The organism is Neisseria sp. P0021.S007, from assembly GCF_051956855.1.
Genome location: NZ_JBQCXA010000003.1, coordinates 168,741 through 225,756, shown reverse-complemented (window position 1 = coordinate 225,756; position 57,016 = coordinate 168,741). Strand labels below are relative to the sequence as shown.

The following is a 57,016-nucleotide window of genomic DNA, read 5'->3' as shown; positions in this document are numbered from 1 at the left end:
AGAAACCGGCTGGGACGGCAAAATCACCGCCTACGGCTACGATGTCGCCGGACAACTGGTCCACCAGACCGAATACGGCCAAAGCAATCATGAAGGCCGTCTGAAAGACCGTCCCGAAACTTGGCACATCCATCATTTCAAACGCAACATCCTCGGCCAACTGATCGAAAAACAAAGCCGCAAAGTCTCCGGTCGCAACGGACAAAGCAAAGATGAAGGCATCAGCCGCACCCGTTTCGAATACGACCCGATTACCGGCAACCTGACCAAAGCCCGCAACCAGCACAGCAGCGTCGAACTCGCCTACGACGAACTCGACCGCCTCATCGGCGAAACCACCGTCCACAACGGCCAAAGCGCCACCGTAGGCTACCAATACGACCCGTTGGGCAACCGCATCCGCACCATCCTGCCCGACGGCCGCCCTATCGATTACCTTTACTACGGCAGCGGACACCTGCACCAAATCAGCCTCGACGGCGAAGTCATAACCGACATCGAACGCGACAAACTGCACCGCGAAATCCAAAGGACGCAGGGCAGCATCAGCAGCCTGTACGACTACGACCCCATGGGTCGTTTGAAAAGCCAGCGTACCGTCTGGAGCGGCACACCAACACTCCGCGGCAAACAAAACCCATTGGCCGGCGGCGCCGTCAACCGCCGCTACGCCTACGACAAAGCCGGCAACCTCATTCAAAGCGCCGACCAAAGAAGCGGCGTCCTTAATTACGTTTACGACAAAATCGGACGTATTCAGGAAGCCCGCAACAGCCAAAGCGGCCGCAGCGAAACCTTCGCCTTCGACCCCGCCCACAACATCCTTTCCGACAAAGCGGCCGAAGGAAAGGGCAACAATCTTGTCAGCGGCAACCGCCTCAAAGAATACAACGGCATCGAATACACCTACGACGCATTGGGCAACCTAATCTACCGCCAGCTGCCCAACGGCGAAAACCAATATTACCAATACGATCTCGAAAACCAACTCGTCCGCGCCGAAATCAAAAAGCCCGCCGGCAATACCGAGATTTGGACATACGCCTACGACCCGTTCGGACGACGTCTTTCTAAAGAACGCCAAGACAAACTTGCCTGGACCAGTACCGACCCGAAACGCACCCACTTCGTCTGGGACGGAACGCGATTACTTCAGGAGTACACCTACAAAGGCAGCTACACCTATATCTACACCGACCAAGACAGCTACGAACCGCTGGCGCAAATCTTTGACAACGCCAAAGACAGCAAACAATACCTCGCCTATTTCCACAATGATCAAATCAGCATACCGAGGGAAATGACTGACATCCACGGCAATCTCTTATGGTACGGCGAATACACCGCCTGGGGCCGTCTGAAAAAGGACGAGCGGGTTTACAAGAATGCGCACCAGCCGTTCAGATTGCAAAACCAATACTTCGATGAAGAGACCGGACTGCATTACAACCTGATGCGGTATTACGAGCCTGAGGCCGGGCGGTTTGTGAATCAGGATCCGATTGGGCTGTTGGGTGGGGATAATCTGTATGCTTTTGCGCCAAGTACACAGGCTTGGGTTGATCCTTTAGGGCTAGCTAATTTATTTGATATAGGTACCTATGGGAGTCTTAATAGTAGTACTCATGTTGGAGATGGCTTACAAGCCCATGAGTTAATTAGGCATGAAGCATTAGTTCAAAATGGTTATACAACTAAAAATAATCGATTAAGCCAGAATCCAGCTATTGCTTTAGATTTGGATCATCATACAAGAGGGCCAGCAAAAGATACTAGAGGGATTGGTGGCACTCATTACCATGAAGCAGAGATTAGGCGTTCTCATTATGGTTTGGGTAGAAATCAAATGCATACTGATTTACATCGAGAGATTGATATTGCTCAAGGAGGATTGAGAAAAACGGGAACTCCTAAAGCTCAAAGAAAACGATTAAGAAAAGAAGCTAAAAAATTTCTTAGAAAATTGAAAAAAACAGGTAAGAAATGTCCTTAAATTTTTAGGAGAATTTAAATGAAAAAAAATGGATACGTTAATTTTAACTTTTTAGATAGTAAGTCCAATATAAATGATATATTAGTTGGGCTAGATTTAGACTATTCAAATAAAGTGATAGCGCCAGATGGTCATGAGTTAGCATTGATCGCTTTCATACCGATTGAGAATTTATTAACTATTGCACCTCAATTTAAAACAGATTTTCAGGGGAAGGAATATAAAGATAAAGCAATTTACGTTTTTTCTTATTATGATAAAGAAGATTATTTTCTTGACTACATTACTGAAATTGACGATGCTATTCAAGGATACACGAAAGTTATCGTCGGAGATAAAAGTCAGTTCAAGTTTAACCTAGATGAATTTTATCCAATTAATCCTATTGAGAATTTAGATGAAATGAGTTTTTTAGGAGGACAACCTGAATATTTACAACAAGAAGGTGATGATTTTCTAGAAAAATATATTTTCATAGGTCAAATCTTAGGAATGGATCTACCTAAAGAAGTAAATGAAATTTTTTATTTAACTGAGAACATAGGATATATTTTTATAAATCGAGATCTATCGGGTGGATTATTCTTCGTACAAACGACTTAAACAAATATTTAATCATATAGTAAGTCATCTTCCACATGAAACGTTAAATTCTAGCAAGCCGTAGCTCGGACAAAGCCTTCAGTCCTGACGTAGAGTGTATGTTGCATGCACGCAGTTTCTGTTTTTCAGACGACCTCACTATCTTCTTTGAGGTCGTCTGAACCATTTGTTCTTTAACAATCTCATTGGCAGTTAACATAGAGGTTGTCTGAAAACTAACTTTCAGACAACCTTCATCTTATTTTGTCAAAATTCTGCGCACGAAAGGGTTTTCATATCATACTGCTGCCTTTGAAATAGAATAAAAGGCGTATATAAAATCATGTGGGAGAATGATTTCAGATACTAAACGGCAGGGATTAATTTCTAGGAAACAGGCAGCAAGACTGCGTAGAATTATTGGTAAATGTTCCTATTTTATTAATGTAAATATATTAGAAAGGGTTAATATGACCTACTTGATTAAGCCATATGAATCAATTGGTGATTTTGTATTTGGTACTTCTCTTGAGGACGTACAAGAAAAATATGGAAAACCAGCAAGAATGGTTGAAGATAATATTATGAATAATAAGGTGGAATATAGGAATGCTTGTGAGTTAGTTTATGAAAACGATAAATTGGTTTATGGATATTGCTTAAAAGATTCTAATCCCATATTAGGAGATATTGATATATTTAAAAATTCAATCGAAGACCTTAAAGCCATCGATTCAGAATTTATCGAAGGAAAAAAATATATTCTTTTTAAGAATCTCGGGATTTGTATAGGAGGTATGACAGGGAAAAAAATTCCTGAAGGCAAGTTATTAATTGCATTTGATAAAAATCACTTTGATTTTTTTGAATGTTTTATCAAGGTGTAATCGAACTGTAGCAAATGAAACTTCCAATTCCGATGTAGGGTAAGCCGCAGCCTACACAAAACCTTCAGCCCTGACGTAGGGGGTGTGCAGTACGCACGCACGCGGTTTCTGTTTTTCAGACGGCCTCAATACTTTCTTTGAGGTCGTCTGAAGCATTTGCTCTTTAACAATCTCATTAGCAGTTAACCACGACACCCTCGACCAGCTCGTCTGCTTTACCGACTGTACCGGCGAAACCACCCGTTTTGGTTACACCGAATACGGCGATCTCGAAACCGTTACCGATGCGCTGGGCCATACCACCCGCCACCACTACGACGCAGCGGGCAACCCCGTCCGTACCGACTATCCCGACGGCAGTCACGAAACCTTCGAATACGACCGCCTCAACCGGCTGACCGCCCACATCGACGGACTTGGTGCCAAAACCGCTTACGAGCTCGCAGTGGACGGACTGCCGCTCAAACGCACCAACGCGTTGGGCCATACCTTCGCCTACGCCTACGACAAAGCCCGCCGTCTGACCGTCCTCACCAACGAAAACGGCGAAACCTACCGTCTCGATTACGACCAAACCGACAACCTGATCCAAGAAACCGGCTGGGACGGCAAAATCACCGCCTACGGCTATGATGCCGCCGGACAACTGGTCCAACAGACCGAATACGGTCAAAGCACCGATAAAGGTCGTCTGAAAGAGCGTCCCGAGACTTGGCACATCCACCGGTTCAAACGCAACATCCTCGGCCAACTGATCGAAAAACAAAGCCGCAAAGTCTCCGGCCGCAACGGACAAAGCAAAGACGAAGGCATCAGCCGCACCCGTTTCGAATACGACCCCATTACCGGCAACCTGACCAAAGCCCGCAACCACTACAGCATCGTCGAACTCGCCTACGACGAACTCGACCGCCTCATCGGCGAAACCACCGTCCACAACGGACAAAGCGCCACCGTAGGCTATCGATACGACCCGTTGGGCAACCGCATCCGTACCATCCTGCCCGACGGCCGCCATATCGATTACCTGTACTACGGTAGCGGACACCTGCACCAAATCAGCCTCGACGGCGAAGTCGTCAGCGACATCGAACGCGACAAACTGCACCGCGAAATCCAAAGGACGCAGGGCAGCATCAGCAGCCTGTACGACTACGACCCCATGGGTCGTCTAAAAAGCCAGCGTACCATCCAGAACGGCACACAAACGCTTCACGGCAAACAAAACCCGTTGGCCGGCGGCGCCGTCAACCGCCGCTACGCCTATGACAAAGCCGGCAACCTGATTCAAAGTGCCGACCAAAGAAGTGGCGTCCTTAATTACGTTTACGACAAAATCGGACGGATTCAAGAAGCCCGCAACAGCCAAACCGGCCGCAGCGAAACATTCGCCTTCGACCCCGCCCACAACATCCTTTCCGACAAAATAGCCGAAGGGAAGGGCAAAGGCAGTAACATTAGCAGCGGAAACCGCCTAGAATCATACAACGGCATCGAATACACCTACGACGCCTTGGGCAACCTGATCTACCGCCAGTTGCCCGACGGCGAAAACCAATATTACCAATACGATTTAGAAAATCAACTTGTCCGCGCCGAAATCAAAAAGCCCGTCGGCAACACCGAAATCTGGACATACGCCTACGACCCGTTCGGCAGAAGGCTCTCCAAAGAACGCCAAGACAAACTTGCCTGGACAAGTACCGACCCAAAACGCACCCACTTCGTCTGGGACGGCAGCCGCCTGTTGCAGGAATACACCTATAAAGGCAGCTACACCTATCTCTACACCGACCAAGACAGCTACGAACCGCTGGCGCAAGTCTTTGACAACGCCAAAGACGGCAAACAATACCTCGCCTATTTCCACAACGACCAAGTCGGCATCCCGCGCGAGATGACCGACATCCACGGCAATCTTTTGTGGTACGGCGAATACACCGCCTGGGGTCGTCTGAAAAAGGATGAGCGGGTTTACAAGAACGCGCATCAGCCGTTCAGATTGCAGAACCAGTATTATGATGAAGAGACCGGGTTGCATTACAACCTGATGAGGTATTACGAGCCTGAGGCGGGGAGGTTTGTGAATCAGGACCCGATTGGGTTGTTGGGTGGGGAGAATCTGTATCAGTTTGCTCCGAATGCGCAGGAATGGCTTGATGTTTGGGGACTGTGCCCGGCCAACAAAAATAAACCAAATAAACCTAAACCGCTGTTAAAGAATTTATTCAAACGTTGGAAAAGAGGCGAGCGTATTGATAAACCATTACCTAACGGTGATATGCCATCTTGGGATGTTGTTAGGTCAAGATACTGGAAAAATAGGTATTTAGCCTCGAAAGGTACAGGAGAATTTTCTCCTGCAAATATGAGTAGAATGAAAAGAGGACGTGCTCCTTTAGATGCAAATGGAAATCCCATGGAGTTGCATCATCATGTGCCACAACGCTTAGGTCATGCAGATAGGCATAGTCCTTTTAATTTGAGAGAAGTAACTAGAGAACAACATGCAGCGCTTGACCCTTATAGGAATCTAGGAAATTAGCTATGAAAGCAATAGAAATTTTAAAGAATTTTGTGGAAGAAAAATTATCAACTGAAGAATTGGAAATGGCGTTGTCTTCCAATCAAGAATTAATTTCCCTGTTGGAAAATACTAAAGCTAAACCTTATATGAATAGTAATTCCACTTATGAATATTTAATTAGTCAGGATTTGACATCTCTTGATGCAAAGTTAAACTTGATGGATATTTTCAGGGAAATTTTAGATTACAAACATATACCGTACTCTTCAAATTCAACGACAGAAAAAAAATTCGATTTGATTTTGGAGGCTATTCCTAACTGGATACCAGCTGATATGGGTTATTTAAATTTCTTGTATGATAAGTACAAACCTAAGACGGTGACCACTTTTAAAAAGATTATTAAGGAACATTTTATTTGCATGGATAAACATCCCAAATGGTTACAGGAGCCTGGTTGGCCTATCATTGATAATATTCCCGCAATGTTTCTAGGGCAGTTAGATATATCGAAGTTGAAGCATGATACTACTTATTTGTACATTTTTTGGGATAAAAAAACAGACAGATATATAGAATTAATACAGTCTCTATAAATGAGCAAGCTGTAGCCAATGAAACCTACAATTCCGATGTAGAGTGCGAACGGAACGCACGCACGCGGTTTCTGTTTTTCAGACGACTTCAATACTTTCTTTGAGGTCGTCTGAACCATTTGTTCTTTAACAATCTCATTAGAGGAAGTTATTATGGAAATTACTTTGGATAACTGGAATGGATCTCATTGTAAGGAAGAGGTTTATCATATTAATTCCTCGGAAAGACTTTTAGAAATTTTAGAAAAATTAGATGCTAAGCAACATACTCTTGTAAATTTAGTTTTATCAGAAGAAAACTATTTAATGATTGGTGGAGGGGGAGGGAAATATGTTGTAACAGGTGAAGAAAATGGCATCATTTTTAATTTAATAAACCCTAACGAAGGAAGTACCTTAAAAATAGAATTAAATACGGGAGGGCAAATTGGCTTATTTGAGTCTAAATATATTTTATCTAAAGAAATAGCATTCAAATGTGCTGTAAAATGTTTGACTATGGGATGTATTCCACAAAACGATTTAGATTTATCCTGGGAAAAATATTAAAGCAAACCCAGTAAGTTGGTTGAGTCAAGACAAAACCAAACCATAGGGTAGTTTGAAACATAACTTTCAGATGACCTTCGTTTGTTTCCTTACGGATAAGCAAGCCATAGCCCGGACAAAACCTTAAGTCCTGACGTGGAGTGTGTGCGGTACGCACGCACGCGGTTTCTGTTTTTCAGACGACCTCACTATCTTCTTTGAGGTCGTCTGAAACATTTGTTCTTTAACAATCTCATTAGTAGTTAACATAGAGGTCGTCTGAAAACCGACTTTCAGACGACCTCTGCCAAATTGCCTCGCCCGACGGCGGTGCAAGGCTGCTGTTTGCCGAAGTCGATTCCGGCTACGGCGATTTGACCGCCGTTTACGGACGTGACGGCAAAAAACTGCGCGGTTTCGCCTATCGCAACCACATCATGGTCGAACACAACCAGCCCGACGGACTGGTGTCCCGCTACGAATACGACCGTTACGACACCGACGGCAAAGTGCTCAAGAGCAGCAACAACCTCGGTGAAGAATGGACGTTCGCCTACCGCAAAGACCATACCGTCGTTACCGACGCATTGGGACGGACGGAAGTGTACGGTTTCGACGAAAACCGCGAACTCGTCTACCGCATCGACGCCGACGGACAACGCAGCGACAGCGAACGCGACGACTATGGCCGCATTACCGTAGAACGCGACCCCCTCGGACGCGAAACCCGCTATCTCTACGATACCGAAGGCAATGTCATCGCCATCACCGCCCCGGACGGCAGCAGCACTCAAATCGACTACCACGAAACCCTCAACCTGCCGATTACCGTCAACGATCCTGCAGGCAGGATTACCGCCTACGATTACGACAAGCGCGGCAACCTCATCAGCATCACCGACCCCGCCGGTTACACCACAAGCTACGGCTACAACGCCCAATGGCTGCCCGAAACCATTACCGACGCCTTAGGTAAAACCCGACGCCTACACTACGACACCCTCGACCAACTCGTCTGCTTTACCGACTGTACCGGCGAAACCACCCGTTTCGGTTACACCGAATACGGCGATCTCGAAACCGTTACCGATGCGCTGGGCCATACCACCCGCCACCACTACGACGCAGCAGGCAACCCCGTCCGTACCGACTATCCCGACGGCAGTCACGAAACCTTCGAATACGACCGCCTCAACCGGCTGACCGCCCACATCGACGGACTTGGTGCCAAAACCGCTTACGAGCTCGCAGTGGACGGACTGCCGCTCAAACGCACCAACGCGTTGGGTCATACCTACGCCTATGACAAAGCCGGCAACCTGATTCAAAGTGCCGACCAAAGAAGCGGCGTACTCAATTACATCTACGACAAAATCGGACGGATTCAGGTCATAAATACTGCAATCAAATATTTGTCATAATCTACTAAAAGCATTTATTATTACATATCTAATAATCATAATTTAAGGGAAAATGTTCATGGCGTGGCGGTTTGTGTTGCCTGCTTGGGTGGTGGGTGTAGTGCTTTCGTTTGCGTTGCCGTTTGTGCCGCCATGGTGGGCTTGGTTGTCTGTAATCATTGGCGCGCTTGCGTTGTGTCGAAAATTTGCTGTGGCTTGGTTGGTGCTGGCTGTTTGCGTGGGTATGGCGTTTGGAGTGTGGCCGACCGGGCTGGTGTTGGCCGGTCAATGGCCTGCAGGGGAGGTGGCGGCTAAAGTTTTGACGGTTGAAGTGGCGGATATGCCGCGTGATGATGGTCGGCGCGTGCAGTTTGCGGCAAGGGCTTGGGATGAACAGGGGCAGGCTTTTGATTTGATGTTGTCGGATTATCAGCGGCGCGATTGGGCGGTGGGCAGCAGGTGGTCTGTATCGGCGCGGGTAAGGCCGGTGATCGGTGAAGTGAATGTGCGCGGTTTGAACCGTGAAATATGGGCTTTGGCCAATGGTATCGATGGCATGGGTACTTTGGGGCGCGACAGGAAACTCGTGCGGCAAGGTGGCGGTTTCGGTTTGGCTAATATGCGTGATGCGGTAAGCCGGAGTTGGCAGAGAACAGGGGACAAATATCCTGAGTTTTCAGACGGCATAGGGCTGATGCGTGCTTTGAGTATTGGCGAGCAATCGGCGTTGAGGCCGCCTTTGTGGCAGGCATTCCGCCCTTTGGGGCTGACACACTTGGTCAGTATTTCGGGCCTGCATGTGACGATGGTGGCGGTATTGTTTGCCTGGCTGATTAAGCGAATTTTCCGTTATTTGCCGTGGATTCCGGCAAAACCGCGTGTGTGGATATTGGCAGGCGGTGTTGCCGGTGCTTTGTTTTATGCGCTTTTGGCCGGTTTTTCCGTACCGACGCAACGCAGTGTGTTGATGTTGGCTGCGTTTGCGTGGGCATGGTGGCGCGGCAGTGGCGGCTCGGGCTGGACGGCGTGGTGGCAGGCTTTGGCCGTTGTTTTGTTGTTGGATCCGTTGGCTGTATTGGGCGTGGGAACTTGGTTGTCTTTCGGTTTGGTTGCTGCTTTGATTTGGGCTTCATCAGGCCGTCTGAAAGAGTCGGGCTGGCGGTTGGCTGTACGGGGACAATGGGCAGCGACTGTATTGTCGGTGGTATTGCTGGGCTATTTGTTTGCTTCGTTACCTTTGCTCAGTCCGTTGGTTAATGCGCTGGCTATTCCTTGGTTTTCTTGGGTGTTGACGCCGTTGGCTTTGCTGGGTTCGGTTTTTCCGTTTGAACTTGTCCAGTTGGTAGCGGCATTTTTGGCGGAATATACTTTACGCGGTTTGCTATGGCTGGCTATGGTATCGCCTGAATTTGCCGTCGCAGCGGCGCCCGTGCCTTTGCTTGTGTTGGCGATGATGGCGGCTTTACTGTTATTGCTGCCTAAAGGAATGGGCTTAAAACCTTGGGCATGTCTGGTTTTATTGGGCTTTGTGTTTTACCGTCCTGCCAAGCTGGAGGAGGGGGTGGCAAGAGTTACGGTGATGGATGCAGGACAAGGTTTGTCGGTGTTGATACAAACGCGTAACCGCAATCTTTTGTTTGATACGGGAACGGAGCAAGTGGCGCAAACAGGTATAGTGCCGAGTTTGAACGCGATGGGTGTGCGCCGTTTGGACAGCCTGATTTTGTCGCACCATGATATTGACCATGACGGCGGTTTTCAAAGTGTGGCGGCTGTCGGTACCGATAAATTGCTTGCCGGACAACCTGAATTTTATCCGAATGCAGAGTTTTGCCAAGAAGACAAATGGCAATGGGACGGCGTAGATTTCGAGTTGCTCAGGCCGTCTGAAAATGCAGGCAAGGAAGATAACGACCAAAGCTGCGTATTGCGTGTCGTGGCAAACGGAAAAGCCTTGTTAATAACCGGCGATTTGGGCGTGAAAGGCGAGGCCGGTTTGATTGAGAAATACGGCAATGCGCTGTATAGCCAAGTGTTGGTGTTGGGACATCACGGCAGCAGCACGGCTTCGTCAGGCAGCTTTTTGCATACGGTTTCGCCACAATATGCCGTGGCATCTAGCGGCTATGCCAATGCCTACAAACATCCGACCGTTGCCGTACAAAATCGTGTCCGCGCGCATGGTATTACTTTATTGAGAACGGATTTGTCTGGCGCGTTGGTGTTTGCTTTGGGACAGGACGATATATTTCAAGGCCGTCTGAAAAAGGATAAGTTTTATTGGCAGAAGAAACCGTTTGAGTAAAAAGGCTAAAAGGCCGTCTGAAAGACTTTTCAGACAGCCTTAATATTTTTTATTGACGGGCATTATCCAAATTTTGTGTGAATCCAATTGTGGATAGTTTATTTTACTCATTGATAATAAAGGATAAAATAAATTTGATTAAATAATAGGCAAATAGAAAAGAGGAAAATAATTACAAAGTTATTAGTAATAATCGGTATGATGTTCTGTATATCAAGCAGAGCCTAAAGCAGCACAGAGTTCGCACGTTTCTATAATGAAGATGCTGCGCAACTGACAGCCGCCAATATTATCGGCTGATGGTTGTTTTAAAGTTTAAGGCCGTCTGAACCTGATATTTCATGTTCAGACGGCCTTAAACTTATATAATATCCGACCCAACTGTTTAAAAAGGCTATCGCCATGAACACCATACGCACCAAAATTTGTGGTATTACCCGACCTGAAGACGCGCTGGCCGCGGCCGAATTGGGCGCGGATGCCATCGGGCTGGTGTTTTATGCCAAGAGTAAACGGGCAGTGAGTATTGAGCAGGCGCAGGCGGTTGTGAAAAACCTGCCGCCGTTTGTATCGGTGGTGGCCTTGTTTGTGAATGAAAACGAGCAAACCATCCGCGAGATTTTGCGTCAGGTGCCGATAGATGTGATTCAGTTTCACGGCGATGAAGACGATGATTTTTGCCGTCGGTTTGACCGCCCGTATTTGAAGGCCGTGCGCGTACAGTCCGCTGCCGATATTCAGACGGCCTGTGCCAAATTTCCGAATGCACGCGCCTTGCTGTTTGATGCCTATCATCCGACTGAATACGGCGGTACGGGACAAAGTTTCGACTGGACCATGTTGCATGGCAATATCGGCAAACCGTGGATACTTGCCGGCGGATTGACTGCGGAAAACGTTGCCGAAGCGGTAAAAATCAGCGGCGCTGCGGCGGTAGATGTGTCCGGTGGCGTGGAAATCTCCGGCGGGGTTAAGAGCAGGGAGAAAATGGCGGCGTTTATTCAAGCAGTAAAGGCCGTCTGAAATTTTGTTTGAATTCAAAGAAACCGGAATACATATATGCAAGAGCCAATCGTTGAATCCCACCCCTTCGCAGCCTTGTTGCCGCCGCAGGCAACGATCATGATGATGGGGACGTTTCCGCCTAAAGAAGAAAAACACGCGATGCAGTTTCATTATCCGAATTTCCAAAACGATATGTGGCGCGTGTATGGGCTGGTGTTTTTTGGCGATGTGGCGCATTTTCAAAGGCAGGGCGAAAAGGCGTTTGATGCCGATAAAATCAAAGCGTTTTTAAGTGAGAAGGGCATTGCATCCTGTCCGACCGTGTTGAAGGCCATACGCGAACATGGCAATGCTTCGGATAAGTTTTTAAAAGTAATAGAAACTGTCGATTTGGCGGCAGTATTGGCGCAAATGCCCGAGTGCCGCCATCTTTGTACCACCGGCGGCAAGGCAACCGAAGTTTTGTTGGAGATTCAAGGCAACGGTATGAAAATGCCGAAGATCGGCGAAACAGTGCCGTTCCCCTATGCTGGACGTGAGTTGACCCTGACGCGCCTGCCTTCGACTTCGCGTGCCTATCCTTTGAGTTTGGCGAAAAAAGCAGCGGCGTATCGGGCTTTTTTTGAAATGGCTGGATTGACTGTTTTTCAGGAGTAGAGCGATGGACCGTTATGAAATCTCTTTAATGACGTTTATGGCTTTGTGGTGGCTTTTTAATGTCGTCTCAGTGTGGCTGAAGGCCAAACAATGGCATATCAAGGTATTGTTGGGCGGAACGCTTTTGTATGTGATACAAATATCTGCAGTCGTTATGTCTGTTAACGGCCTTAATTGGATATTTTTGAACGTAAGCACTATAAATACCAATGAGTTGATTATTGCTTTGCTTGTGCTTAACTTTTTGGGTTGTTGGTTGCTGGCACTGTGGCTGGGGATGTTGGCATTAAAAATATGCCTGAGAAACAAAAACGAAGAAAAATATATCGCGCCGCCGTTGGGTACGGCATTGATTGCAACATCGAGCTGTACGCTGTTGTTCCTATTTTGTCTGCTGATATTATTATTCAATTAGTTGCCGACAAGATGAATGGAAAACGGCTATAATTGCTGACAATTTTACTTTCATACGGCCTTGTACTGAATCAGGCCGTCTGAAACCATAAAACGAATAAGGAAAAATCCCATGAAAAATTATTACGCTCCCGACGAGAACGGCTTTTTCGGCGAACACGGCGGCCTGTACGTTTCCGAAACCCTGATTCCTGCTTTGCAAGAATTGGCAGAAGCCTATAAAGCAGCGAAAGAAGATCCTTCATTTTGGGAAGAGTTCCGCCATGATTTGAAACACTATGTCGGCCGTCCCAGCCCTGTTTACCATGCCGCGCGATTATCCGAGCATTTGGGCGGCGCACAAATCTGGCTGAAGCGTGAAGATTTGAACCACACCGGCGCGCACAAAGTCAACAACACCATCGGTCAGGCATTGCTTGCCCGCCGCATGGGCAAAAAACGCGTGATTGCCGAAACCGGCGCGGGTCAGCACGGTGTGGCTTCTGCCACCGTCGCCGCACGTTTCGGCATGACTTGCGACGTGTACATGGGGGCGGACGATATCCAACGTCAAATGCCCAACGTGTTCCGTATGAAGCTGCTTGGCGCGAATGTCGTCAGCGTCGACAGCGGCAGCCGTACTTTGAAGGACGCGATGAACGAAGCCATGCGCGAATGGGTGGCGCGCGTGGACGATACGTTCTACATCATCGGTACTGCCGCAGGTCCTACGCCGTATCCGGAAATGGTACGCGATTTCCAATGCGTGATCGGCAATGAAGCCAAAGAACAAATGTTGGAAGCCATCGGCCGCCAACCTGATGTTGCCGTTGCCTGCGTGGGCGGCGGCTCGAACGCCATCGGTTTGTTCCATCCCTATATCGAAGAAGAAAACGTACGTTTGGTCGGCGTAGAAGCAGGCGGTTTGGGCGTGGATACCCCCGACCACGCCGCACCGATTACCAGCAAAGCCCCTATCGGCGTATTGCACGGTTTCCGCAGCTATTTGATGCAGGACGAAAACGGTCAAGTTTTGGGTACGCATTCCGTTTCCGCAGGCTTGGACTACCCAGGCATCGGCCCGGAACACAGCCATTTGAACGACATCAACCGCGTGGAATACACTGTTGCCAAAGACGACGAAGCACTCGAAGCCTTTGATTTGCTTTGCCGTTTTGAGGGTATTATTCCTGCGCTGGAATCCAGCCATGCCGTTGCTTGGGCGGTGAAAAACGCGCCGAAAATGAGCAAAGACCAAGTGATTTTGGTCAACCTCTCCGGTCGTGGCGATAAAGACATTAATACCGTGGCGAAACTCAAAGGCATTGAGTTGTAAGTCTTATTGATTGAGCAGCAAAGGCCGTCTGAAAAAGCTGGATTTCAGTCTTTCAGACGGCCTTTGTTTCCATAATGATCAGCGTAGTATTTTATCCGCGTAAACTCTATCAAGTCTCGGCGGTTAAGGAAATTTATCCTTTCAAACTGCGCTTGTACGCTTTCTAAACTGATTATTCAAGTTATCCATCACCATGAAACATTTAGCAATCCATCTAAAACTATTGGGCATGGCGGCGTTTTGGGGCGCATCTTGGCCGATGGGGCGGATGCTGGGACAGGCGCTGCCGCCTTTAACGGGCGGTATGCTACGCTTTTTGACGGCGGCAATCTTGCTTTTGGGCTGGCTGTTTGCACGGTATCGGTTGCGTACTTTGGCGGTTTTGTCGCGCAAACAATGGCTTGGGTTGGCACTGGCGGCGGCATTCGGCGTATTTGGTTTTACTGTGTTGTCTATGCTGGGTTTGCAGCGGCTTCCTGCTTCAAGGGCGACGGTGTTGGTCACGTTCAATCCTGTATTGACGATGTTTTTTGCGGCTTTGCTATTTGGCGAGAAGCTCAACGGCAAGATTGTGTCGGGTATGTTGTTGGCAGTGGCAGGCTCGGTATGGGCGGTCACGCATGGCGAGATTGCGGCATTTTTGTCGGGCGGCGGCATAGGGTGGGGCGAAGTGCTGGTGTTTTGCAGCCTTTGCTGCTTGGTTACTTATACGATGATGGGCAGGGCGGTGTTGCAGGGGATTGATGCGCTGACGGTCACCGTGGCTACTGCTTGGCTGGGTGCAATGATGTTGTTGCCGCCTGCGTTGATTTCAGACGGCCTGCCGTTTGGCATGCTTGCCGAAATGGACGGCAGGGGCTGGTTTGCTTTAATTGGCCTGTCTGTCGGCGCAACGGTCTTGAGCTATGCGTGGTATTTTGAAGGCGTGAAGACTTTGGGCGCAGGCAGCGCGGCGGCGTACATCACTTTGGTGCCGGTATTCGGTATTTTGTGTTCCGCTTGGTTTTTGGGCGAGGCATTGCATGTTTCTTTGGTTGCTGGCTGTTTGGCAGCGGTGGGCGGATTGGTGTTGATGCAGTACGGAAGACGTGCCGTCTGAAATAGAAAATATGTTATATAATAATGAAACTGATCAAACCATTGTTTTCAACATGTCTGAACATTCCCCCCTGCTCGATTTCGACCGCACCCACCTGCTCCATCCCTATACGTCCATGACCGACCCGTTGCCTGTTTATCCGGTGCGCCGTGCGGAGGGCGTGCACATCGAATTGGCGGATGGTACGCGGCTGATTGATGGGATGTCGTCTTGGTGGTGTGCGATACACGGCTACAATCATCCTGTTTTGAATCAGGCGGTTGAGGCGCAGATTAAGCAAATGTCGCATGTGATGTTTGGCGGTTTGACGCATGAGCCTGCGGTAGAGCTGGGCAAGTTGTTGGTCGGGATTTTGCCGCAGGGGTTGGACCGTATTTTTTATGCGGATTCAGGTTCGGTTTCGGTGGAAGTCGCGCTGAAGATGGCGGTGCAATACCAGCAGGCGCGGGGTTTGACCGCGAAGCAGAATATTGCGACGGTGCGGCGCGGTTATCACGGCGATACTTGGAACGCGATGTCCGTCTGCGATCCGGAAACGGGGATGCACCATATTTTCGGCAGCGCGTTGCCGCAGCGTTATTTTGTCGATAATCCGAAAAGCCGTTTCGATGATGAATGGGACGAGGCGGATTTGCAGCCTGTCCGCGCCTTGTTTGAAGCGCATCATGCGGATATCGCCGCCTTTATTTTAGAGCCGGTCGTGCAGGGCGCGGGCGGCATGTATTTCTATCATCCGCAGTATCTTCGCGGATTGCGCGATTTGTGCGACAAATTTGATATCGTGTTGATTTTTGATGAAATCGCTACCGGATTCGGACGCACGGGCAAGATGTTTGCCTGCGAACACGCGAATGTCGTGCCGGATATTATGTGTATCGGCAAGGGCTTGAGCGGCGGCTATATGACGTTGGCGACGGCGATCACTTCGCAAAAAGTCACCGAAACGATTTCGCGCGGCGAAGCGGGCGTATTTATGCACGGGCCGACATTTATGGCGAACCCGCTGGCGTGTGCCGTTGCCTGCGCCTCGGTCAAGCTGCTTTTGTCTCAAGACTGGCAGGCAAATATCCGCCGCATCGAAAGCATCTTAAAAGGCCGTCTGAAAGCTGCATGGGACATTCGCGGCGTGAAGGACGTACGCGTTTTGGGTGCCATCGGGGTGATCGAGTTGGAAAAAGGCGTGGATATGGCGCGTTTTCAAGCGGATTGCGTGGCGCAAGGAATTTGGGTGCGCCCCTTCGGCAGGCTGGTGTATCTCATGCCGCCTTACATTATTCCAGACGACCTCTTGACCGAACTTGCCGACAAAACCGTACAAATCTTGAAGGAACACAGCAAATGAAAGGCGTTTACTTCGTTAGTGGCATAGACACGGACATCGGCAAAACCGTCGTCACCGGCGTGTTGGCAAAACAATTGTTGCAGCAGGGTAAAAGCGTGATTACGCAAAAGCCCGTGCAAACCGGTTGCCAAGACATTGCCGAAGACATCGTCGTCCACCGCAAAATCATGGGCATACCCATGCAGGAAGCCGACAAACAAGGGCTGACCATGCCCGAAATCTTCAGCTATCCAGCCTCGCCCCATCTCGCCGCCCGTCTTGACGGCAGGGCTTTGGATTTGGATAAAATCCGTACCACCACTCAAGAGTTGGCGACGCAATACGAAATCGTTTTGGTCGAAGGCGCGGGCGGATTGATGGTTCCGCTGACGGAAGATTTGTTGACCATTGATTATATTCAGCAACAGGCTTATCCCGTCATCCTCGTTACCAGCGGACGGCTCGGTAGCATCAACCACACCCTGCTCAGCTTCTCCGCGCTCAAACAATACGGCATCCAATTGCATAGTCTGATTTTCAACCATATTCACGACAGTAAAGATGAAACCGTTGCCGGCGATACCTTGGAATATCTTAAAGGCCGTCTGAAAGATGAGTTTCCCGAAGCCAAATGGCAGGAGTTGGCCAAAACAGAGGTGTCAGATGGAGCTTGATATACCGCGTGGCACGCTTTGTTCACATGCCGAAGCTTCAAGTCTTTTGTCGTCTGATGCTGAACATCTGCTGACCGTTTCTTCGTTAACTGCCGCTCTGCGCGCTTCCGGCAAGGAGTTTTCAGTCGAGCCGGTGTATTTGGGTTTGACGAAGGGTGCGGAAAACGGAGACGAAATCTTTGTACGCGATGTTTTGCTCAAACTGGACGGCGAAACAGTGATACAAGCCAGAAGCGCGTGCCGACCGGACAGCCGTCTATGGACAGAATTATTGGATTGCGGAACGCAGCCTTTGGGCGAGCGCCTGTTTGACGGTACATTGCCGTTGAAACGTTCGGATTTTGAGTTTCTTCGTTTTGAAGATTCCGACCATCCATCTTTCAGACGGCCTGTTACCGCGCGCCGTTCCTATTTTGATTGGAACGGCGAAACATTGGAATTAACAGAATATTTCTTATTGAAATTAATAGATTTATACCGCTAAGGCTGTCTGAAAATAAAACCAATTACCGATGTTTGTCATAATTCTGTTATAATACAATAAATTAAATTGTTAAGATCTGTTTAATTTTAGACGGCAATAAATTATAATAAGAGCTAAGGCTCTAAAAAACCTTTCCTTCCGAATCGATATATAAACAACGACACATTACATCAATGAACATAAGGCGATTTTTCCTACAAATTCTACCGCGTTACGCTGTCGGACGGATGGTGATATACGCCAAGCTGATGCGCGTCGACAAACCCATTGGTACACTGCTTTTGCTGTGGCCGACTTATTGGGCATTGTGGATTGCGTCTAAAGGCGTTCCCAACGCGGATATTTTTATTGCCTTTACCGCAGGCACATTTCTAATGCGCAGCGCAGGTTGCGTCGTGAATGACTTTGCCGACCGCAATTTTGACGGTGCAGTAGAGCGCACCAAAAACCGCCCGTTTGCCAAAGGTTTGGTTTCTAAAACCGAAGCGCTGCTTTTGACCGTCATGCTGTGTCTGATGGCGGCTTTATGCTTGGTGCCGCTCAACCGTTTTACTTGGCTGATGAGCCTTCCGGCCTTATTTTTGGCCATCACATATCCTTTCACCAAACGCTTTTTTCCATTGCCGCAGTTTTATTTGGGGCTGGCATTTTCGTTCGGTATTCCCATGGCCTTTGCCGCCGTGCAAGGCCGAGTGCCTCCCGAAGCATGGCTGATGTTTACCGCTAATGCCTTATGGACGCTGGCTTACGACACGATTTATGCCATGGCGGACAAAGAAGATGATTTGAAAATCGGTATTAAAACTTCGGCAATCACATTTGGTCATCACGATATTACCGCCTCTATGCTTTGCCATTTTTGGTTTACCGTATTGATGGTGGTGCTGGGTATTAAAATCGGCGCAACTTGGCCTTATTGGCTGGTATTGCCGATAACCGTTTATTGGCAGTATCAGCAGTATGCCGCTATCCGTACGCGCGACCGCCAGTTGTGCTTCCAAACATTTTTGGCCAACAACCGCATCGGCTTGGCGTGGTTTTGCGGATTGGTCTGCCATTATTTCTGGTTGTTTTTGGTTTCCAAATTGTTTTAAAAAACTAGGTTGAGGCCGTCTGAAAAGAAGGGAAAAGGGGTATGCCGGACATACCCCTTTTTATTTAAACCATGATTTAGCCAATGATGGAATTTTTACTTTAAATTAATTATAATCAAATGGTTGGATTATTTCCAGTTCGTTAAAAAATATCAAAAACAACATGGAAAATGTTAGCAGGGCGAGTGTAAATTACGCCTTCAGGATTGAGATTTGCACCGACAATCGGTACAATCCCATTGTTTTGCGACATTTAAAAGAGATACACATGAGCCTGATCGGCGAAATTTTACCTTTGTCCCATATCGTTTTGGATTTGGAAGTCAGCAGCAAAAAGCGTCTGTTTGAAGAGGCTGCACAGCTGCTGGAGAATGAAGCAGAATTACCGAATACCAACGTGTTCGACTGCCTGTTTGCCCGTGAAAAACTTGGTTCGACCGGTTTGGGGCAGGGGGTGGCGATTCCTCACGGCCGTCACGCATGCGTGAAAAAAGCCACCGGTGCGTTTATCCGTACCAAAGAGCCGGTCGCCTTTGATGCGCCCGACGGCAAACCCGTTTCCCTGATTTTTATCCTGCTTGTGCCTGAAAACGCTACCGGCGAACATTTGGAAGTCTTGTCCAAACTGGCCGGCAGATTCTCTCAAAAAGCCATCCGTGAAGCATTGATGGCCGCGACTTCTGCCGAAGAAGTACGCACACTCCTGACCGAAGAGTAATTCATGCCCAGCATATCTGTCCGCCGCCTGTTTTCCGACAATCAGCACAAACTCGAACTTGCTTGGGCTGCCGGCAATTCCGGCGCGGACAACCGTATCGGTGTCGAAGCCGATAAACCCGTCTTGGCCTTGGTCGGCCATTTAAACTTTATCCATCCCAACCAAATTCAAGTTGTCGGCGTAGCCGAAGCCGAATATTTACGCCGTCTGGAATCGGGCGAACTCAACTATGATTTCGGCGAGCTTTTCGACATTCCCATGTCTTTGGTCATCGTCGCCAACGGTTTGCCGGTTTCGCCCAAATTACGCGATTATTGCCATACCAACAGTATCCCCTTGCTGACTTCCAAACAGGAAAGCCCGCACCTGATGGACGTTTTGCGGATTTATCTGCAACGGACATTGGCAACTTCCACCATCAAGCATGGCGTATTTTTGGATGTATTTGAAGTGGGCGTACTCATTACTGGACAATCCGGCTTGGGTAAGAGCGAATTGGCATTGGAGCTGATTTCGCGCGGCCACAGCCTGATTGCCGATGATGCAGTCGAACTTTTCCGTACCGGTCCAGAAATGCTGGAAGGCCGTTGCCCGCCTATGCTGCGTGATTTCCTCGAAGTACGCGGCTTGGGCATACTCAATATCCGCCATATTTTTGGCGAAACCTCCATCCGTCCGAAAAAAATCCTCCAGCTGATTATTAATTTGGTTCCGGCCGACGACGGATACATGAAACAACTCGATCGATTGAGCATCCGTACCGAAACAGAGTCTATCCTCAACGTCAGCATCCGTTCCGTTACCCTGCCTGTTGCAATCGGTCGAAACTTAGCAGTATTGGTTGAAGCTGCAGTGCGCAATTACATCCTTCAATTGCGCGGTAAAGACAGCACCAAAGAATTCCTCGAACGCCATCAAACACAACTCAAAGAAAACGAACAAAACCATGAAAATCGTCCTGATTAGCGGCTTATCCGGCTCAGGAAAATCCGTAGCCCTCAAACAACTCGAAGATTCAGGCTTTTATTGCGTTGATAATCTGCCTTTGGAAATGTTGCCTTCGCTGGTGTTGTACCATATTGAACGCGGCGAAGAAACCCAGCTTGGTGTCAGCGTTGATATCCGTTCCGGTATCAATATTCAGGAAGCGCAAGAGCAAATCCAATATTTGCGTCATGAAGGGCATCAAGTCGAAGTCCTCTTTATTGAAGCGGAAGAGGGTGTGTTGGTTCGCCGCTTCTCAGAAACCCGCCGCGGACACCCTTTGTCCGGCCATAATCTGACTTTGTTGGAAAGCCTGCAAAAAGAACGCGAATGGCTCTTCCCGCTTAGAGACATCGCATATTGCATCGATACGTCCAAAATGAACGCACAGCAGCTGCGTTATGCTGTGCAACAATGGCTCAATATTGAACGTGTCGGTTTGCTGGTCATTCTTGAATCCTTTGGTTTCAAATACGGCGTCCCCAACAATGCCGACTTTATGTTTGATATGCGCAGCCTACCCAATCCGTATTACGATCCGGAATTACGCCCCTTTACCGGCATGGATAAGCCTATTCAAGATTATTTGGGTCAGCAGCCGTTGGCTCAAGAAATGGTTGATGACATCGACCATTTTATTAGCCGCTGGTTACCGCGCCTGCAGCAAGAGAGCCGTAGTTATGTGACGATTGCCATCGGTTGTACCGGCGGTCAGCACCGCTCCGTTTATGTTGTGGAAAAACTGGCCGAACGCCTCAAAGGCCGTTACGAACTCCTTGTCCGCCATCGTCAGGCACAAAGCTTGGCAGGACGCTAACTTGCCGTTTCAGACGGCCTCAAAGGAAGAAACCATGAAAAAAATCAGTCTGACCGCATTATCCCTGCTTATCTTGACCGCCTGTGCAACAGAACCTGTCACTGCTTACCGTTGGCACCGCACCGGCGCGAGCGAAGCTGAAGTTTCCCGCCAAATCAATACCTGCAAATCGCAAGTTCAAAATGGAAATACATCCAAGACGTTTGAGCAATGTATGGATGAAGCAGGTTATTACAGCTACGAGCATGGCAACCTCTAAATCCCGATTGACCGATTATCCAAATGCCGAGGCCGTCTGAAAAAATAATTGTTCAGACGGCCTCAGATACGAATAGAAAGAATAAAAAGACATGGCTATCCAATGGTTTCCCGGCCACATGAATAAGGCAAAAAAAGCCATTGCCGAACGCATTAAAAGCGTTGATATGGTGATTGAGATGTTGGACGCGCGTATGCCTGCTTCCAGCGAAAACCCCTTGCTTGCCCAGTTGTCCAAAGGCAAGCCAAAACTCAAAATCTTAAACAAGCAAGACCTTGCCGATCCCGAGCGTACCAGAGTTTGGCTCGAACACTACAACAGCCGCCAAGATACCCGCGCCATTGCGCTTGATTCTTCCGAAACTGGCGCGCATAGCAAAATTACCCAAGCCTGCCGCGCCATGATTCCGCATCGCCAAGGTATCGAGAAGCCGCTGCGTGTCCTGATTTGCGGTATCCCCAACGTCGGCAAATCCACCTTGATTAACGGCATGATCGGCAAAAAATCTGCCAAAACCGGTAATGAACCCGGTATTACCAAAGCCGAACAGCGCCTTTTCCTTGCAGACGATTTCTGGCTTTACGATACCCCGGGTATGTTGTGGCCAAAAATTATCGTCGAAGAAGGCGGCTATAACCTTGCGGCCGGCGGTGCAGTCGGACGCAACGCGCTGGATGAAGAAGAAGTGGCACTTGAGCTTTTGGATTACCTCCGCCGCCATTATCTGGCTCTGTTGCAAGAGCGCTATCAAGCCGACAAAGATCCAAGCAGCCATTGGGACGATACTTCTTGGCTGGAGTGGATTGCCAAAAAACGCGGTGCGGTTTTGAGTGGCGGACGGGTCAACTACCAAAAGGCCGCTGAAAATATCCTGACTGATTTCCGCGAAGGCAAAATCGGCAGAATCACGCTGGAAACGCCAAACCAATGGGAGGCTTGGCTGAAAAAAGCCAGACAGAAAGAGGCCGAACTCAAAGCCATTCGCGAAGCGAGAAAGGCGGAAAGAAAAGGGCAGCAGCCTTCAGCCGATTAATATAAAAGGCCGTCTGAAATCTATTTTCAGACGGCCTTTTGTTGGGATAGACAATTTAGAGGGCGGTACGGCTGAAGCTGTCCAGAGCTTTATCGGTTTGGATTTGGTTGAACTGCATGATGGTTTTGTCGCCTTGTTTTTCGTCCAATTCAATTTTTCGTACCAGCGTATCGCCGTTGATTTCGATACGGTTGAAGATTTGGCGGGTAATGGCGGTTTTCGGAGTCAGGGTCAACGTCCATTTTTTCTCGTTGCCGTTTAATTTCAAATCAAATTGTTTTTCCAAACCTTGGGTATTGCCGCCCAAAAGGTCGAGGAAGAGTTTGATTTGGCGGCTTTGGCCGTTGAGTTTGCTGGCATTTGGGTTGACCCATTGACTGCCGTTCCATTGCATGATGCCGTCTGAACGCACGCGCAGGGTGGTTTCAAATGGTTTTTGCATTTTCCAGAGCAGGCCTTTTTGTGGGACAAGGGTAAAGCTGCCGCTGGTGGTCATGGGTTTGCTGAGGGATTTGAGCTGGCGTTGTTGGACAAAATTACCTTGCACGTTTTGCGGTTTTTGCAGGGTTTGTGCCAATTCGGCAGGGGAAAATGCCCATAAAGCCGGAGCGCTGATGAGGAGAGTAAGAGAAAGAATGGTTTTTTTCATTGTGTTTCCATAAGGTTTGAGGCCGTCTGAAAGTTCAGACGGCCTTTTATTGCTTTAATTATAAGGTTGACAAGGCCTGATTAAAGGTTGCGCTTGGACGCATCGCTTGTGCGGCTTTTTCAGGATTGGCTGCGTAGTAGCCGCCGATGTCGACCGCTTTGCCTTGTACGGCAGAGAGTTCTTCAACGATTTTGGCTTCGTCAGCAGTCAAAGCGGCTGCCAACGGCGCAAATGCGGCTTTCAGTTCGGCATCTTTGTCTTGCGCCGCCAATTCTTGCGCCCAGTAGAGGGTGAGGTAGAAATGGCTGCCGCGGTTGTCGAGTTCGCCAGCTTTGCGTTTAGGCGATTTGTCGTTCAGAAGCAGTTTTTCGGTGGCTGCATCCAAAGTGTCGGCGAGGACTTGGGCTTTGGTGTTGCCGGTTTTTTGCGCCAGATGTTCAAACGATACGGCGAGTGCGAGGAATTCGCCCAAAGAGTCCCAACGCAAGTGGTTTTCTTCGAGGAATTGTTGAACATGTTTCGGTGCAGAACCGCCTGCACCGGTTTCAAACATACCGCCGCCATTCATCAATGGAACGATAGACAGCATTTTCGCGCTGGTACCCAGTTCCAAAATTGGGAACAAGTCGGTCAGGTAGTCGCGCAGGACGTTACCGGTCACGGAGATGGTGTCTTCTCCGTTTTTCAGACGGCCCAAGCTGAATTTAGCGGCTTCCTCAGGAGCGAGGACGCGGATGTCGAGGCCGTCGGTATCCAGTTCGGCAAGATAGGCTTTAACCTTGGCGAGCAGGCTCTTGTCGTGCGGACGGTTTTCGTCGAGCCAGAATACGGCTGGCGTGTTGCTCAGACGGGCGCGGTTGACGGCAAGTTGTACCCAGTCTTTAACCGGAGCGTCTTTGGTTTGGCACATACGCCAGATGTCGCCGGCTTCAACGTCGTGTTGCATCAGGACATTACCTGCTGCATCAATGACTTGAACTTGGCCGTCGGCTTCGATTTCAAAAGTTTTGTTGTGCGAACCGTATTCTTCGGCTGCTTGCGCCATCAGACCGACGTTAGGAACGGTACCCATGGTTGTCGGGTCAAATGCGCCGTGTTCGCGGCAGAAGTCGATGGTTGCTTGGTAAACACCGGCGTAGCTGCTGTCAGGAATCACGGCTTTGGTGTCTTGCGCTTTGCCGTCTTTATCCCACATACGGCCGGAATTACGAATCATCGCAGGCATAGAAGCATCGACGATGACATCGCTAGGAACGTGCAGGTTGGTGATGCCTTTGTCGGAATCAACCATGGCCAAATCAGGGTTGGCAGCGTAAACAGCAGCGATTTCAGCTTCAACGGCGGCGCGGGTGTCCGCATCCAGTTTGTCCAGATTGGCAAGCAGGTTGCCGAAGCCGTTGTTGACATTAACGCCTGCGGCAGCCAGTTTGTCACCGAATTTTTCAAATACAGGCGCGAAGAATACTTTGACGGCGTGTCCGAAGATAATCGGGTCGGACACTTTCATCATGGTGGCTTTCATGTGCAGCGAGAACAATACGCCTTTAGCTTTTGCGTCTTTCACTTGTTCGGCAAGGAAGGCGAGCAGGGCTTTTTTGCTCATTACGGTCGCGTCGATGATTTCGCCGGCTTTCAGGGCAACAGGCTCGCGCAGCTCTTTTTTGTTGCCTTGTTTGTCGGTGAATACGATGGATACGGAAGTTGCTTCAGGTACGGTAACGGATTGTTCGTTATGGAAAAAGTCGCCGCTTTGCATGGTGGCAACGTGGGTTTTGGAGTCTTTCGTCCATGCGCCCATGCTGTGCGGATGTTTTTTCGCAAAGTTTTTCACTGCCTTAGGCGCGCGACGGTCGGAGTTGCCTTCACGCAGGACAGGGTTTACCGCGCTGCCTTTGATGCGGTCGTAACGTTCGCGCACGGCTTTTTCTTCATCGGTTTGAGGATCGGCAGGATAGTCGGGAACGGCAAAGCCTTTAGACTGCAATTCTTTAATCGCGGCAGTCAGTTGAGGTACGGATGCGCTGATGTTCGGCAGTTTGATCACGTTTGCATCGGGTTGTTTCACCAGTTCGCCCAATTCGGCAAGCGCATCAGGTACGCGTTGCGCTTCGGTCAGGTATTCGGGAAACGCCGCCAAAATACGACCGGAGAGAGAAATGTCGCTGGTTTTGACATCAATATCGGCATGGCGGGTAAACGCCTGCACGATTGGCAACAGGGATTGAGTGGCCAATGCAGGAGCTTCGTCGGTGTAGGTATAGATAATGGTGGATTTAGTCATGGGATTATTCTCTATGTAGGTTAAGTTTTTCTTTTCGGGCACATCGCGAGAAGAAATGTGCTAAGCCTATTATGGCATATTTCGGCGGATTTGGTTGTTGTTTTGATGTTATTGTTTTTTAAGTTGCGGAAAAGAAAAAGGCCGTCTGAAAAGACAGCCTAAATATAAGGACTTATCCGATAATCAAAACAGCATTGCTGCCGCCGAAGGCAAATGATGAGCTGGCGGCGATGCGTTTTTCAGACGGCCAGCGGCTGTTTTCGTCGGTCAAAGCGATGTTGGGCAGCTCGGAATCGGGTACGTTGTCCCATTGTTGCGGCGGCAGTTTGCCTTCCGGATTGTATTGGCGGTTGGCCATCAACCAGGCAAACGCGGCTTCGATCGCACCGGCTGCACCCAAAGTATGACCGGTAGATGGCTTGGTTGAAGTGCAAAGGGTGTGGCTGCCAAATACTTCGGCAACGGCTCGGCTTTCCATGCTGTCGTTGTGTTGCGTGCCGGTGCCGTGCAGATTGATCCAGCCGATGTCTTCTGCTTTCAAACCGGCTTTATCCAAAGCGGCCTGAAAGGATTGGGCTGCACCCAAACCGTCGGGGCGGGGAGAAGACATATGGTAGGCATCGCTACTTGCACCATAGCCCAGCAACTGCATTTCGCCGTCAAAATCGGCATCGCGCGTCATCACGAAAAATGCGGCCGCTTCGCCGATATTGATGCCGTTGCGGTTGGAGGAAAAAGGCTTGGCGATGCTGTCTGAAAGCACTTCCAAAGAGGCAAAACCATTAATCGTCAGCGGAGAAAGCGTATCCGCGCCGCCGCAAATTACGACATCACACAATCCGGCACGAAGCAATCGGGCTGCGCTGATGAGGGCGCGTGCGCCGGAAGTGCAGGCGGTGGAAACGGTATAGCGCAAGCCGTCTAAACCGTAAACTTGGGCGATAAATTCGGAGGGCGAAGCCATGGTGTGTTGCAGCTGTTTGAACGGAACATCCGTCCATTCACCACCTTGGACAACGTGTTGGAACAAAGGGATATTTTCATCTGCGCCACTGGTGGACGTACCAGTCACGACAGCGACCCTTTCTTTGCCGTAACGGGCAATGGCCGTCTGAATCAGTCCGTCTATTTGCGAAAGCGCGTGCAGGATAAGCTGGTTGTTGCGGCTGCGATGCGCTTCGGGAATGCTGTCGGGTAGAGGCATCAGGGTTTCTTTGACTGCACCAAAAGCATGCGTTTTGCCTTTTACCCATTGGTCTGAAAAAGTCAGGGGCGTGTTTTCAGACGGCGTGAGTAAGGCATCGGCATGAACTTGCAAGCCGCTACCCAATGCGCTGGTTAGTGCCGGACGGCTGAGATAAACAGGAGTATTCATGAATTAGTCTTCTGCAATCGGGCTGACCGTCCAGAAAGTTTGGTCGGGGAAGCCGATAAGGAATTGTTCGGAATGGTGGGCGACACACCACAAATCACGCTCGCGGTAGCTGAACACCGCGCCTTTGCCGTCAGGGCAGAAGCCTTGATGGGTGGCGTTTTGTTGGCGGGCTTCAGGGTAAAGCGTGGCGGCTTGTTCGGCGGCCAAAAGCGGCAACAAGGCGGCAAACAATCGGCGCGAACTGGCATTGGGCATCACAAAACCATCATTTTTCCAGCCTTTGGTGCTGACCGATTGGCGCGATACCGGCGCACCCAGTGCATCGGTTTGGACAAAGCGGATGCCGTCTGAATGAGGCTCGACTGCCAAGAGATTGGTTTGAACGGTTTGCCCCGCCGCATTAGTTTGTTCAAGTTTGAACCATTGGCCTTCTTTGGAAAGCGGCGGCAGCGTTTGCGGATGGGGGAGCGAGGTCGCGCATGCGGAGAGCAGCAGTGCAGCAAGCAAAGGGATAAATCGCATAAGGTTTTATCTATCGGTCAAAATATTTAATGGTATGGATGAAGTTTCAGACGGCCTGTTCTGTTTTCAGTCTAGGCCGTCTGAAATACATTCGTCCTTATTCTACCTTCAAATCGCCCACCAATGCGGCAAGTGTGGACAAGCGTTGCTCGGATTTTTCCACGAATGGATTATCCGTATCCCAAGCGTAGCCTGCCAAAATAGACGAAATCATGCGGCTGATTTCAGGACTGCGGTTGGGCGCGTAGATGGCATTTTGGAAGCGGAAATCGTACCAACCGTTTACATAAGTGCGGAACGCGTTCACGCCGATCATCAGTTGGTCGGCAAATTCGGTTTGCCAATCGGCAGCTTCGCCTTTGAGCTGCTTGCCCAACAAATCGGCAGCCAGTTTGGCAGAGTGCAGGGCAATGGTTACTCCGGAGGAGAAGACTGGGTCGAGGAATTCGGCGGCGTTGCCCAAAAGAGCAAAATGTTTGCCGTATAAGGTTTTCACGTTGGCGGAATAGCCTTGGATAGAGCGGAACGGAAAGTCGTTTTCCCAAACGGCTTTATCTAAAATTTCCGCCAGCATCGGGCATTCGTACACAAATTTTTTCAACACGGCTTCTGATTCGCCGGCCAGTTTGTCGGGCGTGCCGACAACGCCGATGGAGCAACGGTTGTCGCCGAAAGGAATCAGCCAAATCCAGACATCGCGATGTTCAGGGTGCGTGTTGATCAGGATTTTATTGCGGTCGAATTTCGGGCTGGTGATGTTGTCGTCGATATGCGTGAAGTGGGCTTGGCGCGGAGGCAGCTCGGACGGACTTTCCAAATCTAAAAGGCGGGGCAGGACGCGACCGTAACCGCTGGCATCCAAAACGAATTTGGCAGTCAGTTCATAGTTTTCGCCTGTATCGGTCGCAACGCTCAAACGTGCCACATTGTCACTGTTGTCAAACGCGGTTACGCCGTGTCCGAAGCGGACATCGACGCCTTGTTTTGCCGCTTCATCAATCAGGATTTTGTCGAAGATGCCGCGGCGCACTTGATAAATAGTACCGGGGCCGTCTGAAAATTTTTCAGTAAAGTTGAAATCTGTGTAACGGCTGCCCCATGAAAACGCAGCACCGTCTTTAAATTGAAAGCTGGGTTCGGCATGCACTGCATCGGCAAAACCGGCTTCTTCCAACATTTCCATGCAATGCGGCAACAGGCTTTCGCCGATGACAAAGCGCGGGAAATGTTGTTTTTCCAATACGCAAACTTTAAAGCCTTGTTTGTTCAGCAAAGCGGAAGCAACCGAACCTGAAGGGCCTGCGCCGATAACGGCAACGTCAAATTCTACGGACATTTGAAAATACCTTTGATTTTAATGATAAATAATGTTTAATCCATCGCCTGAAATTTTTCAGACGGCCTTTTGCAACTTGGCGATAGAAGTTGAAAAAAATATCGCTTCAACTTCAATCGCCTTCATCTTTTGTCTAATTTTTCAACAATGTGCCTGCCAGCCAAATATTGAATGCCACACCGATGGTAACCGTCATACCGAACGCGGCAACGGCGGGCGTGCTGCTGATGGCGAGCAGGGCAAAGGAAATGGCTGTTGTAGCGGCGGCAAGCAGCATACCGCCTAATTTTGCCGGCGCGCTGTGATGTGCAGTAGCGGCATAGACGGCATAGTCCACGCCGATGGCGGATACTAAAAGCAGGCCGAACATGGCAAACAGGCTGACGGGAATGCCGGCCAAACCGAGTACGGCAACGGTGCAGATGGCGGCGGCCAGCGGCACGGCAAGGATTTTGCTGCCGCGTTTGAAACCAAACATTTTCCACAAGAGCAGCCATGCCAACACATAGGAAGCCAGTTTCAACCATGCGGCCTGATTGCGCGTGTGGTGGAAAAGCTCGTTTAAGTGGGCGCGCTTGTCAGCCCAATGTACGCCGGAGACGTGTTGCGCCACGGCGCGTACGGCGGCTTCATCGGTCATGCCGTTCAAACGCACGACGGCAGCAAAATGGCCTGGTTCCACTTCGCCCAAATACAAGGAACGCCAAGCCTCTGCCAAATCGGTATTCAGGCCGTCTGAAAGCGACAATGGTTGCGTATCGGCAGCTTGCAGCAGGGCATCGCGCACGGTTTTGCGAGGAATACCGATTTCTGTGAGCGGTTTCCAGCTATCAGGCAATTTGGTCAATTCGCGCAGGCGGTTTTGCAGTTTTTGCTGTTCCGTTGTCGGCAGGATGAATTGGTCGGGCGATTGGATGCCGGACAGTTTGCCTTGCGCGATTAAGGGCTGCAGGGCACGACCGAGTTCGGCGGTTTTCTTCAATAGGGCATCTTCGCTTTGTGCTTCGGCCACCAAATATTTTCCACCAAAATCCGTGCCGCTCAACTGGCCGATTTGTTGTACCTCGGCCAACATCGCGGTCGGCATATTGACCCATTGACGGATGTCGTCACGCCAGTCGCTGCGCCATAATCCGACTGCCAGCAAAATTCCGCCCACGATTAACCAGCCGCGTTTGTGCAGGCGGTTTTTCAGACGGCCTGACAAGGAATAGAGCTTTTCGGTTAATGCGGCAAAAGGCACGGTTTTGGCACGGTAGTGGCGAAACAGCGGCGGCAGCCATAAAACGGTGGCACCAAACGCGCCAAATAAGGCGAAGCCTGAAAACACGGCGGTTTGGCGCAGTACAGGCAAAGGGGTGAACCACAGCAGCGCGTAGCCCAAGACGGTAATTGTCAGGCTGACGGCAAAACTTGGCAAGACATGTTTCATTGCTGATTCAGCCTGCCAAACGGTCTTTTCAGACGGCCCGAATACCGACGGAGCAAGCCAGTGCAACGGGAAATCCACCAACATACCCACCAGGCTGGTGCCGATGACGATGGTCAGGATATGCACTTCGCCGAAGGTTAATAACGCAACTGCCAATCCGGTCAACATGCCGGCTGCCAACGGCAAAGACAGCAAAAACACGCGGCCGCTGCGGAAGACCCACAACAGCAGCGCAAAGGTCAGCCCAAGTCCGACCATGCTCATCAGCCGGCTTTCTTTTTCTGCGGCTGCTTTGGATACAGCGGCGAACAATGCGCCGCCTGCGCTTAAGGTTTCCGCGCCGTTTTCCGAAGCGATTTGACGGCTTTGCGCCATCAGCGGCAAGAGGGCGTCGTTGCCGGAAAATTGATCGCCGCCGGCGAGCCGTCCGCGTAAAAATACCCAAGTTTTGCCTTGGTCTTCGGCAAACAGCATGCCGTTGTCCATGTCCCACTGCAAACGGCTTTGCGGATTGGCTTTGTCGGCAACAAAGCGTCCAAAGCCCAGCCAGTCTTGTTCTAAAGACAAAGGGGAGGGAGCGGCAAAAGGATTGGCCACGGCTTCTGCGCGCGCTTGAAAATAGGCTTTCGGCTGCTCAAACAGCAGGCGGATTTCGTCTTGCGGCAAAACGGCCAAGCCTAGTTTCTGCATATCCGCCCGCACTTTATCCAAATTCGGCGTCATGCTACTGTCGACTTGTTCAAATACGCCGCTCTTGCGCCATGCATCGGCAATTTGTGCGGCCGTCTGAAAAGCAGTTTCGGCATCGGTACTGCCGGCAAGCAAAATGACTTGCGAATTGAGCTGCGCTTCTGCAGCTTTATCCGCAGCCGTCAGTAAGGCATCGGGTTGCTGCTCGCTTGGCAATAACGCGGTCAAATCGGTTTGGATACGCGTTTGTGAAGCAAAGGCATAAACCAAAAACAGGGTAAGAAACAGGATAAGGGCAGTATAGAGGCGGTTTAGGAGGCGAAGATTCATCGTTCAGACGGCCTTTTGCAAATGCTGCTGTTGGTGTGTGGAATAAGTAAAAGTCCAGTAAATTAAATCAGATTATTATTAGTTTGTCAGTTGTTAGATAGTTTGCCGGTCGGTTAAGTCATTGAGCTTGAGTGAGCCGAAAAACTGCCATTGCAGAGCGACGGTTTTTTCCTTCCAAACGCAGGCAATTGCCATCGTATCCGCCAAAATCGCGCTTGTGCCGCGCCAATCGGTTTGCTTTCCAGCGCGTAAACCGACGGGTTGCCCTGAATCGAAAACATAGCCGACCGATTTCATGTCTGACGGAAAATCCAAATTTGCCGCTTTAATCAATGCTTCTTTGAAACACCATAATCGGTAAAACGTTTCAGACGGCCAGTTTGCCGTTTCCAAATAGTCTTGTTCTTCCTGCGAGCAGATCAAAGCCGACAGCGCTTTAAAATCGCGCGGTCGGATAAATTCGATATCGACACCGGCTGTTAAGGGATGAAGCGCACACAATAAAGCGGCAAAGCCTTGGCTGTGGCTCAGCGATACAGCCGGTAAATCGGTTTGCTGTTTTAATGCTCGGCTGACTTGCCAGTCTTGACGCTGCGCCAGTTGCGGCGTGGCAGCCAAACGTTGTGAATCGGCTGCATTTAGAGACGCATGATCGTAGCAGGCGGCAAAAGACGAATCGGCCAGCAGGCAGTGAAGGGGTGTCGTATCCATAAAATAGAAAAATGCCAAACTTCATATTGAAGTCCGGCATTTTTGACATTGCTTAGTGGAAGCTGCCTTTCAAAACCACACGGCTGTTGAATGTAGCGATGTGGCATTCGTATTCGTTACCGCCTTTGGTTACTTTGTCAAAGTAGCTAACCAGATGAACGGATTTGGCTTTTTTACGAAGTGCAGTGCTTTGGAAGCGTTTAACCGCGCTCAGGAATGCGCGTTGGCAGGTTTCATCAGGGGTTTTGCCGACTGAGTTGGAGATTTGACGGGAAGTCAAAGTCGCTCCGGATGTGCTGCCGTAGTGAACGCGGATACTAGGATCCAAAGCGGATTTGGCTTCGGCAGAGTTCAAAGCTACATCGACTTTACACATATAAATGTCGTTTTGACCTTTGCCATTGACTTTATGGCCTTCACCCATGCTGCGGCAGGCAGAACCGGCGGCAGTTGTTTTTGGAGTAGAAGTTTGAGAGGAGGAAGTAGATGGTTGGGAATTGCCGGATTGTGAGCAAGCGGCAAGCATCAGGGCGGATACGGCAACCAAAGCAGAAAAACGTAACATACGAACTCCTTTGTAATAAGGGGTGTGAAAAAAGGTTTACAGAAAACAAAATCATTTTAACATATATGAAAGAAGTATAAAAATAGGATGATGTAAAAAATATTATATTTTTATTTAAATGATTTCATGGTGTTAAGAAAGTTTGGGGCGGTCATGCTTGACGAAGGAGGGCAGAAAGCGTATATTGCGGTCTTCCTTAGGAGTAATGGCTGAGAGGCTGAAGGCACTTCCCTGCTAAGGAAGCATGTGGGGTCAACCTGCATCGAGGGTTCGAATCCCTCTTACTCCGCCAAATATGAAAGACACCGTTTATACGGTGTCTTTTTTATTATCCGGAATTTCTTGGAATCCAAGGCCGTCTGAAAGTGTGAAATGAACGATTTGATTATTCTAAACAAGCCTTATGGCGTGATTTGCCAGTTTTCTGCACATGAAAAACATCAGTGCCTTAAGGATTTTGTCGAGAAACCGGGATTTTATCCGGCCGGCCGTTTGGATACGGACAGCGAGGGTTTGCTGCTGCTGACCAATAATGGCCGTTTGCAGGCGCAGATTGCCGACCCGAAATTCAAGCAGGTTAAAACTTATTGGGCGCAGGTGGAGGGTTCTCCTGATGAAGCCAAATTGGATTTATTGCGCCGTGGCGTAGATTTGGGCGATTTTGTCACCCGTCCGGCCGAGGTCAGGGTATTGGAAGAAGGTGAAGCGGATGTTTTATGGCCGCGCGTGCCGCCGATTCGCGTGCGTAAGTCCGTGCCTGATTTTTGGGTGGAAATTAAAATTTCGGAAGGGAAAAACCGCCAAGTGCGAAGGATGACTGCGAAAGCAGGCTTTCCGTGTTTACGCTTGGTCCGCGTGGCAATAGGCCGTCTGAATCTGTTTGATTTGAATTTGGAATTGGGACAATGGCGGTTTGCGCCGCATCGTCCTTAAATAGGATGAATAAAGGCCGTCTGAACTATTCAGACGGCCTTTTGTTATGGAAAAATCAATGATGTGAATGACCGATTTGGAAGGTCAAAGTGGTGTAGTTCGCCTGCTTTTGGCACACGCTTTGATCGGGGAAATCGGCTTTGTGTTCTACGCTGGCTTTCCAGAAACCTTGGCGCAATGGAATGATGCTGACTTCGCCTTTGTCATCGGTGGTATCGGAGAAGGCTTGGGCTTCGGTTTTATGGGTTTTGCTGCGGTCGCTGGTGTCGAAGCCGTCAAATGTGGCGGTAACGGTGGCGTTAGGCAGCGGCTCGCCATTGAAGAGGACGCGGACTTTGAAGCGTTCGCCGACGTGGACGTTGGCAGGGTTGTCCAAAGGTACGATTTCCAAATGTTGGCCGACTTGTTTGGTGATGATGGCGGTATCTGCGCTTTCGTGGCCGACATTGACGATGTTTTTGCCGAACATACGGGTTTGTTCGCAATAGCTTGCATCAGGCATTTCTTTGATGCTTGCCTGCTTCCAGCCCGCGCTGTTTTTTGACCAGAAAGTCGGTTGGTATTCGGCGGTTACCAAGTAGCTGCCGTCTTTGACCGGCAGTTTGCTGCGGTATTGGTAATTGTATGTGCCTTTTTGAATCATGTTTTCTTTGCCTTTTTCAGTCACCAGTTGCATGGGTTTGCTGAAAATGTGCAGGCGGTCTTTGGCGATAGGTTCAAGCTCAGGGAATTCGCCATAGCCCAATTCGGCTTCAAGGTATTCGCCGCCATGTGTGTGGGCGGTTTCAACCCAAACGCGATGGGCGTGTGCGGCAGTGCTGAACAGGAAGGCGGATGCGATAAGCAAAGCGGTTTTTTTCATGATTTCTCTCCGATTTTCGATGTGTAGAAAAGATAGAACAAAGTCGTTCGTTATAATATAACAAAATTATTTAAATTTAAAGAGAGGCCGTCTGGAAGTTTTCAGACGGCCTTTTAGCTGATTGTTTTTTGAGTCGGATTATTGAAACGGTTTAGTCCCCGTCACGACAGACGTCAATCGCTTCCTGCAAACTGCTGACGCCGTAGATTTTCAGGTTTGGAAACTCTTTGTCATGGCGCGGCATATTGGCCTTGGGAACGATGGCGCGTTTGAAGCCGAGTTTTTCCGCTTCTTTGAGCCGCTCTTGTCCGCGTGCGACGGGGCGGACTTCGCCGCTTAGGCCGATTTCGCCGAAAACCACGGTTTTTTCGGGCATGGGGCGGTTGCGGAAGCTGGAGAGCATGGCGAGGATGACGGCAAGGTCGGCGGCGGGTTCGCCGATTTTGACGCCGCCGACGGCATTGAGGAACACGTCTTGGTCGAAACAGGCGATGCCGCCGTGGCGGTTTAGGACGGCGAGCAACATGGAGAGGCGGTTTTGTTCGAGGCCGACTGTGAGGCGTTTGGGGGTGAAGCCGTGCGCGTCATCGACCAATGCCTGAATTTCGACCAAAAGCGGGCGGCTGCCTTCCTGTGTGACCAAAACGCACGAACCGGGCGTGTCGTCGCGGTAGCTGGCAAGGAAGATGGCGGACGGGTTGGATACGCCTCTCAAACCGTTTTCGGTCATGGCGAATACGCCCAATTCGTTTGCCGCGCCGAAGCGGTTTTTGATGGCACGTATCATGCGGTAGTTGGAATGTTGGTCGCCTTCGAAATACAGCACGGTATCGACCATGTGTTCCAATACGCGCGGGCCGGCAATCGCGCCGTCTTTGGTAACGTGTCCGACCAGTATCATGGCGATGCCCATTTGTTTCGCCATGCGCGTCAGTTGGGCGGCACACTCGCGCACCTGCGACACGGAGCCGGGGGCGGAAGTGATTTGGTCGGAATACATAGTTTGGATGGAATCAATGACCACGACTGCGGGCTGATGCTGTTTCAAGGCCGTCTGAATCGCTTCCATGCGGATTTCGGCAAGCAGGTTCACGCCTTCGGTGGGCAGTTCCAAACGTTGCGCACGCAGGGCGACTTGTTGGGCGGATTCCTCGCCGGAAATGTACAGCACTTTGCGACTTTGCGCCATTTTGGCAATGGTTTGTAACAGCAGCGTGGATTTGCCGATGCCGGGGTCGCCGCCGAGCAGGATGACCGCTCCATCGACCAAACCACCGCCCAATACGCGGTCAAGCTCGCCCATGCCGGTCGGATTACGCGGCACTTCGGTCGCGGTAACGGCAGAGAGGGATTGGATGGTCGAGGTGTCCGCCGCCCAAGATTGGAAGCGGGCGTTTTTCGGTTCGGGCGCGGCCAGGCTTTCCTGAAGTGTGTTCCACTCGCCGCAATGCGGGCATTTACCCTGCCATTTTGGGGAAGTACCACCGCATTCGGAACATTGGTAGATGGTTTTGGGGGCTTTTGCCATGGTGTTTTGTTTCCGCAGTATTTTAGTGGGAAGGCCGTCTGAAAAGTGAGGGAGGTTTTCAGACGGCCTTGAGATTATGGGTGTGTTTTTTTGCTGTTTTCAAGATGGTTGAGTATTTTATCCGGATCTTGTTTAAAGTAGCTGGTTTGGTTGCCACTGGCTTTGTCAGTCAATTCCAACATACCGGGCAGGCCTTTGATGATGAGGATTCTGGCTTTTATGGTACTTTTTTCACCTATTTTTTGTTTGTTTTGTTCTTCTTTGCCGTTGATGGAGGTTTTATAGTCAGTTACGGTTTGGTGGATTTCTTGTTTTTTCTCGTCAAATGTCCAATTAAAGTCCTGTCTGATGGTGAAGATTTTGTTGGTGGCTTTGAAACTCATTATGGCGATGTCTGTGCCAGTGTTGTCGGGGTTAAAGATGGTTGTGTTGATAAGAGCGCCTTCTTCGTTTTCGACTGCATTTCCCCAGAAGCCGTGTAGGTTTTCACTGGTGATTTTGTTGGCAATGTACATCTCAGAGGCTTGTTCGGGTTTGGCTGCCGATGATACCGGGGAGTTTAGGAGGAATAGGCTGGTCAGTGCGGGGAGGATGAGTCTGGAAATGTTCATGTTTGTTCTTACCTTGGAGTAGGGAGGTGTTTATAGGCCGTCTGAAAATGGAAAGTTTTCAGACGGCCTTTTATCGGATAAAGATGGGTTTATTTTTTGCTGTCTTTATCCGCATCTTTTTTCGGAGCAGGTTTTTTCGCTGCCAAACCCAAAGATTTTTGCCATTCGGCTGGATTTTTCACCAAGTCCAAGGCTTTGCGGAGTTGATCATCTTTGGCCGGATTTGGAATGCGGCGGCTGGAGATGTCTTCGTCTTTGTCTTTTTTGGACTTGTCTTTATCGGCTTTGGTTTCTGCGTTGGCAGGCGTTTCAGTGCTGCTGTTGACGTCTTGGCCGCCCAACGGATTGCCGATATGGCCGACCAAATCGGCTTCGCGGCTTTCAAAAGCGCGGTCTTTGTCTTTGACTTCAACGTCAGGAACAATGCCTTGCGCTTGAATCGAGCGGTCGTTTGGTGTGTAGTAAAGGGCGGTGGTCAGTTTAACTGCGCTGCCGCCGGAAAGCGGAATCAGGGTCTGTACTGAGCCTTTGCCGAAACTTTGTGTGCCGACGACGACGGCGCGTTTGTGGTCTTGCAATGCACCGGCAACGATTTCGGAAGCGGAGGCCGAGCCTGCGTTAATCAGGACGGTCATAGGAATGGTTTTCAGCTCGGCAGGCAATCCTGCCAACGGGTCTTTGCCGCTGGTGGTGATGTAGTCTTCGGCAGTTGCTTTGAGTACCATGCCTTCTTTTTTGTTGCGGCCTTTGGTGCTGACAACGGTTACGTCAGGTTGCAGGAAGGCTGCGGATACGCCGACTGCACCGTTGAGCAGGCCGCCCGGGTCGTCGCGCAAGTCGAGGATGATGCCTTTGAGCGGACCTTTGTTTTCTTTGACAAGGGCTTGCGCAGCTTCGTTGAGTGCGGCAACAGTGCGCTCTTGGAATTGGGAGACGCGGATGTAGCCGTAGTCTTTTTCAAGCAGATGATGGCGCACGCTTTTGACTTTGATGATGGCGCGGGTCAGGTTGACGACGATGGGTTTGTCGGCATTTTTGCGTGAAAGGGTCAGGGTGATTTTGGTACCCGGTTTGCCGCGCATTTTTTTGACGGCTTCGCTGACGGTCAGGCCGCGCGTAGAGGTATTGTCGATTTTGACGATGAAGTCGCCACTTTTTACGCCGGCGCGTTCTGCCGGAGTGTCTTCAATCGGGGCAACGACTTTGACGAAGCCGTCTTCTTGTCCGATTTCCATGCCCAGGCCGCCGAATTCGCCGCTGGTAGATTCTTTCATTTCGGCATAGCCTTTTTTGTCCATATACTCGGAATGCGGATCGAGATCGGACACCATGCCTTTCATTGCGCCTTCAAAAAGCTCGGCATCGGGTTTGTCTTGGTAATAGTTGGCTTTGATTTGGCCGTACACTTCTGCCATGGTGCGGATGGTTTGCACGGGCAGGGCCTCGTTGTCTTTTTTGTCTTTTTCGGCGGCAAAACTTTGTACACTCAGACTGAGGGCGATGCCGCTAAATGCGCCGAGAGTGTAGATTGCAACTTTTTTTAAAGTAGATTTTGTTGACATTCGTTTGACTTTCTTTTTGTGTACGGTAAGCAAAGTGGTTTTTGTTTTCTCTGAACCCGTTGACTTTATGTGATTTAAACGCTTGGAACAATAAGTTTAAGGTAAAAGTTTGTTGTTTAATGTGCTGAACAGGCGTGAAAATCGTGTTTTATTGTAGTTTATGATGAAAATTCAGACGGCCTGAAGGGGAAAATTCACTCAGGCCGTCTGAAACATCAGTTAATCCATGAAAGCGGATTCATGACTTGTCCGTTGTAGCGGACTTCAAGGTAAAGGCCGGTTTCGCCCGACGGCAAAGTGCCGCTGGTGCCGATTTTGCTGCCGGCATTGACGGCGTAGTTTTGGGAGATGTCGATTTCGTTCAGGCCGGAGTAAATGCTGACATAGCCGTCGCCGTGGTCGAGGACGACTACTTTGCCGTAGCCTTCAAGCTCGCCGGCAAAAGTAACCGTGCCTGAGGCAATGCTGCTGACCGGAGCAGGAATGGTATTGTAGAACACGCCTTTCCAAACTTCGCCATCGCCGCGGTCTTGACCGAACAGGCCTGCCAATGTACCGTTAACTGGTTTTTTCAGACGGCCTTGCATACGGCTGAAGCTGTTGGCGTTGCTGACGGTCAAGCCTTGGGTGTTCGGGGCTTGCAGTTTCATGTCTTCGTCAGTCAGCGTAGACATGGCGGCGCGTTCGGCTTCGGCTTTTTGTTGGGCGGCAGCCTGCTCTTTGCGTGCTTTTTCAGCGGCGGCCAAACGGGCTTCGGCGGCTTTTTTACGCGCTTCGGCTTCGGCTTTGCGTTGCTCGGCTTTGCGTTTTTCCAAATCTTTCAAGAGATTATTGAGGCGCTGCTCGTTTTCTCTGTGGTTGATTTTCTTTTGCGCTTCTTTGGCCATTTGCGCGTTTTGACGGCGGCTTTCGGCTTGTTCGGCGGTATTGGTCACGCCTTGTTGACGCAACGAAGCTTGGATATTGGCTTGCAGTTTTTTCAGGTAAGCCAATTCATTGTTGATTTTTTGTTCTTGCGCCGCCAGCTCTTTCTGTTGTTTTTCCAAGTCTCTCATAACTTGGTCGTTGGCGTTGTTGATATAACGTGTGTAACGCAGGAAGCGGGTTTTTTGACCGGCATCGGCGTTTTTCAGAAAGAGGGCGACCGCGTTGGGCTGACTGTTTTTATAGTTGCCGGACACAAAGCGCGAAATTTGGGCGCGTGTGTTGGAAACTTCGGCTTTTAACTGGTTGGCATCGGCATTGAGTTTTTGGAATTTTTCCCAAGCGTCGCGTTGTTTGCGGTTGATGCCGGAGAGGTTGTTGCGTGTTTGTTGCAGCTGTTTGAGCGTGGCATTGACATGGATAATGAAACCCTCATTGCGTTTGGCAAAGGATTTCTTGGTTTCCATATCGTTGGCGGCGGCAGTTACGGCTGCTTTGAAATCGTTGTCGGCTGAAGAAGCGACTTTAGGCTCAACTTTAGGCTCGGCTTTTTTGTTTTGCTCTTTGGCTTTTGTGTCTTTTTTAGCGTCTTTTTTGTCTTCGACAGCTTTTTTGGCGGACTCTTTAGCTTCGGCCTTTTTGTCTTCGGATGCTTTTTTTACGGGCTCTTTGGTTTTTTTGCCGTCTTTTTTATCTTCAGCTACTTTTTTAGCAGGCTCTTTGGCTTTGGTTTCCTTAGGGTCTGCTTTTTTTACGGGTTCTTTGGCTTTGCTGTCTTTTTTATCTTCAACAGGTTTCTTGTCTTGTTCTTTGGCTTTGCCGGATTTTGCGGCTGCAGCTTTTTTGTCTTTGGCTGTTTCTTTAGGCTCTTCTGCTTTGCGGTTGGCCTTTTTATTGTCAGCCGCGGCCTCGGTGGCTTTAGCCGGTTTGTTTTTGTCTGAAGCGCGTTCGTTTTTGTCGGCGGTGTCCTTCTCTTTGGATACTTTGGCTTTAACCGCTTTTTTGCCTTCCTCTTTTTCTTTTACGGCTTGTTTTTTTGGGGTTTCTTTTTTGACATCTGCCTTGGCGGCTTCTTTCTCTTTTTTCACGGGCGCAGCTTTTTTGACGGCGGTCGCTTTTTCTTTCGGCGCGTCTTTGGCAGCATAGGTTGGCAGGGAGAAGCTGAGCAACAGGGCGAGAATGAGGGGTTTGTAACGCATGGTTCGATCTTGCTATCAAAGTAGGAACAATAGGACGGATTATACTGTCTGTCAGGCCGTCTGAAAATAATATCGGGTTGCAATATGGACGAACGGTCTTATATAGTAACGATAGAGTGGGCGGACGGGGTTTAGTCTGCCTGGAAACTGACAGTCTGCATCGACAGGATATTATGAAAAAATATTTATTAGTAGTGTTGGGCGCCATGGTTTTGGCGGCTTGCGGTGACAATACCGATAAAATCGGACGCGCCAGTACGGTGTTTCATATGCTGGGTAAAAACGACCGTATTGAAGTGGAAGGTTTTGACGATCCTGATGTGCAGGGGATTGCCTGTTATATTTCGTACGCAAAAAAAGGCGGTTTGAAAGAAACGGTCAATCTGGAAGAAGATGCCAGCGACGCATCCGTTTCCTGTGTGCAAAGTGCGGAAGTCATCCGTTATAACGAGGCTGCGGTTTTGAAACCGCGACAAGTGTTCAAACGCAGTGCCAGCATAGCATTTAAGAGCCAACAGATTATCCGCTACTACGATCCGAAACGTAAGTCTTTCGCTTATTTGGTGTACAGCGATAAAATCGTTCAAGGTTCGCCGAAAAACTCTTTGAGCGCGGTATCGTGTTTTGCCCATGCGAAAACCGATACGCCGGTACCGGCAGGCGGCGCAGTTTACGGTGCGTGCGTGGTGGATGCGCCGGTTACCGACGGACAAAAATAATAAAATCAGCTTATAGATATTAAGAAGAATATGAATTTAGCCAACCATTTCCTGATTGCCATGCCTCATATGGACGATCCGTTTTTTACGGATACGGTCATTTATGTGTGCGAACACGATGAAGAAGGTGCGCTGGGCATCATCATCAACAAGCCTTCGCCGATTACCATGGACATGATTTTCGCCGCCGCCGACCGCAATATCCCGTTGCGCCTGCAACATGAAAACGTGATGATGGGCGGGCCGGTTCAGATTGAGCGCGGCTATGTCGTGCATACGCCGATCGGGCGCTGGCAAAACAGCATGGTGGTAACTGATAATGTGGCGCTGACTTCTTCGCGCGATGTGATTGAAAACTTGTCTAAAGAAGGTGCAGTGGACAAGGCTTTGATCAGCATTGGTTATTCGAAATGGGGTAAAGGGCAGTTGGAGCGCGAGCTGGCAGAAAATGTTTGGCTGACCGTCCCTGCGGACGAGCATATTCTGTTTGATGTGCCTTACGAGCTTCGTTATGCCGCCGCTTTTGAAAAATTAGGCATCAATCCGAACGCCTTGGTTTCAGGAGTCGGCCATGCCTGATGCACCAAAAGGCACGGTTTTGGCTTTTGATTTCGGCGAGGCGCGTATCGGCGTGGCGCAGGGCGATGCTGAGTTGGGTATGACCCATCCGCTGGCGACGATAACCGGCAACAGCAATGATGAGAAATTTGAGGCCATTGCCAAGCTAGTCAAAGAATGGCAACCCAAGTATTTTGTGGTCGGACTGCCGACGCATACCGATGGCACGGAGCATGAGCTGACCCGTTTGAGCCGTAAATTTGGCCGCCGTTTGCACGGACGTTTTAACTTGCCGGTTTATTGGGTGGACGAAAGGATGTCTTCCCTATACGCGGAAAGCCTGCTTGCTGAAGCGCAAGTATTTGGCCGAAAACAAAAATCCGTACTTGACCAAGTGGCGGCGCAGGCAATTTTACAAGGCTTTTTTGAAGGTGGCGCGGCTGAGTATTTCAATGGCCGCGAAGAATAGTATTATTCATTATAAAGGCCGTCTGAAAATGGGTTTCAGACGGCCTTTGTTTTGTTACGGCTTTGAGATAAAAGAGGTTTAGTTTGGTTAATCCTGATTTTTTCAGCACAAATTTTGCTACACTCCGTTTTCTTTTTTTAGACACAAATACAAGGAAAAAGTCATGGCACTCATGGACAATCTTTTGAATGCGGCTACTCAAATGTTGGGTGGCAACAACGAAAACGGCGCACAAGGTTCTCTGACCGATATGGCGATGGATTTAGTGAAACAGCAAGACGGCGTGGGCAACCTGATCAACCAACTGCAACAAGGCGGTTTGGGCGATGCTCTGAGCAGCTGGGTTTCCAACCAATCCAGCAACCTGCCTGTGTCCGGCAGCGATCTGCAAAATGCTTTGGGCAGCGATACCGTGAACCAAATCGCGCAAAAATTCGGCGTGGATGCCGGCCAAGCAGGCGATTTGTTGGCAAAAGTGTTGCCAGACTTGGTCGATAAAGCGACGCCTAACGGCACGGCTCAAGATGCGGATGGCTTCGGCTTGGACGACATCGCTTCTATGCTACTGAAAAACTTTATGAAATAATGAGTTGAATCATTTGATAAGGCCGTCTGAATCCGTTCAGACGGCCTTATAACTTTTGGTTCGCGGTAAATAACCAATAAGTCTTTTTCTGATGGAGACGGATGGCTTATGATGTGCACTTCATTTCACCAGATAAGAAGGTTATACACATGTCCCGCTTGACCATACACACAGTCGAAACCGCTCCTGAAGCCGCCAAACCACGCATTGAAGCCGTATTGAAAAACAACGGCTTTATTCCTAACCTGATCGGCGTTTTGGCCAATGCGCCTGAAGCTTTGGCGTTTTATCAAGAAGTTGGCAAGCTGAATGCGGCCAACAGCCTTACTGACGGCGAAGTCGAAGTTGTCCAAATTATCGCCGCCCGTACCAACGAATGCGGTTTCTGCGTTGCCGGCCACACCAAACTGGCTACCCTGAAAAAACTGTTGTCCGAACAATCCATCAAAGCCGCACGCGCGTTGGCTGCGGGTGAGTTTGACGATGCCAAACTGAGTGCTTTGGCGACATTCACCCAAGCCGTTATGGCGAAAAAAGGCGCAGTATCCGACGACGAGCTGAAAGCATTCTTCGATGCCGGTTACAACCAACAGCAAGCCGTTGAAGTAGTTATGGGCGTTGCTTTGGCAACCTTGTGCAACTACGTCAACAACCTTGCCAAAACTGAAATCAACCCTGAATTGCAGGCATTTGCCTAATCTCATCAAAGGCCGTCTGAAAATTCAGACGGCCTTTTAGTAAAAAGCAAGGATATCCTTGTTGCCAAGAATAATTCATGAGTAGAACCATCTACGCTTCAAACCTTATTCAGAGGAAAAAATCATGACACGCGAAGCTTTACTGAACAATGTTGCCGAACTCGTTAAAAGCAAGCTGAAACCATTGGTGGACGACATCGACCGCAAAGGCCTGTACCCGAAAGAATTTATGCTGGAATTGGGCAAAATCGGCGGTTTTGCCGCAACCGGTACGGTTGAAGAGGGCGGTAACGGTTTGGGTTTGGCAACGCAAATCGCCGTATTGCGCGAAATCGGTAAAGAATGCGGCGCCACTTCGTTCAGCGCATGGTGTCAGGCGGCTTGCGCGTGGTATCTGCATCAATCCCCCAACCAAGCGGTTAAAGCCAAATATTTGGCCGATATTCTGCAGGGCAAAGTCTTGGCCGGTACGGGCATGTCCAATACCGTCAAACACCTTGCCGGTATCGAAAAACACAATCTGCAAGCCGAACGCGTCGAAGGCGGCTACAAAATCAACGGTGCTTTGCCTTGGGTATCCAATATCGGAGAAGACCACATTTGGGCAAATACCGCCCAAATCGGCGACAGCTATGTGATGTTTATCACCGGCGGTCAATGGGAAGGCGTTACCCTGCAAGATTGCCCTGAGTTCTGCGGTTTGGAAGGCACGCGCACTTACAGCCTGAATTTTAAAGATGTGTTTATTCCCGATGAAGATGTGATCGCTTCGCCTGAGCAGTTCCAGTCTTATATCCCGACCATTAAAGCCGGTTTCATCTTGCTGCAAATAGGTATCGGCGCCGGTGTGATTGACGGTGCGCTCGGCATTATCCGCATGGCCAATGTGGTGAACGCAGAAGTGAACTCATACCTCGACCACAGTTACGATGAGTTGAAAGCTGCGTTGGACGGCGCATGGGCGGAAACCGAACGCCTTGCCGATGATGCGTGGAACAATAAACCTGACACGCTGGCAACCTTGAAACTGCGTGAAGCGGCTGCTGTGTTGGCACTGAACGCCACTCAATCTGCCGCATTGCATGCAGGCGCGAAAGGCTATCTGATGCGCAGTCCGGCGCAACGCCGCGTCCGCGAGGCCATGTTTGTCGCCATCGTAACACCGGCCATCAAACACCTGCGTAAAGAAATCGCCGCTTTGGAAGCAGCTCAATAAATTCAAAATATCAACAATAAAACACACGAAAGGCCGTCTGAAAATACGGTTTCAGACGGCCTTTTTAAAATAGAAGGAATACAAAATGGCTCAATATATGTGCGGCCCTTGCGGCTGGATTTACGATGAAGATGTCGGCGACCCCGAACATGGCCTGCCGGCAGGTACCAAGTTCGAAGACATTCCCGACGACTGGAAATGCCCTGAGTGCGGCGTAGGCAAAGAAGATTTCTACCTTCTGGACTTCACCATATAAATTACCCGATTATTTAATAAAAAGGCCGTCTGAAATTTCAGACGGCCTTTGTTTTATCGGCGGTATAAAGCAACCATGGTTTCAGCCGCTTTGACGCAGCTTTCCACATCGGCAACCAGAGCGATGCGGACGTAGCCTTCGCCCGGATTGCCTTGTTCGGTATCGCGGGCGAGGAAGCGGCCGGGCAACACTTGGATAGCGGCTTTCTGCCACAGGTTGCGCGTAAATGCCAAGTCGTCGCCATCGGGAACTTTCAGCCAAATGTAGAACGACGCGTCAGGCAGTTTGACATCGAATGCCTGTTGCAAAATAGGGATGACGCGGTCGAATTTTTCTTGGTAGAGGCGGCGGTTGTCGATGACGTGTTCTTCATCGTTCCAAGCGGCAATGCTGGCGCGTTGGACGGGAATGCTCATCGCGCTGCCGTGGTAGGTGCGGTAGAGCAGGAAGTTTTTGAGCAACTCGGCATCGCCTGCGACAAAGCCGGAACGCAAACCGGGGACGTTGGAGCGTTTGGACAGGCTGGTGAACATAATAATGTTGCGTGTACCGCGTCCTAATTGCGCCGCAGCCTGCAGGCCGCCGATCGGTTTGTTGTCGTCAAAATAGATTTCGGAATAGCATTCGTCAGAGGCGATAACGAAGCCGTATTTGTCTTGCAAATCAAAAACTTCTTTCCAATCTTCTAATTGCAGGACGCTGCCGCTCGGGTTGTTTGGCGAGCAGACAATCAGGACTTTGGTGCGCTGCCATACGTCTTCAGGCAGGCTGCTCCAATCGGGGTTGAAGCTGGGCGCAGGACAGTTGGCAAAATGGATTTCGCCGCCGCCCAAAATAGTCGCGCCTTCGTAAATTTGATAGAAAGGATTGGGGCTGATAACGACCGGTTTGGGGCCGTCTGAAGCCGGATTTAAAACGGTTTGGATAAAAGAGAACAAAGCTTCCCGGCTGCCCAATACGGGCAGGATTTCATTGTCGGGATTGAGGCTCAAACCATCATAACGGCGGGCCACCCATTCGGCGCAGGCTTGGCGCAGTTCAGGCAGGCCAGCGGTCAGCGGATATTTTTCCAGTTCGTGCAGGGAGGTGGTCAGCGCGTCGGTGATGACTTTGGGCGTCGGGTGTTTCGGCTCGCCGATTTGCAGATGAATGGGCGTCACACCTTCGGGTGCATCAATGCCTTGCATGGCTTCACGCAGGCGGGCGAAAGGATAGGGTTTGAGGTGGTTCAATAATGGGTTCATGATGTTTCTGCCGATAAATTAAGGCAACAATCTTAGCATTTTTTAGATAGATTGGGACAAAAAGGCCGTCTGAAAACAGGGTTTAAATGTTTTCAGACGGCCTTTTGAATGCAGTCAAAACGGTCCCGTCATCACCAACTATTACAGCAACGTCTGCTACGGCCAGCACAGCGACCGCACCTTTTTCACCAATTCGGAAGACATCATCATCGATTATCACTGGGCGCTCAGCAATTCATGGCGTGTGAATTGTAATAATTATGTTTTGGGACGCTCGCCCCGATAAGGCCGTCTGAAAGCGCGAGCTTTAACGAAGTTGGAACACAAAAGCAGCCTGCACTTGGGCTTTCCCAAATGTGCAGGCTGCTTTTCACGCTTTTAGGCTGCTTATCCCTGCCCGCCCATCTTCTCACGATACCACGCCAGCTTCCGCTCCAAAAACGCCCAATGAGCGTCCAATTCCTGCCGTTTGCGTTTCAAAGCCGCCTGATGTTCCTGCAAAATCCGGTAACGTTCGGGGACGGTTTCATCGCCCAAATGCCGCAGCCGCGCGTATTCCTTGATTTGCGCCAGCGGCACGCCCATGTCTTTCAGCCGAAGGATGAAACCCACCCATTCCAAATCGCGCGCACCGTATTCGCGGTAGCCGTTGGCGTTTCGTTCGGGGCGCAGCAGCCCTTCCTGCTCGTAGTAGCGCAGCGTGGCGGCGGACAAACCCGTTTGCGCGGCAAATTCCTTGGTCTGCATCAAATCTCCTTGCTATAAAGTGCGCTTGATAGTTTAACCTGTCCGTGCAATTTTGCAAATTTGAGTATGGAGACGAAAAATGTTGAATCATCAGGATTTAATGGCACGCGGCTTAGCGAAGCTGAACGAAATCGACGGCGAGCAGGGCGACAAGGTGAGGCAGGCGTTGGCGGATATTTCGCCCGATTTGGGCAAATACATCATTGGTTTCGCGTTTGGCGAGATTTACCAGCGCCCGCAGCTTGATGTGCGGCAGCGCGAGCTGGTAACGCTGGCGGCTCTGGCGGCGCAGGGCGGCTGTGAAAACCAGTTGCGCGTGCATATCCACGCTTCGCTGAACGTGGGGCTGACGCGCGATGAAATTGTGGAGGCGTTTATCCAATGTATCCCGTATTTGGGTTTTCCGAAGGTGCTGAATGCGGTGTTTGTAGCGAAGGAGGTGTTTGCGGCGGCGGAGTGATGCAGGCTGCCTGAAACCTAAAAAGGCTACCTGAAAGCGCAGCTTCAACGAAGTTAAAACGGAGTTCCTGAGAAACGAAAAGCAGCCTGCACATCCACAAAACAAATTGATGCGTTTATTTGGCAGGGACGACGGGCAGGGAACCGTTCAAAAGATAATGAATGGTTTCTTGAACCGTACGGATGGCGTTGCCAAACGGCAATGGGTCTTTGCCGCGGAAAAACAGGCCTTTATCGACCTCGCCGCGGAATGCGGCGGAAAGTTGGATGTCGATACAGAATTGACCGGCTTTGGCCAAACCGTCGCGCAAGCCGCAGCTGGTCAGGCAGTTCAGGCCTTGGGTGCAACGGCGCGGATCGTTTTTGGCGTTGGCTTGCAATTTGGCCTCGCGTTTGATGTAGTTGTCGAGGAATTTGGTGCGCACGCCGCGTGCAGGCAAACCGGCAACAGACATGAATTCAACCACTTTTTCGGTTTCCGCACCGGCCAGCGTTTTCTTGAAGTTGATGTGGGCATCGCCTTCTTCGGTCACGGCAAACGCGGTACCGATTTGAACGGCGGACGCGCCCCAGTTTTTCAAGGCTGTTTTGACTTTTTCAAAGTTTGCCATGCCGCCGGCGAGTACCAACGGGATTTTTTCGCTTTCCAAGCCCAAGTTTTTGAATACTTCAAACGTTTCTTCAATAACGCGTTTGAACTCGAATTTGGCATCGTTCACGCCGTCAACGGTTGCCGCACCCAAGTGGCCGGCTGCGTGGGCTGGGTGTTCGATAACGATGGCATCGGGCAAGATGCCTTTTTTCATCCAACGTTTCAAAACGATGTTGATACCGCGTGATTCGGACAAAATAGGGAAAAGGGCGACATCTTTGTGATAGCCCTCGGCCATTTCCGGCAAGTCCAAAGGTAAACCTGCGCCCATTACAATCGCGTCTGCACCGGATTCGCAGGCCTGACGGACGTAGGCGGCATGGTCTTTGACGGCTTTCATGACGTTGACGGCGATCATGCCTTTGCCTTCTGAATCGGCTTTGGCTTTTTTGATTTCACGGTCAAGCGCGATGCAGTTGAGGCGGGTGTATTTTTCTTCGCTGGAATCGATTTTTGATTCAGCCAGCAAATCTTCGTGCAAGTGGCGCAAATCGACGCTGGCGATGGTACCTACGCCGTTTTCGCGCGCAACCGCGCTAGAGAGTTTTGATGCGGAAACGCCTACACCCATACCGCCTTGTACGACGGGGATCAGTGATTTGCCACGGATAATCAATGGGTCAAAGTTGTTTTGCATGGATGCTCCTTCATAGATTCTGGATAGTGCCGTCTGAAATCCTATGAAATGGATTGGATAACGGGCTGATGTGTATATAAATAAGTGTGTTTTTCGCCGCCGTTTTTCAGACGGCATGAGGCGTGTTTTTAAAATTTTAGGAATTATACTCTAAGTTAGTGTAAAAATTAGAGTATTAATACAGTTTTTTTAAAGAAAAAATTGAAAAGTCTTGTTAATAAAGGAATAAATTTTATGATGGGTTGGATTGAGGAGGCGAAATTGCAAACAAAATCTACAAAGAAAAAGGCCGTCTGAAATTTCAGACGGCCTTAAGTATGGGAATCGGACAGATGTCGGATTACATTTGTTTTTTAGCGGCATCAATGGCGCGTTGGTCAGGGTTGATCAAGATTTCAACGCGGCGGTTTTGTGCGCGGCCTTCAACAGTAGCGTTGGAGGCGATTGGTTGACGGGAGCCGTAACCGAAAGTGCTCAAACGGGTGCTGCTTACGCCACGGGATTGCAGGAAAGTGGCAACAGATTCGGCGCGGTTGCGAGACAATGGCTCGTTGATGGCGTCGTTACCGGTGTTGTCGGTGTGGCCGTTGATGGTCAAAGTGGTGTCAGGATATTGAACCAAAGTTTGCGCAGCGGCAGATAGGGCGCTTTGAGCATGGCCGCTCAGGGCGGCGCTGCCGGTAGCGAAGGTTACGTTTTCAGGCATAACCAGTTTGATTTGGTTGCCTTGACGTTCAACTTCGATGTTGGTGTTGGCCAGGCTTTGACGCAGTTTTTTCTCTTGGTAGTCCATGTAACCGCCGATACCCGCACCTACTGCACCGCAAGCCAATGCGGAGTTACGCGCGCCTTTACCGCCGTGGGTCAGTGCACCAACGATGCCGCAAACAGCCGCACCGCCCAAACCGTACATAGCGGTTTTGCTGGCGGATTGTTGGCCGGTAACAGGATCAGTTACACAGCCGGTGAGCGCCAAAGGAATTGCAGTGGCAATAACGGTCAGGGGTTTCAAGAATTTCATGTCGTATCCTCTTTATTAGATGACGGCCCGGGCCGTCTGAAAAAATGAATAAAAACCGCGTGGATCATTACGGATTTATGATACTCAATATCCGAAACGCAAAAGAATGGGTTTAACCCGATATTACGAAAATATTTGCCAGTTAACATAATTCTGAAGCATTTCTGCATTTCTCCGACAGTTTGGCCGTTTTGTCGCGAAATAACAAGCAAAGTTTTTTACAGTTTCTTCCGTTTTTTCTGCTTGCGGCGATACCAGTTGACGAATGCCCATTTCAATCTGACCTTGACATCGTATCCCACTGAACCTGCACCCAGTATGAGCAAAACGGCGGAAACGGGCAGGGCGAAATGATGGCCGACCAGATGATAACCCCATGCGCCAACCACGCCGCCCAGTAAAAACGACAGCATCAATCCGCTTAAAAGCCACATTTTCGGTTTGTTAACTCGGACGTGCGGTAGGCGCGGATGATGCTGTTTGGAGTAATAAAGCGCGCGTGAGATTTCAATGCCCAAGTCGGTCGCCGTGCCGGTCATGTGGGTGGAACGGATGGCGCCGCCGGAAAGAAGCGTGATAACCGTATTGTGCATACCCATAATAAAACATAATAAAAACAATGCTAAAGACGGCATAATAAAATCAGAGCCGCCAAAATCCCACTCCATCGCAGCAATACCGAACCAGCCGAATATCAACAGATAAACTGCTTCCAGCCACATGGAAAACCCAAAGCTGCCACGGAAACGCATCTGCTGCGTCCATAAAATTACCCAACCCGAATGCGCGGCACCGGCAACAAAACACAACACGCTGATGAAAGTCACCGCGGCAGACCACCAGTCTTGGAGATACAGCACATCAGCCAAAAGAGACATGGAGCCGGTTACGTGGGAAATATAGCGCGCAAAAGCAAAAAATCCCCCCGCATTAATCGCACCGGCAAGAAAGGCCATGATATAGCCCAGCCGTCTGAAACGGGCATCGGAAATATTGTGCTCGTGCAGATAAGGGCGGTCCGCCTGCCAAAACGGCGGCGTGTGTTGCCTGTGGTGGCGCAATCGGTAGGAGTGGGGCGGTTTGTCAGCGTTCATCGAGTGGGTTTGGAGTTAAACATTCATACAGGGTGTATTTTATATGCAACTGTCTGCCGATAAGAACAAATAATCTAAAGTGTTCCCAAGTTGCCACACTTGCCCATTACACAATGAGGGCGTACATTAATAGAAAGATATAAACATAAGGAAACATCCGATGAATCCTATCCGTCTGACCTTATTGTTTGGCGCCGTTGCATTGCTGGCCGCCTGCGCCACCACGCCCGAGCAAAAAGCCGCACGCGCCCAAGCGCAGAAACGCTATGAGCAGGATCTTCAAGTCAATCTTGCCGCCCAATGCGATCAGGAAACAGCCGCACTGATCCGCCGCAAATTTGACGAAGAAGGCAAACCCGGTGTGGCAACTGCGGAACAAAAAGCCTTCCGCCTCAAATATATCGACAAAGTTTCCGACCCGATGTTCCAAGCCTGCTACAAAATGGCATGGCAAAACTATATTTCCCAAGAACAGCTGCGCGAAGCCCGCTACTATCGCTATTACGACGATTGGGGTTATCCGTTTGGCCGTTATCCTTGGTGGTGGTAAGGTATTAACAAACCTTAGGGCCGTCAGAAAGCATATATTTATTGGTTTCAGGCGGCCTAAGGTTTATTGAAACGGCAATAACGTTTACAATAGCCGCCTATTCAAACACACTACCAACTACCCATGAACATCTGGCTTGGACAGCGACATCCGCCCCAATTTCCGCAAGGAGCCGCCGTAACCATTGGCAACTTCGACGGCGTACACCTCGGGCACAAACATATCCTGCAAAAACTCAAACGAGAGGCAGACCGGCGCGGTCTGCCTGTTGTCGTTGTTATTTTTGAGCCTCAGCCCAAAGAGTTTTTTGCGCGTAAAGCCGGGAAAAAGCTGCCTTACCGCATCAGTCCGCTGCGTACTAAATTGCGCCTTTTGCGTGAAACCGGCTGTGTGGATGCCATTTGGGTTTTGCGCTTTAACCAAACTTTCTCCGAGATGAGCGCACAAACGTTTATCGACCGGCTTTTGCGAAAAACGCTCAATACGCGTTATCTGCTGATTGGCGATGATTTCCGTTTCGGTGCGGGTCGGGAAGGCTGTTTCGAACTTTTGGCACAACAGCCTGATATGCAAACCGAGTGCACACCGTCCGTTATCGTTGAAGACATCCGCACCAGCAGTACCGCCGTCCGCCAAGCCCTTTCAGACGGCAAGTTGGAATACGCCAAAAAACTGTTGGGGCACGATTACGTGTTAAGCGGCAAGGTCAAGCACGGGCAAAAACTCGGCCGCACCATCAACTCGCCTACCGCCAACGTCCAGCTTCCCCCGTATCATTATGCGCTAAGCGGCGTATTTGTCGTCGAAGCTGACGGCGCATTCGGTACGCGCCGGGGCGTGGCCAGCTTTGGTTTTAACCCCACTGTCAGCAACAACCGTTCGCAAAAGTTGGAAGTCCACCTGTTCGATTTCAACGGCGATTTGTACGGCCAGCGCATCTTCGTCCGCTTCCTGCACAAACTGCGTGACGAGAAAAAATTTGAAAGTATCGAAGCATTGAAAACCCAAATTTTGCAAGATATGGAAGATGCAAAGGTTTGGAAACCATAGAAACGCTTCTATACGCTTATAAAATCAAGACAATTGGGCTACAATAAGTCCTTTGAATTCTTTCAGACGGCCTGTTCTTTTTAAAATGAGCAATCAGGCCGTCTGAAACCGAAATACCGCAACAATAGAGATTAGAAAATGACCGATTACAGTAAAACCGTAAACCTGCTCGAGAGCCCGTTTCCAATGCGCGGCAATCTTGCCAAGCGCGAGCCTGCATGGCTGAAAAGCTGGTACGAGCAAAAACGCTACCAAAAACTGCGTGAAATCGCCAAAGGCCGTCCGAAATTTATTCTGCACGACGGTCCTCCGTATGCCAACGGCGACATCCACATCGGTCATGCCGTCAATAAAATTCTCAAAGACATTATTATCCGCAGCAAAACCCAAGCCGGTTTTGATGCGCCTTATGTGCCGGGCTGGGACTGCCACGGCCTGCCCATCGAAGTGATGGTAGAGAAGCTGCACGGCAAAGACATGCCCAAAGCCCGTTTCCGCGAATTGTGCCGCGAATACGCCGCCGAACAGATTGCCCGTCAGAAAAAAGACTTTATCCGCTTGGGTGTGTTGGGCGATTGGGACAATCCTTACCTGACCATGGATTTCAAAACCGAAGCCGATACCGTGCGTATGCTCGGCGAAATCTACAAATCCGGCTATCTCTACCGCGGCGCGAAACCGGTTCAGTTCTGCTTGGACTGCGGCTCTTCACTGGCGGAAGCAGAAGTGGAATACAAAGACAAAGTATCGCCTGCGATTGACGTTGCCTATCCGTTTAAAGACAATGCCGCGCTTGCCGCCGCATTCGGTTTGTCCGACATCGAAGGCAAAGCGTTTGCCGTTATCTGGACAACCACGCCTTGGACTTTGCCTGCGAGCCAAGCTGTTTCAGCTGGCGCAGACGTGGTGTATCAATTGATTGATACGCCTAAAGGCAAATTGGTGTTGGCCAAAGATTTGGCAGAAGATGCGCTCAAACGCTACGGCTTCGCTTCAGACGACCTGAAAGTATTGGCAGAAACCACCGGCGACAAGCTGGAAAACCTGCACATGAACCATCCGTTCCTCGAACGCGATATCCTCATGCTCAACGGCGAACACGTTACCACCGACGCCGGTACCGGCTTGGTGCACACTGCGCCTGCGCATGGTCTGGAAGACTACGCTGTCTGCAATAAATACGGTATCGAGCTTTACAACCCTGTCAACGCCGAAGGCAAATACATCAGCGAAACACCTCGTGTCGCTGGTATGAGCGTTTGGGAAGCCAATCCCGTCATCCTGCAATGGCTGGGAGAAACCGGCAACCTTTTGGCAAGCAGTAAAATCGAACACAGCTACGCCCACTGCTGGCGCCACAAAACGCCGTTGATTTACCGTGCGACCGGCCAATGGTTTGTCGGTATGGACAAAGCAGGTGCTGACGGTAAAACCCTGCGCGACAAAGCCATCAAAGCCGTTGATGACACTGAATTCTTCCCGTCATGGGGTCGTGCGCGTTTGGAAGCCATGATTGAAGGTCGTCCTGACTGGGTGGTTTCGCGCCAACGCTACTGGGGCACGCCGATGACCTTCTTTGTTCACAAAGAAACCGGTGAGCTGCATCCGAACTCTGCTGAGCTTTTGGAGAAAGTAGCACAACGCATCGAAGAAAAAGGCATCGAAGCATGGTTCTCTCTTGATAAGAGCGAACTCTTGAGCGCGGAAGATTGCGAAAATTACGACAAACTTTCCGATACCATGGACGTATGGTTCGACTCAGGCTCGACCCATTATTCCGTCTTGAAACAGCGCGAAGAATTAGACTGGCCTGCCGACCTCTACCTCGAAGGCAGCGACCAACACCGCGGCTGGTTCCAATCCTCTATGTTGACCGGTTGCGCCTCATCCATGGGTCGTGCACCATACAAACAGCTGCTGACCCATGGTTTCGTGGTTGACCAAAATGGCCGTAAAATGTCGAAATCCATCGGCAACGTCGTCGCACCGCAAGAAGTTTACAATGAATTCGGTGCGGACATCCTGCGTCTGTGGGCGGCATCTACCGATTACAGCGGTGAATTGGCGATTTCCAAAGAAATCCTCAAACGCGTTACTGAAAGCTACCGTCGTATCCGCAACACTTTGAGCTTCCTGTTTGCCAACCTCAGCGACTTCAATCCTATTGAAGATGCCGTGCAACAGGCAGATATGGTGGAAATCGACCGCTACGCCGTGGTATTGGCGCGTCAGCTACAAGAGCGTCTGGCAGGCGACTACTATCCGCGTTATGCCTTTCACTTTGCCGTAAAAGACATTGTTTCTTTCTGCTCGGAAGACTTGGGCGCGTTCTACCTCGATATCCTGAAAGACCGCCTCTACACCACCAAAGCAGATAGCCATGCACGCCGCAGTGCGCAAACAGCCCTGTATCACATCACACGCAGTTTGGTTCTGCTGATTGCGCCGATTTTGTGCTTTACCGGAGAGGAAGCATGGGACATCATTGGTGGCGGCGAAGAAGACAGCGTCCTCTTCCACACCTGGCATGAGTTCCCATCCATCAATGAAAAAGCCGAAGCCGAATTGGTGAAAAAATGGACGGCAATCCGCGAAGCACGCGAAGCAGTAACTGCCGCCATCGAGCCTTTGCGTACGGATAAAACCGTCGGTTCTTCATTGCAAGTCGAAACCGAAATTACGGCTCCGGAAGAAATTGCCGATTATCTGAACACTTTGGGCGAAGAATTGCGTTTTGCTTTGCTGGTGTCTAAAGCTGAAGTGAAAGTAGGTAATGAACTTACTGTAACCGCTAAAGCCAGTGATGGTGAAAAATGCGAACGCTGCTGGCACTATACCCACGATGTGGGCGCAGTTGCAGGCCATGAAACCATCTGTAAACGTTGTGCCGACAACGTTGACGGTAAAGGCGAAGAAAGACATTACGCTTAATTATTTGGTCTAAGATAAAGGCCGTCTGAAAACTTTGGTAATAGGTTTTCAGACGGCCTTTGTTTATTGAATCTGTTTTGTATAGCGAATAGATTTTGAAGGGTAATTGGGATTTGTGATTTAGGTAAAATGCAGGATAGGGTTTCAAGTTATTGCAGGGTAGGAGTTTAATTGCACAAAATAACTCTTACTTCAGAGAAAATTTGTTGAGGATACAGGAATGACGAATAATCATTTGTCTAGAATTGAGATCAATCATTACAATTCTGTATTCGTAAGTCTTTAATAAAGCAATGAGGTATCCTATGCGCCCTAAAGATAAGTTTGACATCAAGGCTTGCAAAAAAATTAAGGACTGCAACGATGAGGAATTAATTGAGATGGGGGAGTGGCTCTCAGGATGGTTGGGAGATGCGAACTTTCCTGTTTTTAGTGAAATTGTCGAAATCTTTGTAGAACGACAAGACACATTACTTCCATTCGTTTCAAATATTTTTTACTCAAATGATAGTATATGCATTTATTGGGTTTTACTTGAACTCTATCCAAAATTATCCTATCAAAACCAAGTAGCCTTAGCCATTGATTTGGAACATTGTCTTCATAATATTTCAGAAAAATTAATTTTGGATGAAGATGATGAAAACCTTAAAGAAATCTTGGAAAAAGTTTTAAATTAAGGTAGATATATATTTAATGATTTTGAAATAATGCATTGTCGGAGAAGATACCTTTTAAAGGGTCTTACTTATCCGTGGAGTATGGACGTATTTTGAACCTTCAAATAGCCTCATATTTGCATTTTATCCTTAAACGGAAATTTCGTTTTATCCAATATGAAAGGCCATCTGAAACAAGTTTTCAGACGGCCTTCAGCTATTCTATTGCTAAGTAGAAATTAGCGGGCAGAGCAAGAAGTTTCTACTTTGTTGCCGTATGGGTCAGTGAAGCCGAAGAATGCTTCGCTGCCTTTTTGATGCCATTCGGCGCCTTTACCGAACAAGCCTTGGTTGGCAACATAGCGTTCGCCTGAACCTGCAACGGCAGAAGACAGGGTGGCAACTTTGTCGTCAAGGCGTAATTCAACTTGATCGGTGCTCAGGTTTCGGATTTGTACAGACAGGCCATTTTCGCAGCTGAATGATTGAACACGGGCATCATGATCGTGTGTACGGCCGTGGTCATGATTGTGCTCGTGACGGTGACCATGGTCATGTTGATGGGCTTCGGGTGCGGCACAGGCAGCGAGGCTCATGGCGGCGGCAATTGCAAGCAGGGCTTTTACTTTCATTTTTGACTCCTATGGTCAGTGTTGAAGGAAGAATGTAGCGGCATGTTATAAATATCTTTATGGCTTCACAATAGGGATAACCATTATTTACTTTTTCTTCCTGTTTCCGGGAGTATGGCAGGATTTTTTGTAGTTTTGATATGAATGATTAATGCCGTTTGAAAAAAAACCGCACTTGCGCTAGAGGTAAACGAAAGTGCGGAAAATTCAGAGAGTTACATTGAAATATGGGTTGGGCCACTTAACGCTGGCGTGCTTTAAAGCGGGGGTTGCTCTTGCAAATAACGTACACTTTGCCTTTTCGGCGGACAATTTGACAGTCGCGGTGTCGTTTTTTTGCAGTTTTCAGGGAGGAGAGGACTTGCATTATTTATCCTTTCTGAAGGAAGACATCATGGATTGGTAACGTTGGTTGAACTTGCTGGCGCGGCCTTCGATATTGACATTGCGTTGTTTGCCTGTGTACACGGGGTGGGAAGCGGAAGAGGTATCAAGCGAAAAGAGGGGATACTCTATGCCGTCTTTCCAAACCATGGTTTTGCCGTGGGTATTGGCGCATGAACGGATAAGCCATCCTTGGTCTGCGCCGCTGTCGTAAAACAGGACGGTACGATAGTTGTCCGGGTGGATATCGGA

The 57,016-nt window shown here is 49.6% G+C and carries 57 protein-coding genes and 1 tRNA gene (2 of these 58 only partly in view); 36 read left to right on the top strand and 22 right to left on the bottom strand.

All coding sequences use genetic code 11. The features are described 5' to 3' along the window. From ACTHUR_RS06445 to ACTHUR_RS06435, 3 genes are all read left to right on the top strand, one after another. A protein-coding gene (locus tag ACTHUR_RS06445; RefSeq protein WP_440361191.1) for a DUF6531 domain-containing protein crosses the window boundary here: on the top strand, positions 1-1,993 show its 3' portion. It extends 2,150 nt beyond the left edge of the window; the window shows 1,993 of its 4,143 coding nt (coding positions 2,151-4,143); its start codon lies beyond the left edge, outside the window; its stop codon occupies positions 1,991-1,993. Positions 1,994-2,011: 18 nt separating this feature from the next. Next, the gene (locus ACTHUR_RS06440; RefSeq protein ID WP_004521126.1) at positions 2,012-2,596 is read left to right on the top strand and encodes a hypothetical protein; all 585 of its coding nucleotides are present in this window, start codon (positions 2,012-2,014) and stop codon (positions 2,594-2,596) included. Positions 2,597-3,045: 449 nt separating this feature from the next. Next, positions 3,046-3,462, top strand: a complete 417-nt coding sequence (locus ACTHUR_RS06435) for a CTP synthase (protein WP_440361190.1) — start codon at positions 3,046-3,048, stop codon at positions 3,460-3,462. A gap of 175 nt (positions 3,463-3,637) precedes the next feature. Here ACTHUR_RS06435 and ACTHUR_RS06430 read toward each other — a convergent pair whose 3' ends face one another. Further along, positions 3,638-3,868, bottom strand: a complete 231-nt coding sequence (locus ACTHUR_RS06430; protein WP_440398542.1) for a hypothetical protein — start codon at positions 3,866-3,868, stop codon at positions 3,638-3,640. A 39-nt stretch (positions 3,869-3,907) separates the two neighbouring features. Between ACTHUR_RS06430 and ACTHUR_RS06425 the strand changes: the two genes are divergently transcribed. The 19 genes from ACTHUR_RS06425 (at position 3,908) to ylqF (ending at position 22,692) form a co-directional block, all read left to right on the top strand. Next, complete coding sequence (locus ACTHUR_RS06425; RefSeq protein WP_440361188.1) at positions 3,908-6,007, top strand: RHS repeat-associated core domain-containing protein; 2,100 nt, start codon at positions 3,908-3,910, stop codon at positions 6,005-6,007. Positions 6,008-6,009: 2 nt separating this feature from the next. After that, positions 6,010-6,585 (top strand): hypothetical protein, encoded by a 576-nt coding sequence (locus tag ACTHUR_RS06420; protein WP_049344845.1) that lies wholly within the window; start codon positions 6,010-6,012, stop codon positions 6,583-6,585. A 153-nt stretch (positions 6,586-6,738) separates the two neighbouring features. Further along, entirely contained in the window at positions 6,739-7,134 is a 396-nt protein-coding gene (locus tag ACTHUR_RS06415; RefSeq protein WP_049344844.1) for a hypothetical protein, read from the top strand. Positions 7,135-7,487: 353 nt separating this feature from the next. Then, a complete protein-coding gene (locus tag ACTHUR_RS06410) occupies positions 7,488-8,534 on the top strand; it encodes an RHS repeat protein (protein WP_440361187.1) in 1,047 nt (348 codons plus the stop codon). 58 nt (positions 8,535-8,592) lie between these two features. Then, the gene (locus tag ACTHUR_RS06405) at positions 8,593-10,818 is read left to right on the top strand and encodes a DNA internalization-related competence protein ComEC/Rec2 (RefSeq protein ID WP_049336435.1); all 2,226 of its coding nucleotides are present in this window, start codon (positions 8,593-8,595) and stop codon (positions 10,816-10,818) included. A 402-nt stretch (positions 10,819-11,220) separates the two neighbouring features. Then, positions 11,221-11,841, top strand: a complete 621-nt coding sequence (locus ACTHUR_RS06400) for a phosphoribosylanthranilate isomerase (protein ID WP_004520055.1) — start codon at positions 11,221-11,223, stop codon at positions 11,839-11,841. Positions 11,842-11,877: 36 nt separating this feature from the next. Further along, positions 11,878-12,480: a hypothetical protein gene (locus ACTHUR_RS06395; protein WP_004520056.1), complete on the top strand. Its 603-nt coding sequence runs from the start codon at positions 11,878-11,880 to the stop codon at positions 12,478-12,480. Between the two features lie 4 nt (positions 12,481-12,484). Continuing rightward, positions 12,485-12,895 carry a hypothetical protein gene (locus tag ACTHUR_RS06390; RefSeq protein ID WP_004520057.1) on the top strand — a complete coding sequence of 137 codons (411 nt, stop codon included), beginning with the start codon at positions 12,485-12,487 and terminating at the stop codon, positions 12,893-12,895. Positions 12,896-13,006: 111 nt separating this feature from the next. Beyond that, positions 13,007-14,209: a tryptophan synthase subunit beta gene (gene trpB / locus ACTHUR_RS06385; protein WP_004520058.1), complete on the top strand. Its 1,203-nt coding sequence runs from the start codon at positions 13,007-13,009 to the stop codon at positions 14,207-14,209. Between the two features lie 193 nt (positions 14,210-14,402). After that, positions 14,403-15,308: a DMT family transporter gene (locus ACTHUR_RS06380; RefSeq protein WP_004520059.1), complete on the top strand. Its 906-nt coding sequence runs from the start codon at positions 14,403-14,405 to the stop codon at positions 15,306-15,308. Between the two features lie 52 nt (positions 15,309-15,360). Continuing rightward, positions 15,361-16,650 carry an adenosylmethionine--8-amino-7-oxononanoate transaminase gene (bioA, locus tag ACTHUR_RS06375; protein WP_070588287.1) on the top strand — a complete coding sequence of 430 codons (1,290 nt, stop codon included), beginning with the start codon at positions 15,361-15,363 and terminating at the stop codon, positions 16,648-16,650. After that, positions 16,647-17,303: a dethiobiotin synthase gene (gene bioD, locus ACTHUR_RS06370; RefSeq protein WP_004520062.1), complete on the top strand. Its 657-nt coding sequence runs from the start codon at positions 16,647-16,649 to the stop codon at positions 17,301-17,303. Before bioA ends, bioD begins: the two co-directional genes overlap by 4 nt. Then, the gene (locus ACTHUR_RS06365) at positions 17,293-17,787 is read left to right on the top strand and encodes a chorismate--pyruvate lyase family protein (protein WP_004520063.1); all 495 of its coding nucleotides are present in this window, start codon (positions 17,293-17,295) and stop codon (positions 17,785-17,787) included. The genes bioD and ACTHUR_RS06365 overlap by 11 nt, the downstream gene beginning before the upstream one ends. 173 nt (positions 17,788-17,960) lie before the next feature. Then, a complete protein-coding gene (gene ubiA / locus ACTHUR_RS06360) occupies positions 17,961-18,881 on the top strand; it encodes a 4-hydroxybenzoate octaprenyltransferase (RefSeq protein ID WP_049336445.1) in 921 nt (306 codons plus the stop codon). A gap of 268 nt (positions 18,882-19,149) precedes the next feature. Further along, positions 19,150-19,599: a PTS IIA-like nitrogen regulatory protein PtsN gene (gene ptsN / locus ACTHUR_RS06355; RefSeq protein ID WP_039862228.1), complete on the top strand. Its 450-nt coding sequence runs from the start codon at positions 19,150-19,152 to the stop codon at positions 19,597-19,599. A 3-nt stretch (positions 19,600-19,602) separates the two neighbouring features. Beyond that, positions 19,603-20,565 (top strand): HPr(Ser) kinase/phosphatase, encoded by a 963-nt coding sequence (hprK, locus tag ACTHUR_RS06350; protein ID WP_004520066.1) that lies wholly within the window; start codon positions 19,603-19,605, stop codon positions 20,563-20,565. Next, the gene (gene rapZ, locus ACTHUR_RS06345; RefSeq protein ID WP_004520067.1) at positions 20,546-21,400 is read left to right on the top strand and encodes an RNase adapter RapZ; all 855 of its coding nucleotides are present in this window, start codon (positions 20,546-20,548) and stop codon (positions 21,398-21,400) included. Before hprK ends, rapZ begins: the two co-directional genes overlap by 20 nt. A 34-nt stretch (positions 21,401-21,434) precedes the next feature. Continuing rightward, a complete protein-coding gene (locus ACTHUR_RS06340; protein ID WP_039862229.1) occupies positions 21,435-21,659 on the top strand; it encodes a protocatechuate 3,4-dioxygenase in 225 nt (74 codons plus the stop codon). A 91-nt stretch (positions 21,660-21,750) separates the two neighbouring features. Further along, positions 21,751-22,692, top strand: coding sequence for a ribosome biogenesis GTPase YlqF (gene ylqF / locus ACTHUR_RS06335; protein ID WP_049336447.1), 942 nt, complete (start codon positions 21,751-21,753; stop codon positions 22,690-22,692). 55 nt (positions 22,693-22,747) lie between these two features. Here the strand turns inward: ylqF and ACTHUR_RS06330 are convergent, their stop codons facing one another. From ACTHUR_RS06330 to ACTHUR_RS06295, 8 genes are all read right to left on the bottom strand, one after another. After that, positions 22,748-23,341: a LolA family protein gene (locus ACTHUR_RS06330; RefSeq protein ID WP_004520070.1), complete on the bottom strand. Its 594-nt coding sequence runs from the start codon at positions 23,339-23,341 to the stop codon at positions 22,748-22,750. 58 nt (positions 23,342-23,399) lie between these two features. Then, on the bottom strand, positions 23,400-25,622 hold the full coding sequence (locus tag ACTHUR_RS06325) for an NADP-dependent isocitrate dehydrogenase (RefSeq protein WP_049336448.1): 2,223 nt from the start codon (positions 25,620-25,622) through the stop codon (positions 23,400-23,402). 172 nt (positions 25,623-25,794) lie between these two features. Then, positions 25,795-26,997, bottom strand: a complete 1,203-nt coding sequence (locus tag ACTHUR_RS06320; RefSeq protein ID WP_004520072.1) for a beta-ketoacyl-ACP synthase — start codon at positions 26,995-26,997, stop codon at positions 25,795-25,797. 3 nt (positions 26,998-27,000) lie between these two features. Further along, positions 27,001-27,519, bottom strand: a complete 519-nt coding sequence (locus tag ACTHUR_RS06315; RefSeq protein WP_004520073.1) for a hypothetical protein — start codon at positions 27,517-27,519, stop codon at positions 27,001-27,003. A 97-nt stretch (positions 27,520-27,616) separates the two neighbouring features. After that, a complete protein-coding gene (locus tag ACTHUR_RS06310; RefSeq protein ID WP_004520074.1) occupies positions 27,617-28,855 on the bottom strand; it encodes an NAD(P)/FAD-dependent oxidoreductase in 1,239 nt (412 codons plus the stop codon). Positions 28,856-28,988: 133 nt separating this feature from the next. Continuing rightward, positions 28,989-31,307, bottom strand: a complete 2,319-nt coding sequence (locus ACTHUR_RS06305) for an MMPL family transporter (protein ID WP_004520075.1) — start codon at positions 31,305-31,307, stop codon at positions 28,989-28,991. Between the two features lie 93 nt (positions 31,308-31,400). Next, the gene (locus ACTHUR_RS06300; protein ID WP_004520076.1) at positions 31,401-32,018 is read right to left on the bottom strand and encodes a 4'-phosphopantetheinyl transferase family protein; all 618 of its coding nucleotides are present in this window, start codon (positions 32,016-32,018) and stop codon (positions 31,401-31,403) included. A 52-nt stretch (positions 32,019-32,070) separates the two neighbouring features. Next, positions 32,071-32,583 carry a hypothetical protein gene (locus ACTHUR_RS06295; RefSeq protein ID WP_224783355.1) on the bottom strand — a complete coding sequence of 171 codons (513 nt, stop codon included), beginning with the start codon at positions 32,581-32,583 and terminating at the stop codon, positions 32,071-32,073. A 199-nt stretch (positions 32,584-32,782) separates the two neighbouring features. Here ACTHUR_RS06295 and ACTHUR_RS06290 point away from each other — a divergent pair. Both ACTHUR_RS06290 and ACTHUR_RS06285 read left to right on the top strand, forming a co-directional pair. Beyond that, a tRNA-Ser gene (locus ACTHUR_RS06290) sits at positions 32,783-32,875 on the top strand. 80 nt (positions 32,876-32,955) lie between these two features. Continuing rightward, the gene (locus tag ACTHUR_RS06285) at positions 32,956-33,516 is read left to right on the top strand and encodes a pseudouridine synthase (protein WP_004520078.1); all 561 of its coding nucleotides are present in this window, start codon (positions 32,956-32,958) and stop codon (positions 33,514-33,516) included. Positions 33,517-33,571: 55 nt separating this feature from the next. Here ACTHUR_RS06285 and ACTHUR_RS06280 read toward each other — a convergent pair whose 3' ends face one another. From ACTHUR_RS06280 to ACTHUR_RS06260, 5 genes are all read right to left on the bottom strand, one after another. Beyond that, positions 33,572-34,378 carry a DUF4198 domain-containing protein gene (locus ACTHUR_RS06280; RefSeq protein ID WP_003685136.1) on the bottom strand — a complete coding sequence of 269 codons (807 nt, stop codon included), beginning with the start codon at positions 34,376-34,378 and terminating at the stop codon, positions 33,572-33,574. Between the two features lie 151 nt (positions 34,379-34,529). Next, entirely contained in the window at positions 34,530-35,906 is a 1,377-nt protein-coding gene (radA, locus tag ACTHUR_RS06275) for a DNA repair protein RadA (protein WP_004520079.1), read from the bottom strand. Positions 35,907-35,980: 74 nt separating this feature from the next. Then, positions 35,981-36,517 carry a hypothetical protein gene (locus ACTHUR_RS06270; RefSeq protein WP_004520080.1) on the bottom strand — a complete coding sequence of 179 codons (537 nt, stop codon included), beginning with the start codon at positions 36,515-36,517 and terminating at the stop codon, positions 35,981-35,983. Positions 36,518-36,606: 89 nt separating this feature from the next. After that, positions 36,607-38,079 carry a S41 family peptidase gene (locus tag ACTHUR_RS06265; protein WP_004520081.1) on the bottom strand — a complete coding sequence of 491 codons (1,473 nt, stop codon included), beginning with the start codon at positions 38,077-38,079 and terminating at the stop codon, positions 36,607-36,609. A gap of 215 nt (positions 38,080-38,294) precedes the next feature. Next, the gene (locus tag ACTHUR_RS06260; RefSeq protein ID WP_070695489.1) at positions 38,295-40,202 is read right to left on the bottom strand and encodes a murein hydrolase activator EnvC family protein; all 1,908 of its coding nucleotides are present in this window, start codon (positions 40,200-40,202) and stop codon (positions 38,295-38,297) included. A gap of 173 nt (positions 40,203-40,375) precedes the next feature. On the opposite strand from ACTHUR_RS06260, the gene ACTHUR_RS06255 reads away from it, so the two are divergent. From ACTHUR_RS06255 to ACTHUR_RS06225, 7 genes are all read left to right on the top strand, one after another. Next, positions 40,376-40,921, top strand: coding sequence for a CreA family protein (locus tag ACTHUR_RS06255; protein WP_070695492.1), 546 nt, complete (start codon positions 40,376-40,378; stop codon positions 40,919-40,921). Positions 40,922-40,951: 30 nt separating this feature from the next. Then, entirely contained in the window at positions 40,952-41,500 is a 549-nt protein-coding gene (locus ACTHUR_RS06250) for a YqgE/AlgH family protein (protein ID WP_004520085.1), read from the top strand. Further along, positions 41,493-41,948: a Holliday junction resolvase RuvX gene (gene ruvX / locus ACTHUR_RS06245; protein WP_004520086.1), complete on the top strand. Its 456-nt coding sequence runs from the start codon at positions 41,493-41,495 to the stop codon at positions 41,946-41,948. Before ACTHUR_RS06250 ends, ruvX begins: the two co-directional genes overlap by 8 nt. 163 nt (positions 41,949-42,111) lie before the next feature. Then, complete coding sequence (locus ACTHUR_RS06240) at positions 42,112-42,534, top strand: YidB family protein (protein WP_070695494.1); 423 nt, start codon at positions 42,112-42,114, stop codon at positions 42,532-42,534. Between the two features lie 149 nt (positions 42,535-42,683). Beyond that, positions 42,684-43,232, top strand: coding sequence for a carboxymuconolactone decarboxylase family protein (locus tag ACTHUR_RS06235; protein WP_039862234.1), 549 nt, complete (start codon positions 42,684-42,686; stop codon positions 43,230-43,232). Positions 43,233-43,356: 124 nt separating this feature from the next. Beyond that, complete coding sequence (locus tag ACTHUR_RS06230) at positions 43,357-44,448, top strand: acyl-CoA dehydrogenase family protein (RefSeq protein WP_049336464.1); 1,092 nt, start codon at positions 43,357-43,359, stop codon at positions 44,446-44,448. A gap of 85 nt (positions 44,449-44,533) precedes the next feature. Then, entirely contained in the window at positions 44,534-44,704 is a 171-nt protein-coding gene (locus ACTHUR_RS06225; RefSeq protein WP_003747315.1) for a rubredoxin, read from the top strand. 53 nt (positions 44,705-44,757) lie between these two features. Here ACTHUR_RS06225 and dapC read toward each other — a convergent pair whose 3' ends face one another. After that, positions 44,758-45,948: a succinyldiaminopimelate transaminase gene (gene dapC, locus ACTHUR_RS06220; RefSeq protein ID WP_004520092.1), complete on the bottom strand. Its 1,191-nt coding sequence runs from the start codon at positions 45,946-45,948 to the stop codon at positions 44,758-44,760. Between the two features lie 387 nt (positions 45,949-46,335). After that, positions 46,336-46,695 carry a MerR family transcriptional regulator gene (locus tag ACTHUR_RS06215; protein ID WP_004520095.1) on the bottom strand — a complete coding sequence of 120 codons (360 nt, stop codon included), beginning with the start codon at positions 46,693-46,695 and terminating at the stop codon, positions 46,336-46,338. Between the two features lie 79 nt (positions 46,696-46,774). Here ACTHUR_RS06215 and ACTHUR_RS06210 point away from each other — a divergent pair, with 79 nt between their 5' ends. After that, complete coding sequence (locus ACTHUR_RS06210) at positions 46,775-47,155, top strand: carboxymuconolactone decarboxylase family protein (RefSeq protein ID WP_004520096.1); 381 nt, start codon at positions 46,775-46,777, stop codon at positions 47,153-47,155. 115 nt (positions 47,156-47,270) lie between these two features. Here ACTHUR_RS06210 and ACTHUR_RS06205 read toward each other — a convergent pair whose 3' ends face one another. The 3 genes from ACTHUR_RS06205 to ACTHUR_RS06195 form a co-directional block, all read right to left on the bottom strand. Then, positions 47,271-48,443, bottom strand: coding sequence for an NAD(P)H-dependent flavin oxidoreductase (locus ACTHUR_RS06205; protein ID WP_004520097.1), 1,173 nt, complete (start codon positions 48,441-48,443; stop codon positions 47,271-47,273). A gap of 340 nt (positions 48,444-48,783) precedes the next feature. Continuing rightward, the gene (locus ACTHUR_RS06200; RefSeq protein ID WP_004520099.1) at positions 48,784-49,464 is read right to left on the bottom strand and encodes an OmpA family protein; all 681 of its coding nucleotides are present in this window, start codon (positions 49,462-49,464) and stop codon (positions 48,784-48,786) included. A gap of 218 nt (positions 49,465-49,682) precedes the next feature. Further along, positions 49,683-50,558: a YoaK family protein gene (locus tag ACTHUR_RS06195; protein ID WP_003747306.1), complete on the bottom strand. Its 876-nt coding sequence runs from the start codon at positions 50,556-50,558 to the stop codon at positions 49,683-49,685. Between the two features lie 160 nt (positions 50,559-50,718). Between ACTHUR_RS06195 and ACTHUR_RS06190 the strand changes: the two genes are divergently transcribed. The 4 genes from ACTHUR_RS06190 to ACTHUR_RS06175 all read left to right on the top strand — a co-directional run bounded on the left by ACTHUR_RS06190 (position 50,719) and on the right by ACTHUR_RS06175 (position 55,769). Further along, positions 50,719-51,108 carry a hypothetical protein gene (locus ACTHUR_RS06190; protein ID WP_004520101.1) on the top strand — a complete coding sequence of 130 codons (390 nt, stop codon included), beginning with the start codon at positions 50,719-50,721 and terminating at the stop codon, positions 51,106-51,108. A gap of 123 nt (positions 51,109-51,231) precedes the next feature. Beyond that, entirely contained in the window at positions 51,232-52,158 is a 927-nt protein-coding gene (gene ribF / locus ACTHUR_RS06185) for a bifunctional riboflavin kinase/FAD synthetase (protein ID WP_004520102.1), read from the top strand. Positions 52,159-52,296: 138 nt separating this feature from the next. Then, positions 52,297-55,089 carry an isoleucine--tRNA ligase gene (gene ileS / locus ACTHUR_RS06180; RefSeq protein ID WP_004520103.1) on the top strand — a complete coding sequence of 931 codons (2,793 nt, stop codon included), beginning with the start codon at positions 52,297-52,299 and terminating at the stop codon, positions 55,087-55,089. A 305-nt stretch (positions 55,090-55,394) separates the two neighbouring features. Then, the gene (locus tag ACTHUR_RS06175; RefSeq protein ID WP_004520105.1) at positions 55,395-55,769 is read left to right on the top strand and encodes a DUF5071 domain-containing protein; all 375 of its coding nucleotides are present in this window, start codon (positions 55,395-55,397) and stop codon (positions 55,767-55,769) included. Positions 55,770-55,987: 218 nt separating this feature from the next. Here the strand turns inward: ACTHUR_RS06175 and ACTHUR_RS06170 are convergent, their stop codons facing one another. From ACTHUR_RS06170 to ACTHUR_RS06160, 3 genes are all read right to left on the bottom strand, one after another. Further along, positions 55,988-56,380 (bottom strand): MliC family protein, encoded by a 393-nt coding sequence (locus ACTHUR_RS06170; RefSeq protein WP_004520107.1) that lies wholly within the window; start codon positions 56,378-56,380, stop codon positions 55,988-55,990. Between the two features lie 241 nt (positions 56,381-56,621). Then, entirely contained in the window at positions 56,622-56,747 is a 126-nt protein-coding gene (gene ykgO / locus ACTHUR_RS06165) for a type B 50S ribosomal protein L36 (protein ID WP_003685279.1), read from the bottom strand. Then, positions 56,747-57,016: the 3' portion of a type B 50S ribosomal protein L31 gene (locus ACTHUR_RS06160; protein WP_004520108.1), read on the bottom strand. Its footprint extends 6 nt past the window's final position; the window shows 270 of its 276 coding nt (coding positions 7-276); its start codon lies beyond the right edge, outside the window; its stop codon occupies positions 56,747-56,749. Before ACTHUR_RS06160 ends, ykgO begins: the two co-directional genes overlap by 1 nt.

Bases quoted from the DNA above. Each gene is read 5' to 3' on its own strand.
- ACTHUR_RS06440 (WP_004521126.1), top strand. From the start codon at position 2,012: ATGAAAAAAAATGGATACGTTAATTTTAACTTTTTAGATAGTAAGTCC.
- ACTHUR_RS06435 (WP_440361190.1), top strand. From the start codon at position 3,046: ATGACCTACTTGATTAAGCCATATGAATCAATTGGTGATTTTGTATTT.
- ACTHUR_RS06420 (WP_049344845.1), top strand. From the start codon at position 6,010: ATGAAAGCAATAGAAATTTTAAAGAATTTTGTGGAAGAAAAATTATCA.
- ACTHUR_RS06415 (WP_049344844.1), top strand. From the start codon at position 6,739: ATGGAAATTACTTTGGATAACTGGAATGGATCTCATTGTAAGGAAGAG.
- ACTHUR_RS06405 (WP_049336435.1), top strand. From the start codon at position 8,593: ATGGCGTGGCGGTTTGTGTTGCCTGCTTGGGTGGTGGGTGTAGTGCTT.
- ACTHUR_RS06400 (WP_004520055.1), top strand. From the start codon at position 11,221: ATGAACACCATACGCACCAAAATTTGTGGTATTACCCGACCTGAAGAC.
- ACTHUR_RS06395 (WP_004520056.1), top strand. From the start codon at position 11,878: ATGCAAGAGCCAATCGTTGAATCCCACCCCTTCGCAGCCTTGTTGCCG.
- ACTHUR_RS06390 (WP_004520057.1), top strand. From the start codon at position 12,485: ATGGACCGTTATGAAATCTCTTTAATGACGTTTATGGCTTTGTGGTGG.
- trpB (WP_004520058.1), top strand. From the start codon at position 13,007: ATGAAAAATTATTACGCTCCCGACGAGAACGGCTTTTTCGGCGAACAC.
- ACTHUR_RS06380 (WP_004520059.1), top strand. From the start codon at position 14,403: ATGAAACATTTAGCAATCCATCTAAAACTATTGGGCATGGCGGCGTTT.
- bioA (WP_070588287.1), top strand. From the start codon at position 15,361: ATGTCTGAACATTCCCCCCTGCTCGATTTCGACCGCACCCACCTGCTC.
- bioD (WP_004520062.1), top strand. From the start codon at position 16,647: ATGAAAGGCGTTTACTTCGTTAGTGGCATAGACACGGACATCGGCAAA.
- ACTHUR_RS06365 (WP_004520063.1), top strand. From the start codon at position 17,293: ATGGAGCTTGATATACCGCGTGGCACGCTTTGTTCACATGCCGAAGCT.
- ubiA (WP_049336445.1), top strand. From the start codon at position 17,961: ATGAACATAAGGCGATTTTTCCTACAAATTCTACCGCGTTACGCTGTC.
- ptsN (WP_039862228.1), top strand. From the start codon at position 19,150: ATGAGCCTGATCGGCGAAATTTTACCTTTGTCCCATATCGTTTTGGAT.
- hprK (WP_004520066.1), top strand. From the start codon at position 19,603: ATGCCCAGCATATCTGTCCGCCGCCTGTTTTCCGACAATCAGCACAAA.
- rapZ (WP_004520067.1), top strand. From the start codon at position 20,546: ATGAAAATCGTCCTGATTAGCGGCTTATCCGGCTCAGGAAAATCCGTA.
- ACTHUR_RS06340 (WP_039862229.1), top strand. From the start codon at position 21,435: ATGAAAAAAATCAGTCTGACCGCATTATCCCTGCTTATCTTGACCGCC.
- ylqF (WP_049336447.1), top strand. From the start codon at position 21,751: ATGGCTATCCAATGGTTTCCCGGCCACATGAATAAGGCAAAAAAAGCC.
- ACTHUR_RS06330 (WP_004520070.1), bottom strand. From the start codon at position 23,341: ATGAAAAAAACCATTCTTTCTCTTACTCTCCTCATCAGCGCTCCGGCT.
- ACTHUR_RS06325 (WP_049336448.1), bottom strand. From the start codon at position 25,622: ATGACTAAATCCACCATTATCTATACCTACACCGACGAAGCTCCTGCA.
- ACTHUR_RS06320 (WP_004520072.1), bottom strand. From the start codon at position 26,997: ATGAATACTCCTGTTTATCTCAGCCGTCCGGCACTAACCAGCGCATTG.
- ACTHUR_RS06315 (WP_004520073.1), bottom strand. From the start codon at position 27,519: ATGCGATTTATCCCTTTGCTTGCTGCACTGCTGCTCTCCGCATGCGCG.
- ACTHUR_RS06310 (WP_004520074.1), bottom strand. From the start codon at position 28,855: ATGTCCGTAGAATTTGACGTTGCCGTTATCGGCGCAGGCCCTTCAGGT.
- ACTHUR_RS06305 (WP_004520075.1), bottom strand. From the start codon at position 31,307: ATGAATCTTCGCCTCCTAAACCGCCTCTATACTGCCCTTATCCTGTTT.
- ACTHUR_RS06300 (WP_004520076.1), bottom strand. From the start codon at position 32,018: ATGGATACGACACCCCTTCACTGCCTGCTGGCCGATTCGTCTTTTGCC.
- ACTHUR_RS06295 (WP_224783355.1), bottom strand. From the start codon at position 32,583: ATGTTACGTTTTTCTGCTTTGGTTGCCGTATCCGCCCTGATGCTTGCC.
- ACTHUR_RS06285 (WP_004520078.1), top strand. From the start codon at position 32,956: ATGAACGATTTGATTATTCTAAACAAGCCTTATGGCGTGATTTGCCAG.
- ACTHUR_RS06280 (WP_003685136.1), bottom strand. From the start codon at position 34,378: ATGAAAAAAACCGCTTTGCTTATCGCATCCGCCTTCCTGTTCAGCACT.
- radA (WP_004520079.1), bottom strand. From the start codon at position 35,906: ATGGCAAAAGCCCCCAAAACCATCTACCAATGTTCCGAATGCGGTGGT.
- ACTHUR_RS06270 (WP_004520080.1), bottom strand. From the start codon at position 36,517: ATGAACATTTCCAGACTCATCCTCCCCGCACTGACCAGCCTATTCCTC.
- ACTHUR_RS06265 (WP_004520081.1), bottom strand. From the start codon at position 38,079: ATGTCAACAAAATCTACTTTAAAAAAAGTTGCAATCTACACTCTCGGC.
- ACTHUR_RS06260 (WP_070695489.1), bottom strand. From the start codon at position 40,202: ATGCGTTACAAACCCCTCATTCTCGCCCTGTTGCTCAGCTTCTCCCTG.
- ACTHUR_RS06255 (WP_070695492.1), top strand. From the start codon at position 40,376: ATGAAAAAATATTTATTAGTAGTGTTGGGCGCCATGGTTTTGGCGGCT.
- ACTHUR_RS06250 (WP_004520085.1), top strand. From the start codon at position 40,952: ATGAATTTAGCCAACCATTTCCTGATTGCCATGCCTCATATGGACGAT.
- ruvX (WP_004520086.1), top strand. From the start codon at position 41,493: ATGCCTGATGCACCAAAAGGCACGGTTTTGGCTTTTGATTTCGGCGAG.
- ACTHUR_RS06240 (WP_070695494.1), top strand. From the start codon at position 42,112: ATGGCACTCATGGACAATCTTTTGAATGCGGCTACTCAAATGTTGGGT.
- ACTHUR_RS06235 (WP_039862234.1), top strand. From the start codon at position 42,684: ATGTCCCGCTTGACCATACACACAGTCGAAACCGCTCCTGAAGCCGCC.
- ACTHUR_RS06230 (WP_049336464.1), top strand. From the start codon at position 43,357: ATGACACGCGAAGCTTTACTGAACAATGTTGCCGAACTCGTTAAAAGC.
- ACTHUR_RS06225 (WP_003747315.1), top strand. From the start codon at position 44,534: ATGGCTCAATATATGTGCGGCCCTTGCGGCTGGATTTACGATGAAGAT.
- dapC (WP_004520092.1), bottom strand. From the start codon at position 45,948: ATGAACCCATTATTGAACCACCTCAAACCCTATCCTTTCGCCCGCCTG.
- ACTHUR_RS06215 (WP_004520095.1), bottom strand. From the start codon at position 46,695: ATGCAGACCAAGGAATTTGCCGCGCAAACGGGTTTGTCCGCCGCCACG.
- ACTHUR_RS06210 (WP_004520096.1), top strand. From the start codon at position 46,775: ATGTTGAATCATCAGGATTTAATGGCACGCGGCTTAGCGAAGCTGAAC.
- ACTHUR_RS06205 (WP_004520097.1), bottom strand. From the start codon at position 48,443: ATGCAAAACAACTTTGACCCATTGATTATCCGTGGCAAATCACTGATC.
- ACTHUR_RS06200 (WP_004520099.1), bottom strand. From the start codon at position 49,464: ATGAAATTCTTGAAACCCCTGACCGTTATTGCCACTGCAATTCCTTTG.
- ACTHUR_RS06195 (WP_003747306.1), bottom strand. From the start codon at position 50,558: ATGAACGCTGACAAACCGCCCCACTCCTACCGATTGCGCCACCACAGG.
- ACTHUR_RS06190 (WP_004520101.1), top strand. From the start codon at position 50,719: ATGAATCCTATCCGTCTGACCTTATTGTTTGGCGCCGTTGCATTGCTG.
- ribF (WP_004520102.1), top strand. From the start codon at position 51,232: ATGAACATCTGGCTTGGACAGCGACATCCGCCCCAATTTCCGCAAGGA.
- ileS (WP_004520103.1), top strand. From the start codon at position 52,297: ATGACCGATTACAGTAAAACCGTAAACCTGCTCGAGAGCCCGTTTCCA.
- ACTHUR_RS06175 (WP_004520105.1), top strand. From the start codon at position 55,395: ATGCGCCCTAAAGATAAGTTTGACATCAAGGCTTGCAAAAAAATTAAG.
- ACTHUR_RS06170 (WP_004520107.1), bottom strand. From the start codon at position 56,380: ATGAAAGTAAAAGCCCTGCTTGCAATTGCCGCCGCCATGAGCCTCGCT.
- ykgO (WP_003685279.1), bottom strand. From the start codon at position 56,747: ATGCAAGTCCTCTCCTCCCTGAAAACTGCAAAAAAACGACACCGCGAC.